Consider the following 48535-nt stretch of genomic DNA (forward strand, 5'->3'; position numbering starts at 1 on the left):
GGACCTTGGACACTTGTCCGGGACGATCTACATGATGACTTCCTTCCTCTCGTAGGTCGTCCACTTGTGAGGAGCGACTTCGTGTCGCACGCGGATGCCTTTCTCGCTGCGGATACGGGCGCGTTCTCGGCGCTGGGCGGCGAGCACGTCGGGGTGGCGGGCGTTAGCGTTGCGCCAGCGCAGGTAGGCGTGCAGGGACCGGGTCTGCATGGTGTGGTTGGCGTGGTGGGAGTTGGCGATGGTGAACTGCCGCAGCGGTCCGAAGTGCGCCTCGATGGGTTGGCCCACGAGGCGTAGGTCGGAGTGAAACACAACTCGACCTTGCTCTTCTTCGCCCAGCGGCGGATGTCGGCGCCCTTGTGGGCGGACAGATTGTCCGGGATCACGTAGATGGGTGTGCCGTCAGGGGGGGGCGGCGCGGATCGACTTCAGCGCGGCCAGCGTGTTCCCGGCACCCTTCCTGCGGCGGTTGACGCCCCACAAACGGCCGTCGCCGACCGAGTAGCAGCCATGGCTCCGGGGACTCCTTCCACGTCTTGGTGCGCTGGAAGGTGACGCCGCGGCGGGCGAGTAGGCAGCGTAATGCTTCGCGGCCGATGCGGATGATGCGGCCGTGGACTTTGCGCAAGACGAGTTTGCGCAGTGACCAGCGGGTGAAGGGCTGGCCGAGCTTGGCGGGTCGGGTGGTGGCCGTCTGGATGACGAAATCCTCGTCGTCAGGACCGAGTTGGCGGGGACGGCCTCCCGCCCATTGAGGGTCCAGGCAGGCCAGGCCGATCTCGTTGAACCGGTGGATCATGTCGCGGACGGTGTCCTCATCGGCCTGTACCAGCTGGGCGATCACCGGTACCCGGTTCCCGCCGGCCGAGGCCAGCAGCATCATCGCGCGCCGGTAGCGCACCGTGCTGGTACTGCCCCGGCGCACGATCCGCTGCAGCTTCTGACCCTCCTGGTCGGTCAGTCTGCGCACACGGACAGGTTCAGCCACCGCACCTCCAGCGGACGGATCGGACGTCACCTCACATCCAACCGCCACGACCGCCAACCCGGCGAACCTACGCGGTCACAGCACTAGCCCCGCAGGGGACGAGGGGAACTGCGCGGCCGGTCACCACGCGGCCGCGGACTTGAACAGCGCTCCAGTGCACCGCGCCCAAGCGGACGGCGCTCACCGTTCAAGCAGCATCCGCTGCAGTTCCCGCGCCGCCCGCGGCGGAGCCACGTCACTGCGGTGCGCCAGGGCGATGGTCCGGGCAAGGCCGGGCCGGGCCAGCGGAGTGACCCGCAACCCCCGCCCCGACCGGGTCGCCACCATCCGGGGCACCACGGCCACCCCGAGCCCCGCCCGGACGAACTCCAGCACCGCGTCCATCTCCCCGCCCTCCACCGCGAAGTCCGGCTCGAACCCCGCGGAGCGGCACGCGGCGACTGTCAGCTCGCGCAGGTCGTAGCCGTGCCGGAACATCACCAGGCGTTCACCCTCCAGATCCGGGACGCGTACGGTCCGGCGGCCACGCCCCGGCGCCGGCGCCTCCGGCGAGGACACCACGACCAGGTCCTCCCGCAGCACCTCCACCGTGGTTAGCGCGGGCGACGGCGTGGGCAGCGGCAGGACGACGAGCGCGAGATCGAGCGCCCCGCGGGCCAGCTCCCGTACGAGGTCGTGGGAGCCCCCTTCCTCGATCAGCAGCCGGATGCCCGGATAGCGGTCGTGGAAGGCGCGCAGCACATCAGGCAGCAGGCCCGTGCACAGACTGGGCGTCGCGCCGAGCCGGACCCGGCCGCTGCGCAGCTGGACCAGCTCCCGCACCTCGTGCCGGGCCGTGTCCGCGTCCGCCAGGATGCGCCGGGCCAGCGGCAGCAGGGACTCGCCGGCGTCCGTGAGCGTGATGTTCCCGCGCGCCCGGAGGAAGAGGTCGGCCCCCAACTCCCGCTCCAGCGCCTTGATCTGCTGGGAGAGCGACGGCTGGGCCACATGGACCAGATCTGCGGCCCGGGTGAAGTGCCGGGTCTCGGCGACCGCCACGAAGTACTGGAGCTGCTGGAACTGCATGTTCCGATCCTACGCCAACGATAGGTATCGCCTATGGAAACGAGCCGGACCATGTCTTGGACCGATCGGACCGGTCGGCCGTAGCGTCACTCCCATGGCTCTGGCAACGCGGACGGACCGAAAACCGTCCATGACGCGCAGCATGTGGGACTCGTCCGTCGGCAAGAAGACCGTGATGGCCGGCAGCGGCCTGATCATGCTGGGATACCTGGCCGTCCACATGCTCGGCAACCTCAAGATCTTCTTCGGATCGGGCGAGTTCAACCACTACGCGCACTGGCTGCGCACCCTCGGCGAGCCCTTCCTGCACTACGAGTGGGCGCTGTGGATCTTCCGCGTGGTCCTGGTCGCCGCCGTCGTCGCGCACGCCGTGTCCGCGTACCAGCTCAGCCGCCGCGACATCAGGGCGCGCCCCACCAAATACGTACACAAGAAGCCCCGGGCCAGTTACGCGACGCGCACCATGCGCTGGGGCGGGATCATCCTCGGCCTGTTCATCGTCTGGCACATCCTGGACCTGACGACCGGCACCGTGCACCCGAACGGCTTCCAGGCCGGACACCCGTACCAGAACGTGATCGACACCTTCTCCACCTGGTACGGCAACGCCATCTACATCGTCGCGATGCTCGCGCTCGGCCTGCACGTCCAGCACGGTTTCTGGAGCGCGGCACAGACCCTCGGCGTGGGCAGCCGCACCCGCGACCGAGCTCTCAAGACCATCGCCAACGTGCTCGCGCTGGTGCTGACGGCGGGCTTCATCGCCGTACCCGTGGGCGTGATGACCGGAGTGGTGAGCTGACATGACCTCTGAATCCGCCGAATACGCAACATCTGCCGAATACGCGACATTCGCCGAGTACACGACCGGAGAGCCGGTCGTCGACACCAAGGCCCCGAAAGGGCCGGTGACCGAGCGCTGGGACACCCGCCGCTTCGAGGCCAAGCTGGTCAACCCCGCGAACCGCCGCAAGCACACCGTGATCGTCGTCGGCACGGGTCTCGCGGGCGGCTCCGCCGGCGCCACGCTCGCCGAACAGGGCTACCACGTCGTGCAGTTCTGCTACCAGGACTCCCCGCGCCGGGCCCACTCGATCGCCGCGCAGGGCGGCATCAACGCCGCGAAGAACTACCGCAACGACGGCGACTCGGTCCACCGCCTGTTCTACGACACCGTCAAGGGCGGCGACTTCCGGGCGCGCGAGTCGAACGTCCACCGGCTCGCCCAGATCTCGGTGGAGATCATCGACCAGTGCGTCGCCCAGGGCGTGCCCTTCGCCCGCGAGTACGGCGGGCTCCTCGACACCCGTTCCTTCGGCGGCGTCCAGGTCTCCCGTACCTTCTACGCCCGCGGCCAGACGGGCCAGCAGCTGCTCCTCGGCGCCTACCAGGCGCTGTCGCGGCAGATCGCGGCCGGCAACGTCGAGATGCACGCCCGCACCGAGATGCTCGACCTGATCGTGGTCGACGGGCGGGCACGGGGGATCGTGGCCCGCGATCTGATCACCGGGAAGATCGACACGTACTACGCGGACGCCGTCGTCCTGGCGAGCGGCGGGTACGGCAACGTCTTCTACCTGTCGACCAACGCCATGAACTCCAACGCCACCGCGATCTGGCGGGCCCACCGGCGCGGCGCGTACTTCGCCAACCCCTGCTTCACACAGATCCACCCCACCTGCATCCCGCGCACCGGCGAGCACCAGTCCAAGCTGACGCTGATGAGCGAGTCACTGCGCAACGACGGCCGGATCTGGGTCCCGAGGGCGAAGGGCGACGACCGCCCGGCGAACCAGATCCCCGAGGACGAGCGCGACTACTACCTGGAGCGCGTCTACCCGGCCTTCGGCAACCTCGTACCCCGCGACATCGCCTCCCGGGCCGCCAAGAACGTCTGCGACGAGGGACGCGGGGTCGGCCCCGGCGGGCAGGGTGTCTACCTCGACTTCGCCGACGCCATCGGGCGCATGGGCCGCGAGGCGGTCGAGGCGAAGTACGGCAACCTCTTCGACATGTACGCGCGGATCACCGCCGAGGACCCGTACACGGTGCCGATGCGGATCTACCCCGCCGTGCACTACACGATGGGCGGACTCTGGGTCGACTACGACCTCCAGACCACCGTCCCGGGCCTGTTCGCCGTCGGCGAGGCCAACTTCTCCGACCACGGGGCGAACCGGCTCGGCGCGTCCGCGCTGATGCAGGGCCTCGCCGACGGCTACTTCGTCCTGCCGTCGACGATCAACGACTACCTCGCCCGCAACCCGCACCGCTCCAGCGACGACGAGGTCACCGACGAACACCCCGTCGTCCAGGAGGTGCTGGCCGACACCGAGGACCGGCTGCGGCTGCTCCTCGCCGTCGACGGCGACCGCACCCCCGACTCCTTCCACCGCGAACTCGGCGAACTGATGTGGGAGTTCTGCGGCATGGCCCGTACGGAATCAGGGCTGCGCAAGGCCCTGGAACGCATCCCGCAGATCCGAGAGGAGTTCTGGCGGCGCATCAAGGTCCCCGGCACCGGCGAGGAGTTCAACCAGTCGCTGGAGAAGGCCAACCGGATCATCGACTACCTGGAACTCGCCGAGCTGATGTGCCTCGACGCACTGCACCGCGAAGAGTCCTGCGGCGGCCACTTCCGCGAGGAGTCCCAGACCCCGGACGGCGAGGCGGACCGCCGGGACGAGGAGTTCTCCTACGCGGCCGCCTGGGAGTTCACCGAGACCGGCGACGCACCCGTCCTGCACAAGGAAGACCTCGTCTTCGAGTACGTCCACCCCACCCAGCGGAGCTACGCATGAAGCTCACCCTGCGCGTCTGGCGGCAGAAGAACGCCGACGCCGACGGAGCGATGTCCACGTACGAAGTGGACGGCATCTCGGCCGACATGTCCTTCCTGGAGATGCTGGACACCCTCAACGAAGAACTCACCCTCCAGGGCGACGACCCCGTCGCCTTCGACCACGACTGCCGCGAGGGCATCTGCGGCGCGTGCTCGCTCGTCATCAACGGCGACGCGCACGGGCCCGAGCGCACGACCACCTGCCAGCTGCACATGCGGTCCTTCGAGGACGGCGACACGATCGACATCGAGCCGTGGCGCGCCTCCGCCTTCCCCGTCGTCAAGGACCTCGTGGTCGACCGGACCGCCTTCGACCGGATCATCCAGGCCGGCGGATACGTCACCGCGCCGACGGGTGCCGCGCCGGAGGCGCACGCCACGCCGGTGCCCAAGCCGGACGCGGACTTCGCCTTCGAGAACGCCGAGTGCATCGGCTGCGGGGCGTGCGTGGCGGCCTGTCCGAACGGCGCAGCGATGCTGTTCACCTCGGCGAAGGTGAACCATCTGAACGTGCTGCCGCAGGGGGCGCCCGAGCGCGAGACACGGGTGCTGGACATGGTGGAGCAGATGGACGCGGAGGGGTTCGGGGGGTGCACGCTCGCGGGTGAGTGCGCGACCGCCTGTCCCAAGGGGATTCCGCTGATGTCCATCACGGGGATGAACAAGGAGTGGCTGCGGGCCTCTCGGAAGGCGGCCAAGCGGTAGGGCTCCGCCGGCTGCGGAAACCGCCTTCGGCCGTTGTCCTGCTGCCGGCCGGTGGGGGCCGGTCGCGCAGTTCCCCGCGCCTCACCTACGGCCAGTTGGAGGACCGCTCCCTGCGGCTCGCGGACCATCCGCGGTCCGCCGGGCTGCGAGTGGGTGACCATCTGGCGCTCCGCCTACTGGACCTGAGCTTCCCGATCTGTCTCACGCGGCCGGCAGTGCGACCCGCGCCAACCGCCGGAACGAGTCCAACAGCGCCTCCCGGTCATACGTACTGGTCGTGACCAGGACCTCGTCCGCCGCGGTCTCCTTGATCACTGTCTCCAGTTCGTGGGCGACCTGCTCCTCGGTGCCGACGATGTGGCCGAGGAGGCCGGACTCGTAGAAACCGCGCTCCTTCTCCGTCATGGTCATGCTTTCCACGCGCTCGGCGGACGGCAGGGGCGGAAACGTGCCGTGGGTACGGGAGTACGCCATCGACCAGGCCTCCGGGAGCAGCAGGCGGCGGGCCTCCTCCGGTGTCTCCGCGACCGCGACCGTGCCGGAGATGACCACGTACGGCTCCGGCGCCCAGGCGGAGGGCCGGAACGTCTCGCGGTAGTGGTCGATGCCGCGGCGCATCTTCTCGCGGTTCCTGAGGTCGCCGATCACCATGGGAAGACCGGCCCGGGCGGCGATCGTCGCGCCCTCGCCCATGGCCAGCACGAACGGCGGCACGGTCAGGCCCTCGGCGGGGCGTGCGTGCGCACCGGTCGGGGACGTCCCGCGGAACCAGCCGAGCAGCTCGTCGAGCTGGGCCGCGAAGTCGTCGGCGACATCCTTGTCCCGGCCCAGCGCCTTCCGTACGCCGTCCGTGAACCCGACGGAGCGGCCCAACCCCATGTCGATACGCCCCGGGAACAGGGACTCCAGGACACCGAACTGCTCGGCCACCACCAGGGGCTGGTGGTTGGGCAGCATCACCCCGCCCGTGCCCACCCGGATCGAGCTGGTCGCTGCGGCGACCGCGGCGGCCAGTACGGTCGGCGCGGAACCGGCGACGCCCGGCACCGCGTGGTGCTCGGAGACCCAGATCCGGTGGTAGCCGAGCCCCTCCAGCTCCCGCGCCAGCCGGACGGTGTCGCGCAGCGCCTCGGGGTCCCCGTGCCCCTCCCGGGTGCGCGAGCGGTCGAGGACGGAGAACCGTGTCACCGCCGCACGAGAGCCCCGATCCTGTCGGGGTTCGTGATCCTGCTGGTTCGACATGGCTTCTCCGCCGGAAGGACTGTTCTCTGTTCTCTGGTGTCTCATCTCTGTTGTCTCAACAGTCGTTCCGCGGATTTCTTCCGTCCCTCTCAGAGCGTGGCCGGCCGGTCGCGGTCCGTGCGCACCTCTTCCAGTCGTACGGGCCGGTGCTCGCGCAGCGACAGCGTGCAGGCCTCGGCGATCCAGCTCGCTTCGAGGGCGTCGGCCACGGTGCAGGGGGAGGGGCGGGAGCCCGCCACGACCTCGGTGAACGCGGTGAGTTCGGCGCGGTAGGCGGCGGCGAAGCGGTCCATGAAGAAGTGGTGCGGGGCGCCGGCGGGGAAGGTGGCTCCCGGCTCGACGGACCGCAGCGGCAGCTTGTCCTCCAGGCCCACGGCGATGCTGTCCCTCATGCCGTGCACCTCCAGGCGGACGTCGTAACCGCGGGCGTTGTGCCGGGAGTTGGAGATGACGCCGATCGTGCCGTCGTCGAACGTGAGCAGCGCGGAGGCGGTGTCGACGTCGCCCGCCGCCGCGATGTAGTCCGCGCCCCGGTTGCCGCCGGTCGCGTACACCTCGACGACCTCGCGGCCCGTGACCCAGCGCACGATGTCGAAGTCGTGCACACTGCAGTCGCGGAAGATGCCGCCGGAGCCGGCCACGTACGCGGCGGGCGGCGGCGCCGGGTCCAGGGTGGTGGACCGTACGGTGTGCAGCAGTCCGAGTTCGCCGCTCACCACGGCCTGGCGCGCGGCGACACAGCCGGCGTCGAAGCGCCGGTTGTAGCCGATGTGCACCTCGACTCCGCCGGCCTCCACCGCACGCAGCACGTCGAGGCTCTCCTCGACGCCGCGGGCCACCGGCTTCTCGCAGAAGACCGGGATGCCCGCCTTGACGGCGGCGAGGATCAGTTCGGGGTGCGCGTCGGTCGCGGCGGCGATCACGACTCCGTCGACGCCGGCGGCGAACACCGCCTCGGGAGAGTCCACCGCGGTGGCCCCGAACCGCTCCGCCGCGGACAAGGCCGCCGTGGCGAGCGGATCGGTGACCACCAGTGAGTCCACCGCTTCGAGTCCGGACAGGGTTTCTGCGTGGAACGCGCCGATCCGGCCCAGCCCCATGATGCCCATACGCATGCGAATCTTGCTCCTTCAGCCCAGAGGGCGGTTCAGTCGAGCCCGCCGAAGACGGTCTGGTCCCAGTCGATGACCGAGCCGGTCACCACACCACTGCGGTCGGAGAGCAGGAACACGACGAAATCGGCGATCTCGTCGACCTGCCCGAGCTTGCCCATCGGCTGGGACGCGGCGGCCTTCTCCCGCCAGTCGTCGCCCGCACCGTGGAAAGCACGCTGGGTGGCGTCCTCGCCCTCGGTGTCCGTCCAGCCGATGTTCAGGCCGTTGATCCGGATCCGGTCCCAGCGGTGTGCGTGAGCCGCGTTGCGGGTCAGCCCCACGAGGCCGGCCTTCGCCGTGGAGTACGGCGCCAGATGCGGCGGGCCGCCGTGCGCGCAGTTCGAGATGACGTTCACGATGGTGCCCGGCGCCTTGCGGGCCGTCATGTCGGCGACCGCGCCCTGCATCGCGAAGAACGGCGCCCGCACGTTGATCGCCATGTGCGCGTCGAACAGCTCCGGCGTGGTGTTCAGGAGCGAACCGCGGGACGTGAGCCCCGCCGCGTTGACCAGGCAGTCGACGCGCCCGTGCGCCTCCACGGTCCGGGCCACGCTGTCGCGGGCCTGTGCCGCGTCCGACAGGTCCGCGCGTACGAAGCGGGCGCCGGTGTCCGCGGCGAGTTTCCCGCCGACCTCGGCCCGGCGTCCCGTGAAGACGACGGTCGCGCCTTCGCGTACGGCCGCCCGGACGATTCCCGCGCCTACGCCCTGGCTGCCGCCGTTGACGAGGACGACCAGGTCTTCGAGCAGCGGGGTCTCAAGCAGTCCCATGAGTGCGTGTGTCTCCTTCAGCTCCGGCGGCGCTCCGCGCCCGCCTGCAGTTCCTGGCGGAGCCGGGCCGGAGCCCAGCCCTCGGCGATCGCCTGCCAGAGAGTGTCGGCCTGGGAGGGCGGAGCGAGACCGCCGACCGGCGGGTCGAGGTCCAGATCGGTGGGAAACGGGTAGCCCTCGGCCGTGGCGGCGACCACGTGGCGCAGCCAGCTCTCCGAGGCGCCCTCCTCCTTGCGGCGCAGCAGCACCGGGAACACGGCGTCGGCCATGGCCTGCCGGTCCACGGTCTCCATGGCGCGGCCGAAGGCCGAGGAGACCTGGAGCAGATTGGCCATGCGCTTGACGTCCGCCGTCCTGTTGTGTCCGGCGGCGTGGAGGAGCGCGGGGTTGAAGAACACCGCGTCGCCCTTCTCCAGCGGGAGCTGGACGTGATGCTCGTCGAAGTACGCGACGAACTCCGGGCGTCGCCAGGCCAGATAGCCCGGCTCGTACTTCTGTGAGTACGGGAGGAACAGCGTCGGCCCCGACTCGACGGGCATGTCGCAGTGCGCCACCGCGCCCTGCAGGGTCAGGACGGGGGAGAGGCGGTGGACGTGCGCCGGGTAGGCGGCGGCCTGCTCCTGGGAGAGGAAGCCGAGGTGGTAGTCGCGGTGCGCGCTCTGCGCGGCGCCGCCCGGGTTGACCACGTTGATCTGCGAGGTCATCTGGTAGGCGGGGCCGAGCCAGGCCTCGGAGACCAGCGCCAGCATGTCGTTGGCGTAGTAGTCCGCGAACACCTCCGGCGCACGCAGGGCCATCTTGTCCAGGGCGTTCCACACCCGGTCGTTGGCGCCGGCCTCGGCGAAGTGGTCGCCGCGAGCCGTTCCGGTCGACCGCTCCTCCTCGATCAGCGCGTCGAAGACACCGGAGGCCGCGTCCACGACTCCGGGGTCCGTGAACGCGCCCGTGAGGACCACGACACCGGGCCCGTCCAGCAGGGCCCGCACCAGCTCGGCCTGCACCGCCCGGCGTCCCCCAGGAGTGGCCGCGAGGTCGCGGATCCGGTCACCGGCGTACACCAGGACGTTCTGCTCGGTCCGCTCGGCGGAGGGATACGCGTGCTGCTCGGTGCTCTGCTCGACCAGCGAGCGGAACGCGTCGAGATCGCAGTCCTCCTCGCTCAGCCACGTCGGAGTTCCCGCCTCCGTGGGGGGCATCCCGGTCCCTTCGCCGTGCCTGCTCAGCTGCTTGCCTGTCTGCTTTTCAGCCAGTCTTGTGGAACCAGAGCCCGTCATACAATGCGCAGAGGCCCATCAAAAGTCCATCATTCTGCTTTCGGGGACCGCCATGCGACATCCATATCCGATCAGAGAGATCGCCCGCCAGGCAGGTCTGAGCGGGGCCACGGTCGACCGGGTCCTCAACGACCGGGGCGGCGTACGGGAGAGCACCGTCATGGAGGTGCGCCAGGCGATCAAGGATCTGGACCGTCAGCGGACCCAGGTGCGCATCGGTGGACGCACGTTCATGATCGACATCGTGATGCAGACGCCGGACCGCTTCTCCACCGCCGTACGGGACGCCCTGGAAGCCGAACTGCCGTCCCTGCACCCCGCCGTGGTGCGATCGCGCTTCCACTTCCGGGAGACCTGTCCCGTCTCGGATCTGGTCGCGACCATGGACAAGATCGCCAAGCGTGGCTCGCAGGGGGTGATCCTCAAGGCGCCGGACCTGCCGGAGATCGGCGCCGCCGTCAGCCGGCTGGTCGCGGCGGGCATCCCTGTCGTCACGCTGGTGAGCGACCTGCCGAGCAGTGCGCGCATGGCGTACGTGGGTATCGACAACCGGGCGGCGGGCGCCACCGCCGCCTATCTCGTCGGGCAGTGGCTCGGTGACCGGCCGGGCAACGTGCTCGCCACGATCAGCCGGGGTTCCTTCCGTGGTGAGGAGGAGCGGGAGATGGGCTTCCGCAGCGCCATGCGTGTCGCGCACCCCGGACGGTCCGTGGTGGAGGTCACCGACAGCGACGGGCTGGACGCCACTCAACGGGACCTTGTGCTGGACGCCCTCAAGCGGGACGAGGAGGTCGTCGCCGTCTACTCGGCCGGTGGTGGCAACGCGGCGACCCTCGACGCGTTCGACACCCTCGGGCGGGAGTGCGCGGTGTTCATCGCCCACGACCTGGACCACGACAACACCGGGTTCCTGCGCGAACGCCGTCTGTCCGCCGTGCTCCATCACGACCTGCGCCAGGACATGCGCCGCGCCTGCCAGACGATCATGCGCGCCCACCAGGCCCTTCCCGACGAAGGGCCCTTCCTGCCCTCGGCGATCCAGGTGGTCACGCCGTACAACATGCCGCCCGGCGTTCCTCTCGCGCCGTTCGGAGTCGGAGGCTGAGGCGTCCTGACCCCTGCCGTCCGGCCCGGCGGTCCGACCCTGCCGTCCGGCCCCTGCTGTCTGCGTATGCAGATGGTGTCTCTAATATGGAACGCTGACGCATGGGGCGCCCAGGTCCAGGTGCGACCTGTGGGAGACGAGAGGGTCACGTGAGCGAGCTGATCGCCGGGCAGTCGGGCCCCGGCGCCGTACTTCTGCTCCTGGCGGCCGGCGTCGCCTCCGGACTCGCCGGTTCGATCGCCGGTCTGGCCTCGCTGTTCAGCTACCCCGCACTCCTGGCGGCGGGCCTTCCGCCCGTGGCGGCCAACGTCACCAACACCGTGGCGCTCTTCTCCAACACCGTGGGCGGCGCGGTGGGGTCCCGGGCCGAACTGCGCGGGCAGCGCGGACGGCTCATCCGGCTGGGGGTCACGGCGGCCCTGGGCGGGGCGATCGGCGCGGCCCTGCTCCTCGGCACACCGTCGTCGACGTTCGAGCTGGTCGTACCGTGGCTCGTGGCCCTGGGCTCGGTGCTGATCCTGACTCGTGAGCCTCTGCGACGGCTGACCGCGAGGTTCAGGCCCGAAACGGCCTCCGTGCCGAGACTCCCGTTGGCCTGTGCCGTGCTGCTGGTCGGTCTGTACGGCGGTTACTTCGGCGCCGCGGCGGGTGTCCTGATGCTCGCCGTGCTCTCCCTGTCCGCGACGGAGCCGCTGCCCGTGACCAACGCGGTCAAGAACATAGCCACCGGCGCGGCCAACATCACCGCGGCCCTCGCCTACGCCTTTCTCGCCCCGGTCGACTGGAACGCGGCCGTCACACTCGGTCTGGGCTGCTTCGTGGGCGCGTGGATGGGACCCGCGGTGGTGCGGCGACTGCCCGAGGCCCCGCTTCGGGTCGCGATCGCCCTCGCCGGGCTCGGACTCGCGTGGACCCTGTGGCGGGATGCCACCGCGTCGTGAACGCCTGCGCCTGCTGCCGGGAACGCCTGCGCCTACTGCTGTGACGGTGCGGAAAACGGCGTCCTAGGGTGGGCGCTGTGACGAACAACAGCAGGCCGCGCCCCGGATCGGACGCGCGCAGGCCCCTCGCCGTCTTCGACCTCGACGGGACGCTCGCCGACAGCGCGCACCGGCAGCGGTTCCTGGAGCGCAGGCCGCGGGACTGGGACGCCTTCTTCGCCGCGGCGCCGCACGACCCGCCTCTGGCCCAGGGAGTGGCGCTGGCCCTGGAGTACGCCCAGGAGTGCGAGGTCCTCTATCTCACCGGGCGGCCCGAGCGCTGCCGCCGGGACACGGAAACCTGGATCGCCGCCCAGGGCCTGCCCGAGGGCCGCATCCGGATGCGGCGCAACGACGACCGCAGGCCCGCCCGGCGCACCAAGCTGGAGATCCTCCGCGGGCTGGCCCGGGACCGCGAGATCAGGGTGCTCGTGGACGACGACGAGCTGGTCTGCGAGGACGCCGAACGAGCCGGGTTCACCGTCGTACGGGCACGCTGGGCCGCCGCGTCGGCGGCGCTGAAGGTGGCGCAGGAGCGGGACGGGCGGACCTGACGAGCCACCGGCCCCTCCCGAACGCGCGAACGCGGGAGGGGCCGGCCGGTCCGTCCGAAGTGCGGGCCAGGGCCGTCGTCAGGCCGAGTCCTCCAGGCGGAAGCCGACCTTCAGGCCGACCTGGTAGTGCTGGACCTGCCCGTTCTCGATCTGCCCGCGGACCTGGGTGACCTCGAACCAGTCGAGGTTGCGCAAGGTCTGCGAGGCCCGGCTGACCCCGTTGCGGATCGCCTGGTCGATGCCCTCGTGCGAGGTCCCGACGATCTCGGTGACCCGGTAGGTGTGGTCGGACATGCGGGTTGCTCCTCTCCGCCGTGGCCCGTGTGCCACGCGTCAATCCACGGTGCCCCACGAGGCGGGGGACCGCGAGATGTGGGCCCGAGGAACATGGACCTGGGGCACCTGGGCCCGAGGCACATGGACTCGGGCGGGTGCCCTTGCGGGTGTCGAGCAGTTCGCGGTGTCCGCGCAACAGTGTCGCGAGATGCTCGGCGGTCGCCCTGCGGACATCGAGCACGGCGGTACAGGTGACACTGGACGCCACGTGGAGCCTCTGGTGTGTACGGAACGTGATCTTCGCAGACTTGTTCCTACCAGGGGCTTCACCCCTGTCTGACGCCAGGTCACCACCCCGCCGCCCAAGGCGTGATCACGCACCGCAACCGCCACGTTGCCGAGAACACCTCAATGGGTCCAGCGCTCCCGCCTCACCGTCAACTCCCGTACCATTACGTTGAGTTGGCTCATCGACAAGCGCCACCCGAACTGAAGCATCAGGCACCCCCTGACGGGAGACAGCTGCACGTGGACACCACAGGACCACGCACCGCCGAAAGCCTTGCCGCATGCTTCCATGACGTCGACTCGTCCGACGTCCCCGAGGACTTCATCGCCTATCTGCAGAAGATGGAGGAGAGCGAGAGCGGCCGCGCTGTGCGGGAGGTCACCTACCGCGCCCTGGAGGCCTCCGAGGGCAAGGGAGCGGACATCGGGTGTGGCGCCGGCCGCGCCGTCGCGGATCTCGTACGGCTCGGGAAGGACGCCGTGGGGGTCGACAGCAGCCAGGCCATGGTCGACGCGGCCCTGGCCAGGTTCCCGCACTGCAGCGTCGTCAGGGGCAGCGCCTTCGAGCTGCCGTTCGAGGACGGTGAACTGTCGTGGTACCGGTCCGAGCGGACCTTCCTCCACTTCGGCACTCCCGCCGAGGTACTGTCCGAGGCCCGCAGGGTGCTGAGGCCGGGCGGGACAATCGTTCTCGCGGACCCCGATCTCGCGTCGATGGTGGTGAGTTCGCGGTTCCCGGAGACGACCGACGCGGTCAAGGACGCGTTCTGCTCAGCCGTCCCGAATCCCCACGCCGGCACCCACAGCGCCTCCCACCTCGCCGACGCCGGATTCACCGGCATCGAGATCGTTCCCGTCATGGCGGCCCTGAACGACCACGCGTCCGCGTTCGACGTGGTACTGGAGCCGGCCCTAACGGCGGCTCTCGCCCAAGGCACCGTCAGCGAGGAGGCGGCGGCACGGTGGAAGGACGACCTGAGTGATCTCTCCCGCCGGAACGCCTTCACCGCGACGGCGACCTTCTTCATCACCACGGCCCGCCTGACGTCGTAGCCGCCGATGCCCGCCGAGTGGCGCCGGGATGCCCCGAGTCTGACGGACTCGGACCCACGTAGGGTCGGAACAGGGACTGGTAGGTAGTCGGGTCGCCCGGGTGATTCTCCCGGGCGACCCGAACCGCTTAGTCGGCCGAGTGGAGCTGAAGCCGTTCCCGGAGCAGGTTCTTCTGCACCTTGCCGGTCTGGTTGCGCGACAGTTCGGGCAGGAGTTCCAGGCGGGATGGCTGGCACCATTCGCTCATGCCGAGCCCGCCGAGCCAGTCGCGCAGGCCCTCCAGGGTGGGCGTCCGCTCCCCCGGTACGACGACCGCGCAGGCGAGCTCGCCGCCGTGGCCGTCCGGGTAGCCGACCAGGGCGACATCCCGTACGTCGGGGTGGTCCAGCAGTGCCGACTCGACGTCACTGACCGGGATCATGATGATGCCGATCCGGTCTTCGGCCCGGCCGTGCAGCCGGATGCCGCCGTGGCCGTCCGGTGCCGCGAGGTCACCGGTGTCGTACCAGCCGTCGTTGCGCTCGGCGAGCACGGTCAGTCGACCGTCGTCCCGGCCCCAGGTGGCCAGGCACAGCGAAGGGCTGCGGACGAAGAGACGTCCGGGTCGGTCGTCGCTGACCGGGTGGTCGGCCCGCAGGTCGATCTCGTGGCCCGGGGCGCAGCGCCCGACGGTGAGGTCGGCCAGGTCCGGGTGTTCTCCGTGGCGGGTGAAGGTGTTGGCGCCCTCAGTCATGCCCCAGCCCACATCCAGCGGGATTCCGAAGGTCTCGGTCACCCGTCTGAACAGCGGCTGCGGGACCGTGGTGCCTCCTGCCCGGATGAGCCGCACGGTGGGCAGTCGTAGCGACGTGCGTTCCATCGCGTCGATCAGCGTGGAGAGGAAGACTGGGACGATGACCATCCAGCTGACGTGGGCCTGGGCCAGGAAGGGTATGACGGCCTCCGGCTCCCAGAGGTCCGTCATGACCGCGCAGGCCCCGCGGTGCAGCGGCATGAAGATCCCCATGGTGAGGCCGACGATGTGCGTCGCCGCGTTCGGTGAGTAGACGCGGCTGTCGGGGCCGATGCCGTCGGCGGTCGCGAGGGGGGCGTACCAGGCGTACGAGGTGTTGAGGGTGTGCAGCACAGCCTTCGGCTCGCCGGAGGTACCGGAGGTGAACAGCACCAAGGAGACCCGGTCCGGGTCCACGACGGACGGATCCGGCAGGGTGCCGTGCTCTGTGTGCTCGAAGTACTCGCGGAAGTCGAGTTCCCCGTCGTCCCCGTAGTCCCCGTCGTGCTCGTCTGCGGGTGGCTCGCCGAGCACCACACGGTGGCGCAGTGCGGGCAGCCGGGGTGCCATCTCGGCCAGCGCCGCGGCGTGCTCGAAGTTGTCCCACCGATCGATGGTCACGCAGACGACGGCATCCAGCCGGCGGAGCATCCGCTCCAGCTCACGGGGGCGGAACGCGCACATGATCGGCGCGGCGACGGCCCCGATCCGGGCGCAGGCCAGTAGCAGCGGTCCGACCTGCCAGCGGTTCGGCAACTGCATCGCGACGACCTGACCGCTGCGCACCCCCAGCGCGTGCAACGCGCCGGCGAAGCGGTCCACATACTCGGCGTACTGCGCGTAGCTCAGCTGCAGGAGGCCCCGGCCGCCCTCCGACACGAGAAGGGCGGGGGCGTCGGGAGTCTCGGCATGCCATCGCGCCAGGTCGTCCAGGATGCTGCCGGCGCGCCAGAGGTCCTCCTTGCGGTACCGCTCCACGGTGGTGGCGGATGGGCGCAACGTGGTGATCGGGTTCACGACTTCACTTCCAATAGGATCAATCGTGCAACTTTGTGACGTTGTTCTGTTTTATGCCGTCAGGGCAGCTCTTAGTGCCCCATTCCGGCGCCTCCGTCGACCGGGATCACGGCGCCGCGTACATAACCGGCACCGGCCAGGAACGCCACCGCGTCGGCGACCTCGTCGGGGTGGGCCGGCCGTCCGGCCGGGGTCTGCCGCAGCAGCTCTTGGCGCTGCTCCTCGGTGAGCGCACGGGTCATGTCCGTCTCGGTCAGGCCGGGAGCCACCACGTTGCAGGTGATGTCCCGGGGGCCGAGTTCGCGGGTCAGCGACCGTGCGAAGCCGACCAGCCCAGCCTTCGCCGCCGCGTAGTTGGTCTGCCCGGCGGCGCCGTGCAGTGCCGATGTGGAGGAGATCAGCACGATACGGCCGTGGCGTTCCCGGAGCATTCCGCGCACCGCGCGCTGGGCGACGCGGAAGGCTCCGGCGAGGTTGGTGTCGATGACGGAGGTGAAGTCCGCCTCGCTCATCCGTACCAGCAGCCGGTCCTGGGTGGTGCCCGCGTTGGCGACCAGGACGCTGACCGGACCGTGGGCCGACTCGGCCCCCTTGAAGGCCTGGTCCACCTGCTGACTGTCCGTCACATCGCAGCGCACGGAAAGAAAGCCCTCGTCGCTGGGCGGTGCCGCGCTGCGGTAGGTCACCGTGACCAGGTCCCCGGCCGCCACGAAGCGGCGGGCTATGGCCAGCCCGATCCCCCTGTTTCCCCCGGTCACCAGGACCGAGCGGGGCGTTGCCTGAATCATCGTGCCTTCGCTCATCGGACGCCCCCGTTGTCTCCGTGCTCCCCGTATCTGCGCAGCGCCCGGTCGACCAGCGCGTCGGCCGCGCCCGTGTAGCGGGCCGGGTCGAGTAGTTCCGACAGCTCGGCGGGGGTGAAACGGGCCGACAGTTCGGGGTGGCCGGACAGCACCTCGCCGATCGTCCGCCCCGTGTCGGCCGCCTCGACCGAGGCGGCCGACAGCAGCTTCTTCGCGTGCGCCTTGCCGAGCATCGGGGCGAGTACGACCGCCAGTCGTTCGGTGACGATCGCTCCGCCGGTCAGTTCGAGGTTGGCCAGCATGCGTTCCGGGTGGACGATCAGACCCTCCGCCAGCTCCACCGCCGTGTGCGCCGCGCCACCGGCCAGCCGCAGTGCCTCCCGCAAGGGCTGCCACTCGGCGTGCCAGGCCCCGGCGGGGCGTTCGTCCTCGGCCAGCAGACTCTGGGCCAACACCAGGGCGTAGGCGGGGACTTGGCGGGCTGCCGACACGATCAGGGTGGCTAGGGCCGGGTTGCGCTTCTGCGGCATCGCCGACGAGGCGCCGCGGCCCGCAGCCGCCGGCTCGGACAGCTCGCCGATCTCCGTACGGGACAGTGTCTGCACGTCCAGTGCGAACTTGCCGAGCGCCCCGGTGACCAGCTGAAGCACCGCGCCCAGTTCGGCGATCGGCGTGCGTACGGTGTGCCACGGCAGCGTCGGCTCCGCCAGCCCGAGGGCCTTCGCGAAGGGGGCCAGCAACTCGATTCCACCCTCGCTCCCAGCGGATGACCTTCCCGACCTTCCCGCCCCGCCGTCCAAGGTCGCGTACTCGCGATACGCGGCCAACGTGCCTGCCGCGCCGCCCAGTTGGGCGGGGAGCTCACTGGCTACCGCCCGTACTCGGGTCAGGGCGTCCATGACGAGCTGGAGCCAGGCCGCCGCCTTCAGGCCGAGGGACGTGGGTACCGCGTGCTGGGCCAGAGTGCGGGCCGCCAGGACGGTGTGGCGGTGGGTGTCCGCCAGTGCGGCCAGGGCGGTGGCGGTGCGTTCGAGGTCGGTGGCGATCAGGTTGAGTACGCGGCGGGCGATCAGCATGGCCGCCGAGTCCAGGATGTCCTGGCTGGTCGAACCCCGGTGTACGTACTCGGCGGCGGCCGGGTCCTTCGCGGCGACCACCTCGGTGAAGGCGGCGACCAGGGCGACCACCGGGTTGGCGGCGCCTCGGGCCGCGTGCGCCAGGGCGACCAGGTCCAGGCGGTCCGCGTGGGCCTGGGAGGCGATCGACGCCAGCGCTGCGGCGGGTGTCAGGCCGACCTCGAACTGGGCTTGGGACAAGGCCACTTCCGCGTCGAGCATGGCCTGGAGCCAGGCCTCGTCGGTCACTTCGGCCGCTGCGGGCGTGCCCGCCCATGTGGGTGCGAGCAGCCCCGCGTCTGTGCCGACGGACGCGGGGGCCATCCTGCCGTTCATGCTCATCGACTCATCGACTCCCTGCGCCGGATACCTGACCTGCCATCAACTGCCTTGGAAACAGCGGCAGTTCACGCCTACTCACTCCATCTCCCAGTCCCAGTACCGCCCGCGCTATCGCGTCCGAGTCCTCCAGTGTCACCGAGCCCACGCCTGGTCTGATGCCTACCGCCGTCACCCAGCGAACCCCCTCCGTCGGCACCCCGAACGCGAACCGGCGAGGATGCGCTCGCCCCGACTTGTCCAGTAGTCGGGGCGCGCCGTCGCTCACCGCCATCCCGCCCGTCTCGTGGCCGCCCGGCCGGTACGGGACGCACCCGCCCTCCGCCAGCAGCCCCCGCAGCAGCGGATCGGCGCTGCGCCGCAGGTCGATGTCGGGCAGCCGCGCCTCGACAAGCGTCCTCACCAGCACCGGCGGCTGAGACACGCCCTCCGCGTCCACGAGGAAACCGGGCCCCGGGAGACCGCCGTCACCGTCCGTCGGACACACCCGCATCCCCGGACCGACCACATGCAGCACCTCCGCCTCGATCAGCGCGATCAGCTGCTCGATCCGGAACGCGGGCGGGCCGATCGAGGTGAACGCGTTCAACGGCGTGTACCAGCCGTCCAGTTCGGCCCGGTACGACTCACCGGACACCCCTCCGTGATCGACCACCAGCCGGACCTCGTTGCGCAGGTCCCGCAACGCGTCCAGTGCTGCCTTCAGCGGCCCGTTCACATTGCCGAGACGGGCGGCGGCGACGTCCTGCCGCAGGTATGCGAGGAGCCAGTGCCGGAAGTCGGCGCGGTCGGTGAAGTGCCGTTCACCGTACGGGCGTTCAACGCGCTGCCAGTCCCAGCGCTCGTCCGGCGGTACGTCGTACCGGTCGAGGAGGACCGACTCGTCGTCGCGGCCCGCGAAGCAGGACTGTACGAACTCCGCCGCCGCCCAAGGGCCCTGGGCGGCCCGGAGCCACGCCTCGTAGTAGACGGTCCGGACCTCGCGGTCGATCAGCGGCCAGATGTCTGCACGGAAGCCGACCGGCCGTCGCCGCAGTCCCGCGATGACCTCCGGGGTCAGGAACCGGGGGTGGTGGCGGCCCAGCGCGCCCTTCTCGTTCTCGCCGCGTGCGTGGTACGGAATTCCGCGCCGCGAACCGGCGTACAGCACCGGCTCGTTGCCGCTCGGGATGTACACGAGCCCGGCGCCCTGGCCGTCCTGGTCGCCCTGCTTGAACGTGCCGCCTCGGCCCTCGGTGAGCAGGGCCAACTGGTCGAAGAAGTTCAGCCCGAGTCCGCGCAGGGCGACCGGGGTGCCGGGGCGGATTCCGCTCAGGTCGGCGTCGGCCGGGTTGGCGGGGCACACGTAGGACACGCCGGCGCCGGCGTCTGCGGTGTGGCGGGCGGCGAAGGAGTGCAGTGCTTGTTCCTCCGGGCTCGGGGTCAACTGCCCGTGCCCCAGCGCCAGTACGACCGCATCGAGGCCCGTGAGCCGGTCGCCGTCCGCCAGGGTCACTGTCTGGTGGCCGTCCGGGGACCGATCGTCGTCCGCCAGCGCGATCGTCGTCGTCCGGTGCGTGTGGACCGCGACCTCGGGCGGTGCGGTGCGTAACAGGTGCCGCAAGACCCACGTCAGGTAGTGGCCGTGGAAGGCGCGGGTCGGGTAGGTGTCCGGGCCGAGGCGGCGGGCCTCCGCCAGGACCCGGAGCGGGTACACCCCGGGTTCCAGGGTGCGCGCCCACTCGTACAGGCTCGGGCCCGGTCCCGACGGGCCCGCGCATGGCACGCTGTCGTCGGTGAACAGGGTCACCTGGGAGGCGACCGTGTTCATCAGCAGCTCGGGCGGCTGGTCGGTGCGCCACACGGCGCCCGGGCCCGGCGGGTACGGGTCGACGAGGTGGACCACGACCGGCCGGCCGGCCTCGCCCGCGTTGGCGCAGAGCCGCTCCAGGACCGACAGCCCGCGCGGACCGGCGCCGACCACGCACACGACGACGGCATCGCGGGTGTCACCCGAATGGCTTGGTTCAGGTCCGGCTCCGGCTCTGACTCCGGACCCGGGTTCGGGTTCGGTCATTCCTGGCCCAGCCCGTCGCGCCAGCTCGGCCGCAGCGGCTTCCAGTCGAGTTCCGTACGCGCCCGGGCGTTCGATGCGCCGGCCGCCGCGGTGAGCTGGTGGGCCATGAACCAGCCGAGCAGCCGGGGTGCCATCTCCGCGGGGATCGCGGGTGGCGGCGGAGCATCCAGCGCCCGGGCGTAGTGGGGCAACCACTGGGCGGCGGGGGCCGGTTCGTCGTCCGTGATGTGGAAGGCGCCGGTGGCCTCCGACTCCACGGCCGCCACCGCCGCCCCCACGGCGTCCTCCACATGCAGGAACGAGGTGACCCCGGCCCCTCCCTCGGGCAGCGGGAACTTCCCCGCCAGTACGAATTGCGCGGTCCCGCCGCCAGTACGGGCGTACATGGTGCCGGGGCCGTACAGCGTCCCGTACCGTAGCACCGCGCCGCTCAACTCCGGTGCGGCGCCCAGTACTTGTGCCTCCAGCTCGGCAACCGCCTGTACGGTGGCCGCCCAGCCGGGGTCCGGGGCGTCCACGTACAGCGGTACGTCCTCGTCGACGAGCGTGTCTGCGGTCGGCGCGGAGGCGAAGGCGATGGACTGCGCGACCAGCCGCCGGGCACCGGCCGTGAGGGCCGCCGCGACCAGGTTGGCGGTGCCCTCGGTGCGCAGTCGCGCTGTCTGGGCGAAGGCCCCCGCGGGGTCGTCGCCCATCAGTCGCAGCGCCGTCAACTGATGGACGACCACCTCAGGGCGTGCCTCCGACACGGCGGCCAGCAGCGCTTCCCGGTCGAGGACGTCGGCGACCAGGATCGCGTCCGCTTCCGGAGCGCGGGCCCGGGAGTCCTCCCGTACCAGCGCGCTCACCTGGTGGCCCCGCGCCCGCAGCGCGCCCACCAGGGGGTGGCCGACCACTCCGGTGGATCCTGCGACAAGTATCCGCACGGCGTTCAGTCCTTCGTATCGTCGTGAGTATGAGTAAGGGGGGTGCGTACGCGCATCAGCAGGCGGCATGCCTTGTCGCCGTCGCGCAGGCAGGCTTCGGCGCGGTTCTCCGTCAGAGTGACGCCGAGACCCTCGGACCAGCCCGCGTGGATGTCGGTGCACGGGCACCGGTAGCCGTCCAGTGAGCCCGCCATTCGCACCATGGTGACGGCGAAGCTCCGGCGGAGCGTCAGGACGATCAGACCCTCGTCATCGGTCGCTTCCTCGACCTCGGTGGAGGCGTTGCGCAGTTCCGGCGGGAACATCCGGTCGCCGCAGTCGTCGTACCGGCGGCGCAGTTCCTCCAGGTCCTTGTGGGTGTCGCCGGTTGCGGGAAGCGGGCCCGACAGGCGGCCGACGCGCTGTCCGACGTGCGTCGCGATCTTGCGCAGGGCCTCGGCGTTGAGCTCGTTCGCAGCCTCCTGCCCGAACCGGCTCGCCACCCCCTGGTACCAGTTCGCGTCGTGCTGCCACCACAGACGGTAGGCCTCCCCCGCCCGGGCGCGGTGGTTGACCCCGTCGTCGGCCGCCGTGCCCGTGCCCGGACTCGTGCTCATGCGCGCTCCTTGGCGGCCAGGCCGGCCTGATCGGCGGCGAACCGGTCGCGCATCACTCGTTTCAGGACCTTGCCGGTGGCGCCCTTGGCCACGTCGTCGGGCTTCATCCGCAGGGCCCGGGTCACCGGGGGGAATCCCGCGCCGGCCAGGGCCGCGTTGACCCGGTCCGTCCACGCCCGGTCGTCGCCGCTGACGGCGTTGTCATCAGCGGCGGCGTCATCGCTACCGCTGTCGTCGTGCGCGAGTTGGAGCAGCGCGTACGCCTCGGCTTCTCCGTCGCCGTCCCAGTCCGCCCGTACGCCTTCCGGGGCGACCCCGACGACGGTGCAGTCCGCGAGCTCGGGCAGCTCGCGCAGCAGCAGCTCCTCGGTGCGCGTGCTGAACAGGATCCCGTTCCGGGTCCGGACGGCGTCCGGCGCCCGATCGAGGTGGTAGAAGTTTCCCTCCTCGTCCTGGTGGGCGAGGTCTCCGGTGAGCCAGTAGCCGCCCAACCGCGATCGGTGGAACGTCAGCGAGTCGTTCCAGTACCCGGGGGTGAGTGTCGGCGACTTCAGCCCGAGGCGGCCGATTTCCCCGGGTGGCAGCGGGGTGCCGTCCTCGGCGAGTACGGCGGCCTCGGCGAAGCTGATCGGCTTGCCGACGCAGCGTGAGTACGCGGAGGTGTCCTTGGTGTGCCGGTTGTGGAAGACCGAGTAGCCGGCCTCCGACGACCCGAGCCCGTCCACGAAGACCGAGCCCTCCACCCGGGCACGGTGCAGATCCCTGCCGATCCACACATGGCTCCCGTGCTGTACCAGGGCCCGGATGTGCGCCTCGTGAGCCGCGTCGCCGGTGTTGAACCAAAGTTGCACGCTGGACAGGTCGCGATCCGTCAGGTCCTCCGCCGCCATTTCGCCGAAGGTCCCGGCGAAGGCCAGCACGGTGCTCGGCCGGAAGTCCTCGATGGCGTCCAGGACGTCCGTGCCGCGCTGGCTGGAGAGCAGCTTGATGTCCGCGCGCAGCAGCAGGCAGTACAGCAGCGTCGCCACCGCGGCGTTGTGCGCGCCCGGCAGCCCCACGAGCGTGCGCTCCATGTCGGCCCCGGTGGAGTAGCGCAGCCGGTGCAACTGTGCGTACATCAGCGTTCGGTGGGTGTGCGGCACGCCCTTGGGCATCCCGGTGGTGCCGGAGGAGTGGGAGATGATCACCGGATCGGAGGGGTGATGCCGGTACGGATAGGTCTGCGGCAGCAGCTCGCGGTGGCCCGGCCGGATGTCGGCGGCGGTCACGCGGAAGCCGAGTGCCGACGCCGACAGCACAGGGTGGTGCTCCTGGTCCGTGAAGGCACCCACCGCGCCCTGTCCGCGTACGTACTCGGCGGCGATCTCCGGTCGCAGATTGCCGTTGACGAACGACGGGATGGCGCCGAGGGCCGTCAGCGCCAGGAAGTTCACCGCGAACTCGGTGCTGGAGTAGGTGTGTACGGCGACGGGGTCGCGGGGCTTGACGCCATGGGCGGCGTACCAGCCCGCGTAGGTCTCGACGGCCTCGTGCAGTTGCCCGAGTGTGAGCACGTCGGGTCGGCTGCCGTCCGGCGCCTGCCAGGTGCCGTCCGTCCACAGCACGGGTTCGTCGGGCCGGCGGTCGTACGCCTTCAGACGGTGCAGGACATTGCCGGCGCCGAGTTCGGTGTCGGCGCAGATCCGTCCCCGCTCCTGCCTACTGATCAGCATGGTTCTCCGTCTCGTTCCTTGCGGGCCGCGCGTTCGTCAGCACGGTCGTGAGGGCGCTGGTGTGCGTGGTGAGGGTGAACGCGGCGGGGCGGCCCCCGGCGGCCGGGTCAGCTACCAACAGGTGGCTGCCGCCGTCCCTCAGCAGCCGCCGGTGGGCGGCGGCCAGCTCGAACAGGCCCTGGATGCTCCCGGGAGGTGAGGCCGTCCCGGTGTCGTCGGCGTGCGGGGCCTCGCCGTACGGTTCCGTCGACCGGACCGACACCGGCGTCTCGGCGCCGGGACGGCCGAGCAGCACCGCCGCGGCCAGGCCGGCGATCGCGGAGTGGGGCGGGGGCGGGACCGGGCGGCCGGTGTCGGCGGTCAGTTCGCGGTACGCGGCAGCCACCCTCCCCCCGGGAGCGCCCTTCTCGCTTCTCCCGCCGCCGCTCAGCTCCACTGCCAGCACCAGGACCCGGTCGAGTCCCGGGTCCTCCAGCAGCAGATCCGCCATGGCCAGCAGTTCGGCCACCGGGTCGTCGAGGGTGGAGAGGCTGAACATCTGCCCGGTGATGCCGAACTCCCGGCTCACATACCCCAATATGGAGTTGGGGGTGGCCTGCATGAACAGCATCGGGTTGTGGACCTGCCCGGAAACCATGCGCCGGCTGGCCAGATCCGCGGTGATGGTGTCACCCATCAGACTGGCCAGCGCCACGGCGGTACGTGAGCCGTCGCCGGGCCGCTCGGTCAGACACAGCCTGCTGACCTCGTAGGCCAGCGGACTGAAGGACGACTCCACGAATCCGGACGGCCTCGGCAGCGGTATGTCGTCGTCCCGCCCGGTGCCGTGGGCGGCGGTGGCGGTCGCGAGGATGCCGAGGGGCGAGCGGAGTTCCGTCTTCCCGGTCCTCACGGCCGCTCCAGGACGAGTGCGGTGTTGGCGCCGCCGAAGGCGGCGTTGATGGTGAGGGCCCGGCGCAGGTCGACCGCGCGCGGCCGGTTCGGTACGCAGTCGAGGCTGCACTCCGGGTCCGGCCGGGTGAACCCGGCGGTCGGCGGTAGCGCGCCGTCCGTCAGGGCCAGCATCGTGATCACGAACTCCACCACGCCCGCCGCTTCCAGGAGATGGCCGGTGGTGCTCTTGGTGGAGCTGACCGGTATCGACTCGGCCCGCTCCGGGAAGGCGTCCCGAAGCCCGCGCGTCTCGGCCGCGTCGTTGTACTTGGTGCCCGTGCCGTGGGCGTTGACGTAGCCGACGGCGGTCCCGTCCGGGTCCCCGGCATGCCGGAGCGCCTGTCGCACCGCGGCCGCCAGCCCTGCGCCCTGCGGGTGCGGCTGAGCGATGTGGTACGCATCCGTGGCGGCGCCCCAGCCCACCACGCTCGCCAGCGGACGGGCACCGCGGCGCCGGGCGTGCTCGGCGGACTCCAGTACGACGACCCCCACTCCGTCGCCCAGCAACAGCCCGCTGCGATCGGCACTGAACGGCCGCACCATGCCGTCCCGCGACAACGCCCGCCCGGAGTCGAACTTGCCGAAGGTCTCCTCCTCGACCAGATACCCGCCCGCACAGACGGCGACGTCGATCCGCCCGGAGGAGATCAGCCGACAGGCATGAATGATCGCGGCAGCGGACGCCACACAGGCATTGGTGAAGGCAAGCCGGGTCCCGGCCAACCCGAGCCCTTCGGCCAGCAACTCGGCAAGCTGAGCGGGCACGGCATCGGCGAAACTGTTCAATTCCGGTGCGGACAGCGCCCCGACAGGGACGCGGGGCTGTGACGTTTGCGGCTCCGCCGCGTGGGCGCGACCAGCTACAGCGGACCCGCGGCCTACGTACGACAACTCGCTCGGAACGGAATCCCTGGCCCCCCGCCAATACCGGGTAACGCTCCGGTGATCCCCGGCCACCCCCAACAGCACGGCCGCCTCCGCACCGGCGCCCAACCCAGCCATGTCCAGTGCCTCGTCACCACACCGCCGAAGCGCATCCCGCAGCACCCACCCCTCGACCGCGTCGCCACCGTCCGCACCGTCGGGCGCGGCGGCCGCCACCGCGGTCCGGTACGGCCCCGTGTCGAACCGCGTCGTGGGCGCGAACGCCGGCACCCCCGCGAACACCCCGCGCCGCAGAGCTTCCGCGCCCCCGCCGAACGCGGTCCGTACCCCGTATCCGGTCACCGTCACTTCACGTGTCATCCCGGGCGCCCCCCTTCTGGGCAGTACGCAGGTATCCGGTGAGCCGGCGGAGCGAGGTCAGTCCGGCGATGTCCTCGTCGGTGGGCTCGACGATCAGGCCGTACCGCTCCTCCACCACATGCAGCAGCCACACCAACCCGAGGGAGTCCAGAACGAGTTCGGCGTCCTCCGCGAGGTCGTCGGGCAGCCCGGGGAAGACCTTGCGGTCCGACAGGAGCTCCCGTACGGAGTCGGTGGTGATGTCGGTGCCGGCACCCGTTCCGGTGGCGCCCGTGCTCGTACTCATGCCTTCGCACCGCGTCGGACGACCTCGGCGACGAGCCCGCCGAGGGTCAGGGTGGCCAGGGGTTCGATGTCGCTGTCGGGGATCTCGACGCCGAACCGCGACTCCAGGCGCAGCGTCAGTTCGATCAGGCTCAGGGAGTCGACATCCAGCCCGCCGACGGTCACCGGGCTGTCGTCCGTGATGCCGTCGCGGCTCAGCAGGATGTTCATCTCGTCGATGACCGAGGCCAGGACGAACTCGCGGATCTCGTCTTCCAGGGTCGACGTACTCATGATCACTGTCTCCAGGGGGGAATGAGCGCCCGGTCAGGGGCGCGGGGCTGTGACATCTGCGGCTCCGCCGCGTGAGCGCGACCAGCCACACACGGCCTGTACACGAACAACAACCGGAAGCGCCCGCCTTACCCGGCGGAGCGCAACGTCGCCACCTCCCGCACCAACTTCCCGTTGGACGTACGCGGCAGCGCGTCCAGCAGCCGGATGACGCGGGGCACCTTGTAGTCGGCCAGCCGGTCCCTGCACCACCGCAACAGCTCCTCGGCGGAGGGGCGTTCAACGTCGGCCGTGACCGCGACGTACGCCTCGGTCACGTCCTCGTGGACCAGGACCGCCTGTTCGACGGCCGGGTGCTCGCGGAGTACGTTCTCCACCTCGGTGAGGTCCACCTTGAGGCCGCCGATGACGATGAGGGAATCGGCGCGCCCTTGCACCAGTACCGCGCCGGTGGCGTCCAGCGCGGCCCGGTCCCGGGTGTGGAGCCAGCCGTCGGAGTACTGGGTACCGCCCGAGTCGAAGAGGTACGGCGACTCGGTGAGGGCGACATCCAGTTCACCCCGCGCGACGCGGACCGACACTCCCGGCGCCGCCCGGCCGACCGAGGGGCCCAGCGTGCCGCCGACGTCGATGGCGACGATGCCGGTCTCCGTTGTCCCGTACGCCTCCCCGACCCCGACGCCGTACTGCTGTGCGAACCGGGCCGCGATCCGCGGGGGCATGATCTCGCCGCCCGACACCGCGACCCGCAGGTCGGGCAGCGCCGGGGGATCGGTGGCGGCGGCGAGCAGTTCGAAGTGCGTCGGCACGCCGAACAGGGCGGTGATCCGGTGCTCCAGCGCGCTCCGCAGGATGTCGCGGGCGGAGACGCGGGGCGCGAAGACGACGGAGACACCGGCGGCGAGGGAGTGCAGCAGACCGCCGATCAGACCGAAGCTGTGGGCCGTCGAACTGAGCAGCAGCAGCCGGTCGCCCTCGGCCGGCATGCCGGGGACCCCGGCGAACCGGTCGACCTCCGTGGCGAGCGACCGGGCGGTCCTGCCGATGACTTTCGGCCGTCCCGTGGAGCCCGAGCTGAACTGGACGAGGCGGTGCCCGGTGGTGGCGGGGAGGCCGGTTCTGCGCCGCTCGGTGACGACCTCGTGCTCGGACCGGAAACCGAACGTGGCCCGGACGTTGGAACCGGCGCTGACCATGAACTGCGGTCGGCAGGGTACACAGAGCGCCGCGACCTCGGGCGGTTTGAGCCGGAAGTCGAAGAGCATCACCTGCGCGCCGAGCTGCCACAGGGCGAGCAGCACCTCGACCTGCGTGAAACTGGGCGGAGTCCGCAGGCTCACGGTGGAGCCCGGCCCGATGCCGTACCCGGCGAAGACGGCGGCCTGCTTGCTCACCCGTTCCCGCAACTCGCCGCGGGTGACCGTCTCCTGCCCGTGCGTCAGATAAGGAAGCCGGTCGTCGCGCGCGTCGAACAGCCGCCCCACCAGCATGGCGAGGTCTGAGTCGAGTTCGCCCATCGAACCTCAGATCTCCTTGCAGAACTCGCCGATGGGCAGGCCCACATGGCGCTTGTTGGCGGCCAGATAGCCGAGCAACTCGTCGCCTGTCTGCAACTCGGTGACGTTGAGGACCTTCCCGCCCGGGCCGAGGACCCGTACGTGCCAGTCGTCCTGCACGGTCAGGCTGACCAGCCGGCCGTCCTCGGCGTGGGTACGGATCTCCAGCAGCGGCCGGGATTCGAGTTTCGCCCGCCCGACGACGACCCGCCGGGTGCGCCCGTCGGCGCCGACCGCGAGCAGCGCGCTGCCCGAGCCGACCTCGCTGAGGTATTGGGTGCGGTTGTCGGGGCCGAGCGTGTACGAGTGCAGGGCGCCCGCGTTGACCCGGAACGGGCGGGTCGGCATGTAGGGCAGGGGGTGGGTTTCACTGCAGCACAGCACGAACCCGGAGGAGTAGGAGCCGACGAGGATGCCCTCGTCCTCCTCGAAGTGCGAGCAGGTGTCCACGCAGACCCGGTCGCCGAGTCCGACGTGCCGGATGCTCTCCACGGTGAGTGTGGACAGCTCCAGCTGGGGCGTCGTCGCCTCCAGCAGCCGGGCCAGCGCGAACACCTCGTCGGCGCTGCGGGGCGTGAAGAGGATGCCGTCCGAGCCGCGCTCCAGCACGTCGAAGACGATGGCCGCCTCCTCCAGGCCGTCGACGACCGTCACGAGCTTGCCCTCGGCGGAATCGGCCGCGGCGAGCACGATCTCCAGCGGGATCTTGGTCGGGTCGGCGAAGTGGATGACCGTGTACGGCAGCACCATGGCGCCCGCGCACGACAGTTGGAGGGTGCGGTCGTCCCGTACGTCGATGAAACCGGAGACCGGCGTGCCACCGGCGCGGTGGGCTCCGGCGAGGGCGTCCAGCTCGTCCTGGGTGCCGAACTTCCGCAGGAGCACGTCGAATACGGTGCCGGACGGGGAACCGGCGCTCCCGGAGGGGGACTTGGCTTCCTTGTCGGGAGCCTTGGTCTCCTTCCCCTCCTTGTCGCCGGGCTTCTTCATGGCGGCCGGTGTCGGAGTCGGGCCTCCCGGGACCAGTACCCGGGTGACCGTCGGGGGCAGGGTCCCGAGCAACTCGGCGTCGGCCGCCACAACACCCGCCATCCGGGCGTGGATTGCCGCGTCCACCACCGCCTGGAGCTGCGGACGGGGGACCTCACGCAGGTCGATCCATGCGAACCTCATGCCACTCCTGCCACGATCGTCGAGTAATTAGCCATGCGCATGCCGTCAGTGTTGCTGCCGTTGCTGCCGTTGCTGCCGCCGCCACCGCCGTGCACGACCGCCGAGAGGCGGGACACCAGTGCGGCGGGCGTGGGGGAGGAGAAGATCCGGCGGCCGACGGCCAGCCCCCGGCAGCCGGTGGCCATCACGGCGGCGCCGTATTCGACGAGGTCGGAGCCGTCGGGTGGACCGCCGGCCGCGAGGACGGGGATGGGACTGTTCGCCACCACCTCGGCCATGCGCTCGATCGGCAGGGCGACGGAGGTCTTCACCATGTCGGCGCCCAGGTCCGCGGCGACGTTGGCCAGGTGGGCGAGGAGACCTGGATCGCGCGGATCCTCGATCCGGGGTCCGCGCGGGTACACCATCGCGATCAGGGGCATGCCCCACGCGTCGCAGGAGCGGGCCACCGCCCCCAGGTCGGCCAGTTGCTGCGCCTCGGTGTCGGAGCCGATGTTCACATGGACGCTGACCGCGTCCGCGCCGAGCGTCAGCGCCTCCTCGACGTCGGAGACCAGCACCTTGGCGTTGACGTCGGCGGAGCAGGAGGTGCTGGCGCTCAGATGCACCACCAGCGCGCAGCTCTTCAGGATGTCCGGCGCGAAGGAGCGGGCGCGTCCCTTGTGGACGATGATGCCGTCGGCCCCGCCGGCCACGAGTGCCCGCAGCAGGTCGTCCCATTTGTCGGCGGGGACGATCGGACCGTCCGAGACGCTGTGGTCGAGGGGGACGAACAGGTGCCGGTCGTCACCCGCGAGCGAAAGTCTTCTCAAGCGTAATTGCTTGCCGGTTTTCAGCATGGGTAATTGTGATTTCTCCGTGTCCGAAAATCGATGGTTGTAGAACGTTCAAGTTAAGCGTTCATGAGCATTCTCGCGTGACCGCCTGTTGGCAAGACGTAACCCCTGGTAAATATTTATACGGTGTGGGGCATTATTATTGACAGCGGATTGATAGGTTCCTTGGGGTTGACTGCGCCTGGGCGTACTGTTCGTGCGCTCTATGCGCGTTGGGGCGTTCTGCCCCCGCCTGTGAATGGGCCGCCTGTCGAAATTGAATTTCGACGATCAGGGTGACTCTCCTTCCTGTTCAGGATTCCGAAGTGACCCCCATGCCAGAATTACCTACATTGAACGTGTCCCCACCGCGGGCAGTGAAGGCTGAGGCGCCGACAACGCGTTCCTCTCCTCCATGGCCGCGTTCCTCACCTTCGCCGTGGCCTTCCTCTCCCGTCCCCTCGGCGTCATCCCGTTCGGCACGATCGGTGACCGGCTGGGCCGAAGACAGGCCCTGGTCGTCTCCCTGCTGCGCCGCCCGCTGATGCCGGCCGGCGCCGTCGGCAGCGTGGTGTGGGCGGTGTCCATGTGCGCCTCGCTGAGTTCACGCAACGGGCTGGTGATCACCGCCGCCTACACGGTCGGCCGGATGTTCCTCGCGCTGATGTTCTCCCCGGTGGCGGCCTTCCTCCCGGAACTGTTCCCGGCCCGGCTGCGCTACACCGGCGCCTCCGCCGCCTTCATCCTCGCCAACACCCTCGGCGGTGGCTTCGCTCCGTCGGTCCCCACCTGGCTGAACAGCCAGTGGGAATCCCCGCTGGTCCTCGGCTTCTAAGCCGGCGGCCTCTGCCTGCTGAGCCTGCTGGCGTTGCCGGAGACGCGGGAGCACGAGTTCGGCGTCTGACATCTCGCGTCCGGCGGCCCGCTGGCACAAAGGCCGGCCGCCTTCCGTCCTACGGAATGCAACCTTTCCGATCTGGGAATGCATGGGTAATAGGTATTCCCGGTTCACAATGAAATGTACTAGTGGGAACAAAGCCCTCTGTCGGTGAATCCGGCCCATCGGTGAACTGTTTCCGCAAGTAGGTCGTCACGCGTGGTTATTTGTCGGTGCCGTGCATTTCTTACGACGAGTCGTCCGTCACGACCCATGCCTTGGTCTGCACCGACGAGGGAGGCGCGAGATGCTCTCCGGGTCGCCCTCCGGGTCGCTCCAAATCAAGGGGTTGTGAATGGCTATTCGCCGTTATAAACCGCGGGCCGCGCGATACGGTTTGGTAATGAGGTGTTCTCGCCGTTGTTCGTCGTGGCGCTGTCCGTGGCGATCTGGTCGAGCAGCGCGGAGAGTTTTCCCGGCACATCGATCACGGTGCGGGCCCTACCCAACTCGGCATCCAGCCTGGCGTTTTCGGCCTTGAGCCGGGCGATCTCTTGGTCCGCGGATCTGCTTTCGGCCGACCCGCCGGGGCGGCCAGCGCCGCTTCGGCGCCCTTGTCCCGCTGTTGGCGCCAATTCGTGATCAGTGACGAGTGCAGGCCCTCGCGCCGCAGCAAGGCACCCTAGCCCCGCTTGTCGAGCCCTTCGTGCTCGGCCAGGATCCTCGCCTTGTATGCCGCCGAGTACCGGCGCTGACCGGTCGAACGGGGTTACACCTGCGGATCCGGGGTCCCGTGGTCATTGATGCCGGCCACCGTGGACACTGCTCCTTCTCCGCCCTCGACTCAATGAATCATCCAGTACGCCTGGCTCGACCTACGTTGGCAGAGAGGGCGGTGCAGCCCGAATCGAATGTCGTCAATCGCCGCGGCCGTCCTCACCCTGGAGCGGCAACGCTGAAAACGCTCACTGCGCCATGCGTCGATCATCAGCCACCGAACGGCAGGGTCCTGCCGGTCGATGTGACTGTTGAAGTTGGGGTCGCGAGCACGCGTCGCTCACCAGCCGTCGCTGCTCTGCTGTCCCGTCAGCAGAGCAGCGATCTGGACTCATAGAGAATCGTGCACCAGCTTGTTCAGCGAGCGGTGGCGAGAATGAGTGCAAAGCCGGCGTTGGTGTCTGCCCAGAGCTGATTCGTACGGAGACCCGCTTCAGTCATTTCTTCCTGGAGTCCGCCCTGGGTGAACTTTGCACTCCGCTCGGTAACCCATTCTTCTCCGCGCGCGAACTGCACTGCCAGGTCAAGGCCTCGAACCTTGACGAGCTGTTCGACTCGGCTGCGCAGCCTCATTTCGATGTGGCTTTCCGCGCTGTTCCACACCGATACGTGATCGAAGGCGTCCGGGTCGAAGTCGGCGTTCAGTTCGCGGTTCAAGACGTGCAACAGGTTTTTGTCGAACGCAGCCGTGACGCCTTGAGCGTCATCGTAGGCGGCAGTCATTTCCTGCTCGGTCTTGACCAGGTCGGCGCCGACCAGAAGGAAGTCCTCGGGACGTATGATGTCTCGGAGCCTGCGGAGGAACGGGCCACGGGCGGGTCGCCGGAAATTCCCTAGCGTGCTGCCGAGGAAGGCGATGAGTCGTGGGCCGTTCTCGGGCAGCGTCGGCAGGACGAGGGGAGCCGTGAAGTCGGCGCGGAGGGCGTGCAGGCGGATCTCCGGGTAGTCCTGGACGAGTTGGGCGCTGGCCTGATGGAGCGCGTCCGCACTGACGTCGACAGGGACGTAGTGCAGGCCGACCGGATCCAGTGCCTCGATGATCAGCTTGGACTTCGTTGAGCTCCCGGACCCGAGCTCGACAAGGCTGCGGGCTCCGGTCCGCACGGCGATGTCCTGGGCATGGAGTTGGAGCAATCCCAGTTCGGCTCGCCACAAGGGGTACTCCGGCAGCTGGGTGATCTCCTCGAAGAGCTCGCTGCCCCGGGCGTCGTAGAACCACGTGGGCGCCGTGGACTTCGGGGTGTGGGTCAGACTGTCGCTGATGTCGGCGCGCAGTGCCTTGGCGTAGTGCCCGGCGTCGAGGGTGTCGGTGTAGCCATAGGCCCGGTTGTCGGTCATGCGTGCCTCTCTTCGGTCGACGCCACATCGGCGGAGTGCCGGGATCGCAGTTTCCTTGTCGAGCGCGCAACGCCGGCAGTACCGGGCACCCTCCCCATCACCGGGCCGTTGGGCGCCCCGGGTGACCGACGGGACCGGGAAGCAGGCCGAGTTCTACCCTCACTGATCCGGCTTCTCTGCCTGGGCTTGGGCACACGGGTGGGCCTTGCGGAGCGGACAACGGACAGGATGAACGACCCACATAGCGCGGCCGTCACCCCGGCCGCGTCGTCGTAGGCCGAGACAAGGGCCGACTTGTCCTTCACGAGGTCGGTGCCGAGCGCGTCGTAGAACCACTTGGGCGGGAGCGTCTTCGGTGTGCGGGTCAGGCCGTGCAGGACGTCGGCGCGCAGCGCGGCCCCCGTGGCGTCCTCGGGCAGGGTGCGGGTGACCAGGAACGGACTCACGTACGGGGCTCCTTGCTTGGCACGGATGCCAGGTGTTCGTCGATGTCCTTGAGCGGGGTGAGCAGGACGTCCGTGCGGCTCGCGGCGAGCAGCGTGCGGTCCGGCACCTCCTGCCAGTGCGGATCGTCGTCGTACGGCTCGGACGCGACGACGGTGCGCCGGCCGGGCTCGGTCAGGTACCAGAGCGTGTCGCCCCAGGCGGTGGCGGCGATCACCTCGCCGTTGGTGAGCAGGAGGTTGAGGCGTGAGCCGGGGGCCGCCGCCGCGATGTCGAGGACCGTGTCGGCGAGGGCCTGGCCCTCCTCGTCACCGCCGCGCAGCCGGTTCAGGACCAGCGCCCAGACGAGCGCCGAGTCGCAGCGCGCCTCCATCGACAGCAGATCCGCGGCGGGCAGCGTCCGGGCGAGCGGGGCCAGGGAGCGCGGCCAGCCGGCGATCGCGCCGTTGTGGCTGAAGAGCCAGGTACCCGCCGCGAACGGCGCCGCCGCGGCCTCCCCGTCCGCGCCTGCCAGGGTCGCGTCGCGCACCGCGGCGAGCAGCGCGCCCGAGCGCACCACCCGGGTCAGGTCGGCGAAGGACGGGTCGCCCCAGACCGGCCCGGTGCGCCGGTACCGCGCGGGCACCGGGTCCCCTTCGGCGTACCAGCCGACGCCGAAACCATCGGCGTTGACGGTCCCGTAGCGTTGGCGTCTAGGTGCCCACGACTGGCGGTACAGGCTGTGTGCCGGGTCCACGAGGAGCCGTCCCAGCGGCTCCTCGGGGCCCAGGTAGGCCAGGTGACGGCACATCAGGCGTCGTCCGGGTGGGCGTCCCGAGCGGTACGGAACCCGGCGAAGATCTGCCGCCGGACCGGGTAGTCCCAGTTGCGGAACGTTCCCCGGCAGGCCACCGCGTCCACCGCGAACGAGCCGCCGCGCAGCACCTTGTGCTCCGACCCGAAGAACACCTCCGAGTACTCCCTGTACGGGAAGGCGCTGAAGCCCGGGTAGGGGAGGAGGTCGCTGGACGTCCACTCCCACACATCACCGATCAACTGCCGTACACCGAGCGGCGACTGGCCCTCCGGATAGCTGCCCGCCGGTGCCGGGCGCAGATGGCGCTGGCCGAGGTTGGCCTGCTCGGGCGTGGGGTCGGCGTCGCCCCACGGGTAGCGCGTCGAGCGGCCGGTCTCCGGGTCGTGGCGGGCGGCCTTCTCCCACTCGGGCTCGCTGGGCAGCCGCCGGCCGGCCCAGCGTGCGTACGCGTCGGCCTCGTACCAACTGACGTGCACAACCGGTTCGTTCGGCGGTACGACCTCGGTGGCGCCGAAGTGCCGTCGCAGCCACTGCCCGCCGTCGCGGCGCCAGAACAGCGGCGCCTCGATGGAATGCGCCCGGATGTGGGACCAGCCGTCCGGTGTCCACCAGCGCTGGTCGGTGTAGCCGCCGTCCGCGATGAACGCCTGGTACGCCTCGTTCGTCACCGGGGTGGTGTCGATGTGGAACGGTGGCACCAGACGCGCGTGTGCGGGCCGTTCGTTGTCCAGCGCCCACGGCTCGGTGGACGTGCCCATCGTGAACGGGCCGCCCGGCACCAGCACTTCGGAGGGCCCGGTGAACGCGTGCGCGGGCACCGGGTCCGGAGCCGTCAGGGCCACCGGGCCCCTGCGGAGCTGATGGGTGATCAGCATGGTCTCGTCGTGCTGCTGTTCGTGCTGGGCGATCATGCCGAAGGCGAAGCCGGCCTCGGTCAGCCGGTCGCCACGTCCCTGGAACGCGGTGCTCTCCAGGATGTCGAGCGCCCGCCCGCGTACCTCGGCGGCGTAGTCGCGGGCCTCGGCGGGCGGCAGCAGGGGCAGTGAGGGCCGCTCGGCGCGCGGGTGCTCGAACGCGTCGTACAGGCCGTCGATGTCGGGCCGCATCGCGTCACGGCCCGCGACCGTCCGCAGCAGCCACAGCTCTTCCTGATTGCCGATGTGTGCGAGGTCCCACACCAGTGGGGACATCAACGGCGAGTGCTGGGCGGTCAGTTCGGGGTCCTCGACGCAGGAGGTCAGGAGTGCGGTGCGCTCACGGGCCGTGAGGAGCGCGGCCAGCGCGCGCTTCCTGAGGGTCTCCGGGTCGTCGAGCGAGGTGCCGGTACCGGGGTCGGTCATCGGCGTATGTCCTTCCCGTTGAGCAGGCGTTCTGAGCCCTGTTCTGTGCCGTGTTCTGTTCTGTGTTCTGTGTTCTGGAGGGTGTCGTGAAGTGAGCCGTGGTGCGGATGACCGGTGTCGGCGGCGCGGTCGAGCAGGTCGTCGGCGGGGCAGCGGCCCCTGGCCACATAGCGGTCGGTGAAGTCCGCGACCGCTTTCCGTACCTCGGCGCTCGCGCCGATCCGGGGCAGCGCGTCGGCGGCGGCCGCGAAACAGGTGACGGCCGCCTCCCGCAGCTCGGGGTCGGCGAGGCCCGAGCGGGCGGCGGTCGTCCACAGCGGGTTGCACGGGGCGGGCAGTGAGCCGGCCCGTTCGGCGAGCGGTTTCACCGTCCGGTAGGCGGTCTCGGCGGCCTCCGGGTCGTCGAACAGCGCCGCCGTCACGGCGAGGGGCACGATCCAGCCGTCGTCGCCCGGCTGCGCGTCGATCATGCGCAACTCCAGATGGCCGCGCGGGCGCACGGGCGGGAACAGGGTCGTCTGGTGGTAGGTGAGGTCCTCCGGTCCGGGCGGTGTGTCGGACCGGGTCCACGCACGGAAACTCAGCCCCTCCGGCACGTCCCAGGGGCCGCTGGGCGCCCGTACGCACATCACCGGCGCGTCCAGGACATGCCGCGCCCACGCCGCCCGCGGATCACCGTCGAGGGACGGAGCGCTCGTGCGGCCCGGATCCATCGCGGCCCACAGGGACTGCCGGGTGGAGCGCCAGCCCGTGGGGCGCCCCTGGGCCATCGGGGAGTGGGCGAACGCGCCCACCAGCACCGCGCCCAGGTGGTGGGCCAGCCACCAGCGCCGCCCGAGACCGAGCGGGCCCGGCTCCTCGTACCCGGCGTCCAGGCAGACCTGGACGGAGGCGGAGGAACACATCATGGCGCGGCCCTCGGGGCCCGTACGGTCGAGGCATGCCTCCATGGCGTCATAGCGCGGCTCATGGAGGAAACGGGTGGGTTCGTTCCAGGGTTCCTGGCCCACTCCGCTGAGGGCGAGGCCCGCCTCACGCAGTACCGCGCGTACGGCGTCGAGGTCGGCGGAGACGGACCCGATGCACTCCATGAGAGACGCGGCGGGTGCGGAGCTGAGCTCCAGCTGGCCGCCCGGTTCGACGGTGAGCGCCGAATTCAGGGGCAGGACCCGCACTGCGGCGTAGGCCGCTTCGAGTCGTGTCGGTGGTACGGGGAGCCGCGGGGAGCGCGGCTCGTGGATGAACCATTCGAGTTCCACACCGAGGAGACGGGGCGGTCCGGTCTTGAAGCAGATACCGCGGACCAGTGCCTCCGCTTCGTCCTCGGTGACGACGGAGCGGTATGGCTCCGTACAGTCACTCACCGAATCGGACATGTCGGGATCCTCCTGAGATTCCATTCATGCCACCGGCCCGGCTTCGGATGGGCCGGGCCGACGGTCGTTCGTCCTACCCAAGACCCTCGCGCCGGTTCGCACAAGGGTGCGTATCGGCGCTTTTGGGACCGGGAAACTCTGTTGCGGCGCCGTACCAGGATCGCTCACCATGCGTTCATGGGCACGGCGGGGGGTGCGACGGGGGCGTCGGGGGGGAGGTCGCGCGGGACGCGGTCATGGCACCTACAGGGGTGGCGCCATGAGTGCCCGGCTGCGCGCGACCGCGCGGCAGACGGAGGAGATCGTCGCGGCGGGTTCGTACCGCGCGTCCGACGGGCGCGCGGTGTCGATCGCCGCGGCGGTGGCCGCCGCCCGCGAGGGCGCGCGGATGTACGGGCGGGCCCCGTAGAGACACCGCGTCCCGTCGGCTCCGCAGACACGTTCTTCGAGGTCGTGGGCGAGAGCGGGCTGGAAGCGTCGCGCAGCCCGGAAGAGACGCGATACGACCACCACCGGACCCACCGGACCCACCGGACCCACCGGGTCCTTACGCCGGGCACACCGGGCCCTTACACCGATCGGGTGATCAGCGCCAGCCGTAGCGCTCCCGCAGCCGGTGCACCACCGAGTTGAACCGCATCCGGTCCAGCGCGCACGCCTCCCGGCGCATCCCCTGCTCGTGCAGCCGCAGCACCCGGTCCACGTCCACCCACGAGTCGCGCCCCGACCGGTCCCACGGACCACTCCCGATCGGTACCCACTCCCGGTCACCGACGTGCTGCTTGCTGGACAACTGCACGGCCAGGAACGTACCGGCCGCCTCCCGGGCGACGACCAGCAGCGGGCGGTCCTTGCCCCGCCCGTCGTTCTCCTCGTAGGGCACCCAGGTCCACACGATCTCGCCCGGGTCCGGGTCTCCGTCGTGCGCGGGCGAGTACTCGGTCCGCACCCGACCCACCCTGCGGGGGTCGGCCTCGGTGGTGGCGGAGGGCCCGAAGCGCCCAGGGACATCTCGCTCGGCAAAGGCAGTCACGGGGCTCACGTTAACCCGCGCCCTTTTCGAGCAGGAGCCCGCGCCCCTTCTGACGAGGGGCGCGGGCAACCGCTGTCGTCCGCTGCGGTACCGGTCCTACGACTCGCCCTCCACCGGCACCTTCTGCGAAGCGGGAGTCCCCGCAGGGAACCCGTTGACGGGCGGACCGTCCTTGCCGGCATGCCCGTTCTGGTTCATGGACGCGAGCAACTGCCGCGCCAGCCCGAGCCCCGTCCCGCCCATGGTGAGCGCCTTGGTGAACATGTCGGACATCCCCTCGGCGCCGTTCAGCAGCACCATGTGCTCCACGTTGCCGAACGCCCCCGCGCCGGCCCTGACGATCTCCGGCCAGTTCTCCGCGAGTTGCTGCGCGACAACGGCCTCCTGGTTCTCGGCCAGCGCGGCGGCCCGCGCCGCGATGGCCTCCGCCTCCGCGAGCCCCTTGGCCCGCGTCGACTCCGCGATCGCGAGCCCCTTGGCCTGAGCCGCGGCGGCCTCCGCCTCACCCGTGGCCCTGGTCGCCGTCGCGGCGGCGGCGCCGCGCGCCTTCGTCGCCTCGGCCTCCGCGGCCGCGGCCGTCTTGACCCGGGTCGCCTCGGCCGCGGCCGCCAGTTCCGTCTCCTGTGCCTTGGCCTGCGCGGCGGAGATCCGCACATCGCGCTCCGCCTCGGCCAGGGTGCGCTTCTCGTAGGCCTTCGCGTCCGCCGGCTTGCGGACGTCCGCCTGGAGCTGCTGCTCACGCCGGTGCGCCTCCAGCTCGGCGACGCGCGTCTCCTGGACCACGACCTGCTGCCGGGAGCCCGCGTCGGCGAGCGGGCCGGCCTGTCGCGAGTTCGCGGAGGCCTTGTCGCGCTCGGCCTGGTACCCGGCCTGCAGGATCTCGCTGTCGCGGGTGGCCTCCGACATCCGCGCGGCGGCCTGCTGTTCGGCCTCGGTGGCCAGCCGGTTGGCCTCGGCCTGCGCGATCCGGGCGTCCCGCTGGACGGCCGCCGCGTGCGGCATGGCCAGGTTCTTGATGTAGCCCGTCGGATCCTCGATCTCGTGGATCTGCAGCGAGTCGACGATCAGCCCCAGCTTCTCCATCTCCGTACCGCACGCGGCCCGTGTCTGCCCGGTGAGCTTGTCGCGGTCGCGGATCATGTCCTCGACGGTCAACCCGCCGACGATGGACCGCAGATGACCGGCGAACACGTTGTGCACCCGCTCCGACATCAGCTTCTGCTGGTCGAGGAAGCGGCGGGCCGCGTTGGCGATCGACACGAAGTCGTCGCCCACCTTGAAGATGACCACGCCCCGTACCTTGAGCGGAATGCCCTGGTGGGTCACGCAGTCCACGGACAGCTCGGTCTCGTTGAGGTCGAGCGAGAGTTTGCGCACCGCCTGGACGCCCGGCGTCACGAGCGTGCCGCGCCCGGTGACGATACGGAAGCCCATGCCTTCCTCAAGGCCTTCGGTGCGGTGCTTCGAACCGGAGATGACCAGCGCTTCGTTGGGCTCCGCGACCCGCCACATGAGCTTGAAGACCACCACGATGAAAATGAGCGCGAGGACCACGGCCCCCGCTACGACGCCGACAATCATCGGCATTCGCCCCCTGTTGCAGGGTGCCCTGTCGGCACCGAACGAAGGGAGTGTGCGCCCGCGCGGGCGCGCGGGTACAGACGGCTGTGTGTCCTTGGTACATCCTTGACACACAGGACACGCACACATGGCGCGGACGTCCCGGCGAGTTCAGCGAACGCCCCGGCGGGTTGGGCGGACGCCCCGGCGGGTTCAGATGTCGTACGCGGCCGACACGTACACCGTCCGCGGCGGCAGGTACTCCACCACCATCACCACCGTGCCCGACTCGATTCGGTCCTTCGAGGTGGCGGGGTAGGCGAGGAAGTGCTCGGCGCCCCCACGGACCCGGACGATCACCTCGCCGACGAGCCCGGGGCCCACCGTGCCGGTGACCCGCCCCATGAGCCCCACCATCGACGCGTCGTCCATGGCCCCAAGACTACGGGCCCGCGGGCGGACCGAACTCCGTTACGGCGCCGTCCGATTCGCCAGTCGTCGCGCCGGCCGATTCGCCGTCCGGTTCCCCGGCCGGCCACTGCTCGTACCACCGCTGGTCCGCCTCCAGTTGTGCGGCGAGCGAGACGAGGAGCGGCTCGCTGTTCGCGGGACCGAGGAGCTGCGCGCCCACGGGCAGTGAGCCGTCGACGAACCCCGCGGGCACGTTCACCCCGGGCCAGCCCAGCACGTTCCACGGCCACGCGTACGGACACGCGGCGATCATGGCCCGGTCGGTGCCGAAGCCGCTCAGACCGTGCAGGGCGCCGATCCGCGGCGGCGGAGCGGCCGTCGTCGGCGCCAGGATCACGTCGTACGTCGCGAAGAGCGCGCCGATCCGCCGGTGCAGCCGTGCCTCGGCGCGCCGGGCGGCCCGGAGCGGGGCGCCGCCGAGCAGCCGCCCGAGCCGGGCCGCCTCACGGGTGCGTCGGTCGAGCAGACCGGGATGCGGCGCTTCACGTACTCGCTCGGCGATGCCGGCGGTGGCGCGCGGTACGAAGGCCAGCCCGATCTGTCCGTACGGCGGGTCGGCCTCCTCGACCTCGTGGCCGAGCGCGGCCAGCCGCTCCGCGAGGGCGACGACCCGTGCCCGTACGTCGGGGCGCAGCCGCGCGGGCAGCGCCGTGAACGGCGGTTTCAGCGACAGCGCGATCCGCAGCCGCCCCGGCTCCCGGCCCACCGCGTCCGACACGCGGAGCGCGGGCGGGCGGTGCAGATCGTGTTCGTGGTTGCCACTCGCCGCGTCCAGGAGCAGCGCGGCGTCCTCGACCGTACGGGCCAGCGTGCCGTTGACCGTGATGCCGTGGAAGGACTCCGGGCGTGGCCAGGTCGAGACACGGCCGCGCTGTGGCTTGATACCGATCAGATGGGTCCAGGACGCCGGGATACGCACCGAGCCCGCGCCGTCCGAGCCCAGTGCGGCGGGAACCAGGCCCGCCGCGACGGCGGCCGCCGAGCCGCCGGACGAGCCGCCCGGTGTGTGCCCGGTGTTCCACGGGTTGCGGGTCTCGCCGAAGGCCGGGCCCTCGGTGAAGGGCCACTGTCCCAGCTCGCAGGTGTTGGTCTTGCCGACGATCACGGCGCCGGCCGCCCGCAGCCGGCGTACCGCCTCGGCGTCCTCGGCCGCCGGCGGGAACCGGCCGCAGCAGCCGAAGGCCGTCGGCTGGCCCGCCACCTCCATGTCGTCCTTGACCGCCACCGGCACCCCGAGCAACGGCCGGTGGCCGCCCGCCGCCAGTTCCCGGTCCGCGGCGTCGGCCTCGGCGAGTGCCGCTTCGGCGCGCACCAGCCGGAAGGCGTTCAGCGTGCTCTGCGTGGCCTCGATCCCGGCGAGGGCCTGCTCGACGAGCGTCCGCGAGGACACCGCCCCCGCGGCGAGGGCACGGGCGCGCTCCGCGAGCCCCGCGGCGCGGTCGGGAGTCACGGGAGTCATACGGGCCACCTCCGGAAGCACGATGTCTACCGAACGGTAACCTCTGGATGCCCCATGCGGTACGGGAAGAGCGACTTCCCCGTCCGTAGAGGACCGGAGTGTGGGCCTGAGTGGGCCGGAGCTCTCGGCTCCGGCCCCTGAGGTGCATGCGACGTGCGACGTGCGACGCGCGGTGTGTCGCCGCGGCCGCGGAACGTGTCGTGGTCAGGCGGCGACGGGCGCCGTGGCCTCACCGTGGATCCGGCCGATGACCTCGCTGAGCTGGGCGGCGACCTCGGCGTCGTCGCCGGGGTGCGTCTCGGCGAAGCGGACGACCGAGCCGGGGATGGAGAGCTTGATGTCGTCAAGAACCCTGGCGCCGGCGATCCCCGCGGACTTGCGGGCCTCGTCCTGCGCCCACACTCCGCCGAACTGGCCGTAGGCGGTGCCGACCACGGCGAGGGGCTTGTCCTTCAGGCCGCTCGCGCCGAACGGGCGGGACAGCCAGTCGATGGCGTTCTTCAGGACGGCGGGGATGGTGCCGTTGTACTCGGGCGAGAAGAGCAGCACGGCGTCGGCGCCGGCCGCGGCCTCGCGCAGCCGGGCGGCGGCGGCCGGGACGTCGCCCTCGACGTCGATGTCCTCGTTGTAGAAGGGGATCTCGGCCAGGCCCTCGAACAGGTCGACCTCCGCGCCCTCGGGGGCGAGCTTGACGGCGGCCTCGGCGAGCTGGCGGTTGTGGGAGCCGGCGCGAAGGCTGCCGACGAGCGCGAGGATGCGAACAGACATGAGGAACTCCAAGGGGGGCGAAACACTGCCGACACAATCCGGACCGAGGTCCGTTTACAGTTCTATCAGCGAAACGGACCCTGGTCCAGTTTTCTTCCCTGGCGCTAAGCTGTCTTCATGTCCGCCTCCCTGACGCCTTTCCCCAAGCCCCAGGAACCGGCCGGTGAGCCTGTCTTTATGGAACTCACCACCGGGGCGGACGAGCCCTGCCTGCGCGCTGACGCGGCGCGCAACCGCGCCCGGCTGCTGGAGGCGGCCGCGCGCCTGATCGCGGAGCACGGCGCGGCCGGCGTCACGATGGAGGCGGTGGCTGCCGCGGCCTCGGTCGGCAAAGGAACCGTCTTCCGCCGCTTCGGTGACCGCACCGGCCTGCTGACGGCCCTGCTGGACCACTCCGCCAAGCAGCTCCAGGCCGCCCTCCTCAGTGGTCCGCCGCCGCTGGGCCCCGGTGCGCCGCCGGTCGAGCGGCTGAGCGCGTTCGGGTACGCCGTCCTGCGCCAGGCGGTCGACCAGTTGGACCTGCAGCTGGCGGCCCAGCCGGAGCCGGCCCGCCGCTTCTCCTTCCCGCCCCAGCGGTTACTCACCAGTCACGTCACCCTGCTGCTGCGGCAGGCGGTGCCGGGCAGCGACGTCGCTCTCCTCGCCCAGGTCCTGATGGGCTACCTCGACCCCGCTCTGGTCCACTACCTGACCAAGGAGTGCGGGATGCCGCTCAGGCGCCTGGAAGCGGGCTGGACCGACCTGGTCGCACGCGTGACGCGTACGGAACTGCCGCAGTAGGAAGGCGACTTGGGCGGTACCGGCCGTGGGCCGACAGCGCCGGACGTCCTACGCCCACGGCGCCCCCCGGCCCCGGGCCCGCCTCCGGCTTCTGCGAGGATGCCGTACCTCATGGTGCAGATACCGAAAACATCCGCCCCTCCGTCGCCCGCGCAGCACTCCGTGCCGACGAGTGCCGATGTGGCCCGCCTGGCGGGTGTGTCGCGCGCGACCGTCTCCTATGTCCTCAACAACACCCGAGCCGTACGGATCAGCGAGCCCACCCGCCGCCGCGTCCACGAGGCGGCCGAGGAGCTCGGGTACGTGCCGCACGCCGCGGCGCGCAGCCTGCGCGCCGGGCACAGCCGCATGGTCCTGATGCCCGCCCCGGACGTGCCCGTCGGCCCGCTCTACAGCCAGTTCTTCAGTGAACTCCAGCGGGCGCTCAGCCGACTTGAGTACACCGTCGTGCAGTACGGCGGCCTCGGCCTCCAGGGCGACGAGGCGGCCCGCGCCTGGGCCGAGCTGCGACCGGTCGCCGTGCTGGTGCCCGGCGGCGGACTCGGTCCGCGGGGAGTGTCCGTGCTCAAGCGTTCCGGCGCCCGGGCCGTCGTCACCCTGGGTCCCGAACGCGTCGAGGGCGCACACGCGCTGCTCATGGACCACCACGGAGCCGGCCGGAGCGTCGGCGCGCACCTGTTGGCCAGGGGCTACCGCCGCGTCGGTGTCGTGGTGCCCGAGGACCCCGGCCTGAAGATCTTCTCCAGACCCCGGCTCGAAGGCGTACGGCAGGCCCTGTCCGGCACGGACGCGACGGTGACCGAGGTGCCGCTCGCCTACGATGAGAAGGCCGCGGCCGACCTCGCGGGGCGCTGGCGGTCCCTCGGCCTGGACGCCGTGTTCGCCTACAACGACGAGTTCGCGATGCTGCTGATGCGCGCCCTGCAGGACGAGGGCGTCGGCATACCCGACGAGACGGCTGTCGTGGGCGCCGACAACCTGATGCTCGGCCGGCTGCTGCGTCCACGGCTGAGCACGGTCCACATCGAGCTCCCCTCCGGGCAGGAGCTGGCCGAACTGGTGGACCGCGCGGTGCGCGAACCCACCGCGCCGCCCGAGGCACACGACGCGCTGGGAGCGAAGGTCGTGCACCGAGAATCGAGCTGACCGAGCTGAATCGAGCTGACGGGCCGCGAATCACGCGAATCACACGGGAGTTCCCCTCGCGGCCGTCGCCGTATCCGACGACCACGACGACGGCGGCCGCCGGGCCGGAAGACTGCTGACCGGGCCGACGGCCGCTGACCGGCCCTTCTCAGCTCTTCGCCTGTTCCTCGGCGACGGACTTGTGGACCTCGTCCATGTCCAGCTTCCGGGCCTGACCGATGACATCCTCCAGCGCGGCTTCGGGCAGCGCACCCGGCTGGGCGAAGACCGCCACCTGGTCACGGATGATCATCAGTGTCGGAATCGACTGGATGTTGAAGGCGGCAGCAAGCTCCGGCTGCGCCTCCGTGTCCACCTTCGCGAAAACCAGGTCGGAATTGGCCTCGGCCGCCTTCTCGTAGACCGGCGCGAACTGCCGGCACGGGCCGCACCAGGACGCCCAGAAATCGATCAGGACGAATCCGTTGTCCGTGACCGTCTGGTCGAAGTTCTCCTTGGTGAGCTCCACGGTGCTGCTCATGACGTTGATTCCCTCTTCCTGGGTTCGGTGCGTGGCCGCTCTGCACAACGGTGCCGATCAGCGGTGTATTCCGCGTATTCCGCGCACGTACCCGTGTGGCCACGACCCACACCAACGACCAGACTGGCCCCATGACGGAAACGGAGACCAACGTGTACGACGTCGTGGTGCTGGGGGCCGGGCCGGTGGGGGAGAACGTCGCCGACCGCGCCCGGGCGGCAGGCCTCTCCACCGCGATCGTGGAGAGTGAGCTGGTCGGTGGCGAGTGCTCGTACTGGGCCTGCATGCCCAGCAAGGCACTGCTGCGCCCGGTGATCGCCCGCGCGGACGCTCGCAAGGTGCCCGGCCTGCGGCAGGCCGTGCAAGGCCCCCTCGACGCGGCGGCGGTCCTCGCCCACCGCGACTACTACACCTCGAACTGGAAGGACGACGGCCAGGTCCAATGGCTCGAAGGCGTCGGAGTCGACCTCTACCGCGGGCACGGACGGCTCGACGGGCCACGCCGGGTCACGGTCGAGGGCCCCGGCGGAGAGCGGCACGTACTGACGGCCCGGCACGCGGTGGCCGTCAGTACCGGCTCCCGCGCCATGCTGCCCGACCTGCCGGGAATCGCCGGGGTCAAGCCCTGGACCAGCCGCGAGGCCACCAGCGCGCAGACCGTGCCGGGCCGCCTCGTGGTCGTCGGCGGCGGGGTCGTCGGTGTGGAGATGGCCACCGCCTGGCAGGCCCTCGGCTCCCAGGTCACGATCCTCGTCCGCGGCAAGGGCCTGCTGCCCCGCATGGAGCCGTTCGCCGGGGAACTGGTCGCCGAGGCGCTCACGGAGTCGGGCGCCGACGTGCGTACGGGTGCCTCGGTCGAGTCGGTGACACGGGACGGCACGACGGTCGTGGTCACCACGTCCACCGGCGACCGCATCGAGGCCGACGAGATCCTCTTCGCCACCGGACGCGCCCCGCGCACCGACGACCTCGGTCTGGAGACGGTCGGCCTGACGCCCGGTTCCTGGCTGGAGGTCGACGACAGCTGCCGCGTCACGGGCAGCGAATGGCTGTACGGGGTCGGCGACGTCAACCACCGCGCCCTGCTCACCCACCAGGGCAAGTACCAGGCCCGTATCGCCGGCGCCGCCATCGCCGCCCGTGCGGCCGGTGTCCCGCTCCTGGAGACCGACCCCTGGGGTGCCCACTCCGCGACCGCCGACCACACCGCCGTTCCCCAGGTCGTCTTCACCGACCCGGAGGCCGCCGCCGCGGGCCTCTCCCTCGCCGAGGCCGAGCAGGCCGGCCACCGGGTCAGGGCGGTCGACGTGGACCTCTCCACGGTTGCCGGCGCCGGCCTGTACGCCGACGGCTACCGCGGCCGGGCCCGGATGGTCGTCGACCTGGACACCGAGACCCTGCGCGGCGTCACGTTCGTCGGCCCCGGTGTCGGCGAGCTGATCCACTCCGCCACGATCGCGATCGCCGGCGAGGTCCCGGTGAACCGGCTGTGGCACGCGGTCCCGTCCTACCCGACGGTGAGCGAGGTGTGGCTGAGGCTGCTGGAGACGTACCGCGACGGTAAGTAGCCCGGCTCACCCGGCTCACCCGGCTCACCAGCGAAAGCCCAGCCACTTCGCCGCCTCCGCCGGAGTCGGCTGGGCCCAGCGCTCCGCCATCGCCTCGTTGGAGGACAGCGAGCGCGGTTCCGCGCGGTCGAGGTAGAGCGTGCCGTCCAGGTGGTCCGTCTCGTGCTGGACGATCCGCGCGGGCCAGCCCGTGAACACCTCGTCCACCGGGCTGCCGTGCTCGTCCTGCGCCAGCAGCCGCACCTCGGCGGGCCTGGCCACCACCGCCTGCCAGCCCGGCACGCTCAGACAACCCTCGAAGAACGCGGCACGGGCCGGGCCCACGGGCTCGTACACCGGGTTGACCAGGACACGGAAGGGCAGTGGCACCCGGCCGCGTACCTCGCGGATCTCGTCCGGGACCGGCGCCGGGTCCTCGATCACCGCGAGCCGCAGGGGGATGCCCACCTGCGGCGCGGCGAGCCCGACTCCCGGCGCCGCGCGCATGGTGTCCCGGAGCGCCGTGACGAAGCGGGCGAGGAGCGAGGGATCCAGCTGGCCGTCGAACGGCTCGGACGTCCGGCGCAGCACCGGGTCCCCGGCGGCGACGATCGGCAACGGGCCCGTACGGGAGAGGAGTTCCTCCACTCGGTCGCTGAGGGGCATGGGATCACTGGTGGTTGACATCGCGCCAGCATGCCAAGACGCCGCCCGGGACGCGAGGCGGCCCCCTGGCAGGGGCGAGCGCTTTTCCGAGCGCACGGCACCGGTCGGCCGTCGCCCGGCAGCGATGCGCCCGACAGTGACGTGACCCAGGCCACACAAGACCCCGGGAACTCAGAGGCCCGGCCCACCGACTACTGCACCACAGCGGCCGAGTACGGCCCCGTCGCCCCCTGCCCGACCGGAGAAGCCAGCCGATGTCCATCGCTCCCACGACCGAGACGGACGAGTCCCCGCAGTCCGTCGCCCCCGCCTCCAAACGCAGCGGCTGGGCGCCGCTCCGTCCGCTGGTGCTGCGGCTGCACTTCTACGCCGGAGTACTCGTCGCCCCGTTCCTGCTGGTCGCCGCCACGACCGGATTCCTGTACGCGGCGTCGTTCCAGGCGGAGAAGGTCATCTACTCGCACGAGATGACCGTCCCCGTGGGCGACGAGAAGCTGCCGATCTCGGAGCAGGTCGCCGCCGCCCGAAAGGCCCATCCGGAAGGAACGGTCTCCGCCGTACGCCCCTCGCCGAAGGACGACGAGACCACCAGGGTGATGCTGTCCGGCGTCTCCGGTATCGGTGAGACCCACTCCCTCGCGGTGTTCGTCGACCCGTACACCGCCAAGGTGCGCGGCGCGCTCGAACAGTACGGGTCCACCGGCGCCCTGCCCCTGCGCACCTGGATCGACGAGTTCCACGCGAACCTGAAGCTCGGCGACAACGGCCGGCTCTACAGCGAACTGGCCGCCAGCTGGCTGTGGGTGATCGCGGGCGGCGGTCTGGTGCTCTGGTTCAGCCGCCGCCGTACGCAGCGGAAGATACGCGGCACCAGTGGCCGCCGGCGCACCCTCGGCCTGCACGGCTCGGTCGGCGTCTGGGCCGCGGTCGGCTTCATCTTCCTTTCGGCGACGGGCCTGACCTGGTCCACGTACGCCGGAGCGAACATCGACGAACTGCGTACCTCGCTCCGCCAGGCGACTCCGTCGGTGTCGGCCACCGCGGGCGGCGAGCACTCGGGCCACGGCTCCGGCGCGGCCGGAGGTGGCGTCGAGCACGGCGTCGGCCTCGACAAGGTGCTGGCCGCCGCACGCGCGAAGGGCCTGGGCGACCCTGTCGAAATCGTCCCGCCAGCCGACGACTCGTCGGCCTACGTCGTCAGCCAGGTCCAGCGCAGCTGGCCAACCAAGCAGGACTCGGCCGCGGTCGACCCGGCGACCGGCGAGGTGACCGACACGGTGCGCTTCGCCGACTACCCGGTGCTGGCGAAGCTCACCCGCTGGGGCATCGACGCGCACACCGGTGTCCTCTTCGGCATCGTCAACCAGCTCGTGCTGATGGCACTGGCCCTCAGCCTGATCCTGCTCATCCTGTGGGGCTACCGCATGTGGTGGCAGCGGGGCCGCGCCTCGGCCTTCGGCCGTCCTGTCCCGCGCGGCGCCTGGCAGCAGGTGCCGGCGTACGTCCTCGTTCCGTCGATGGCGGCCATCGCCGTCCTCGGGTACTTCGTGCCGCTCCTCGGCATCTCGCTGGCGGCCTTCATCGCGGTGGACGTGGTCCTGGGCGAGATCGCCTACCGGCGCGGCAAGCGCACCTACGGGCCCGCCAGGGAGACCGCCAAGTAGCGGGTGGGGGGGCGGGGGGCGGGCCCCCCCCCCGACAGAGCCCAGTGTGCCGCGCACAACC

44 protein-coding genes and 4 pseudogenes are annotated in these 48535 nt (G+C 70.7%); 13 read left to right on the plus strand and 35 right to left on the minus strand.

Translation table 11 applies throughout. The features are described 5' to 3' along the window. Window positions 1-27 precede the first annotated feature (27 nt). Window positions 28-988: pseudogene (locus AB0D14_RS38600) on the minus strand (helix-turn-helix domain-containing protein). Window positions 989-1168: 180 nt separating this feature from the next. Next, the gene (locus tag AB0D14_RS38605) at window positions 1169-2053 is read right to left on the minus strand and encodes a LysR substrate-binding domain-containing protein (protein WP_362788191.1); all 885 of its coding nucleotides are present in this window, start codon (window positions 2051-2053) and stop codon (window positions 1169-1171) included. A gap of 94 nt (window positions 2054-2147) precedes the next feature. Here AB0D14_RS38605 and AB0D14_RS38610 point away from each other — a divergent pair, with 94 nt between their 5' ends. Genes AB0D14_RS38610 through AB0D14_RS38620 form a run of 3 tightly spaced genes read left to right on the plus strand, consistent with a single transcriptional unit; the run spans window position 2148 to window position 5600 of the window. Then, window positions 2148-2855 (plus strand): succinate dehydrogenase, encoded by a 708-nt coding sequence (locus AB0D14_RS38610; RefSeq protein WP_362788194.1) that lies wholly within the window; start codon window positions 2148-2150, stop codon window positions 2853-2855. Between the two features lies 1 nt (window position 2856). Next, a complete protein-coding gene (locus tag AB0D14_RS38615; protein WP_362788197.1) occupies window positions 2857-4854 on the plus strand; it encodes a fumarate reductase/succinate dehydrogenase flavoprotein subunit in 1998 nt (665 codons plus the stop codon). Then, on the plus strand, window positions 4851-5600 hold the full coding sequence (locus tag AB0D14_RS38620) for a succinate dehydrogenase/fumarate reductase iron-sulfur subunit (RefSeq protein ID WP_362788200.1): 750 nt from the start codon (window positions 4851-4853) through the stop codon (window positions 5598-5600). Before AB0D14_RS38615 ends, AB0D14_RS38620 begins: the two co-directional genes overlap by 4 nt. 201 nt (window positions 5601-5801) lie before the next feature. On the opposite strand, the gene AB0D14_RS38625 is transcribed toward AB0D14_RS38620, so the two are convergent. The 4 genes from AB0D14_RS38625 to AB0D14_RS38640 form a co-directional block, all read right to left on the minus strand. Continuing rightward, window positions 5802-6842 (minus strand): LLM class flavin-dependent oxidoreductase, encoded by a 1041-nt coding sequence (locus AB0D14_RS38625; RefSeq protein ID WP_362788203.1) that lies wholly within the window; start codon window positions 6840-6842, stop codon window positions 5802-5804. A gap of 89 nt (window positions 6843-6931) precedes the next feature. After that, on the minus strand, window positions 6932-7957 hold the full coding sequence (locus AB0D14_RS38630; protein WP_362788205.1) for a Gfo/Idh/MocA family oxidoreductase: 1026 nt from the start codon (window positions 7955-7957) through the stop codon (window positions 6932-6934). Window positions 7958-7989: 32 nt separating this feature from the next. Further along, complete coding sequence (locus AB0D14_RS38635; protein WP_362788207.1) at window positions 7990-8766, minus strand: SDR family oxidoreductase; 777 nt, start codon at window positions 8764-8766, stop codon at window positions 7990-7992. 17 nt (window positions 8767-8783) lie between these two features. Beyond that, window positions 8784-9962 (minus strand): phytanoyl-CoA dioxygenase family protein, encoded by a 1179-nt coding sequence (locus AB0D14_RS38640; RefSeq protein ID WP_362788209.1) that lies wholly within the window; start codon window positions 9960-9962, stop codon window positions 8784-8786. A 130-nt stretch (window positions 9963-10092) separates the two neighbouring features. Between AB0D14_RS38640 and AB0D14_RS38645 the strand changes: the two genes are divergently transcribed. The 3 genes from AB0D14_RS38645 (at window position 10093) to AB0D14_RS38655 (ending at window position 12679) form a co-directional block, all read left to right on the plus strand. Beyond that, window positions 10093-11145 carry a LacI family DNA-binding transcriptional regulator gene (locus AB0D14_RS38645; protein ID WP_362788211.1) on the plus strand — a complete coding sequence of 351 codons (1053 nt, stop codon included), beginning with the start codon at window positions 10093-10095 and terminating at the stop codon, window positions 11143-11145. Window positions 11146-11294: 149 nt separating this feature from the next. Beyond that, on the plus strand, window positions 11295-12086 hold the full coding sequence (locus AB0D14_RS38650) for a sulfite exporter TauE/SafE family protein (RefSeq protein WP_362788213.1): 792 nt from the start codon (window positions 11295-11297) through the stop codon (window positions 12084-12086). A 77-nt stretch (window positions 12087-12163) separates the two neighbouring features. Then, window positions 12164-12679, plus strand: a complete 516-nt coding sequence (locus AB0D14_RS38655) for a hypothetical protein (protein ID WP_362788215.1) — start codon at window positions 12164-12166, stop codon at window positions 12677-12679. A 78-nt stretch (window positions 12680-12757) separates the two neighbouring features. Here the strand turns inward: AB0D14_RS38655 and AB0D14_RS38660 are convergent, their stop codons facing one another. Together AB0D14_RS38660 and AB0D14_RS38665 are read right to left on the minus strand one after the other, a co-directional pair. Continuing rightward, window positions 12758-12973 carry a dodecin gene (locus AB0D14_RS38660; protein WP_362788217.1) on the minus strand — a complete coding sequence of 72 codons (216 nt, stop codon included), beginning with the start codon at window positions 12971-12973 and terminating at the stop codon, window positions 12758-12760. A gap of 133 nt (window positions 12974-13106) precedes the next feature. Then, window positions 13107-13223: pseudogene (locus tag AB0D14_RS38665) on the minus strand (IS5/IS1182 family transposase); the annotation flags it as partial. Window positions 13224-13483: 260 nt separating this feature from the next. On the opposite strand from AB0D14_RS38665, the gene AB0D14_RS38670 reads away from it, so the two are divergent. Beyond that, complete coding sequence (locus AB0D14_RS38670; protein ID WP_362788219.1) at window positions 13484-14296, plus strand: methyltransferase domain-containing protein; 813 nt, start codon at window positions 13484-13486, stop codon at window positions 14294-14296. Between the two features lie 127 nt (window positions 14297-14423). Here the strand turns inward: AB0D14_RS38670 and AB0D14_RS38675 are convergent, their stop codons facing one another. The 14 genes from AB0D14_RS38675 to AB0D14_RS38740 all read right to left on the minus strand — a co-directional run bounded on the left by AB0D14_RS38675 (window position 14424) and on the right by AB0D14_RS38740 (window position 29936). Continuing rightward, window positions 14424-16085, minus strand: a complete 1662-nt coding sequence (locus AB0D14_RS38675; RefSeq protein WP_362788221.1) for an AMP-binding protein — start codon at window positions 16083-16085, stop codon at window positions 14424-14426. Between the two features lie 71 nt (window positions 16086-16156). Next, window positions 16157-16873, minus strand: coding sequence for a 3-oxoacyl-ACP reductase FabG (gene fabG / locus AB0D14_RS38680; protein ID WP_362788223.1), 717 nt, complete (start codon window positions 16871-16873; stop codon window positions 16157-16159). 11 nt (window positions 16874-16884) lie between these two features. Beyond that, the gene (locus AB0D14_RS38685) at window positions 16885-18345 is read right to left on the minus strand and encodes an adenylosuccinate lyase family protein (protein ID WP_362788225.1); all 1461 of its coding nucleotides are present in this window, start codon (window positions 18343-18345) and stop codon (window positions 16885-16887) included. 4 nt (window positions 18346-18349) lie between these two features. After that, the gene (locus tag AB0D14_RS38690; protein WP_362788227.1) at window positions 18350-20305 is read right to left on the minus strand and encodes an FAD/NAD(P)-binding protein; all 1956 of its coding nucleotides are present in this window, start codon (window positions 20303-20305) and stop codon (window positions 18350-18352) included. An 89-nt stretch (window positions 20306-20394) separates the two neighbouring features. Beyond that, window positions 20395-21324, minus strand: a complete 930-nt coding sequence (locus AB0D14_RS38695; protein ID WP_362788229.1) for an NAD(P)-dependent oxidoreductase — start codon at window positions 21322-21324, stop codon at window positions 20395-20397. Window positions 21325-21329: 5 nt separating this feature from the next. After that, window positions 21330-21920, minus strand: a complete 591-nt coding sequence (locus AB0D14_RS38700) for a hypothetical protein (RefSeq protein ID WP_362788232.1) — start codon at window positions 21918-21920, stop codon at window positions 21330-21332. Next, entirely contained in the window at window positions 21917-23632 is a 1716-nt protein-coding gene (locus AB0D14_RS38705) for a class I adenylate-forming enzyme family protein (protein ID WP_362788235.1), read from the minus strand. Before AB0D14_RS38705 ends, AB0D14_RS38700 begins: the two co-directional genes overlap by 4 nt. After that, complete coding sequence (locus AB0D14_RS38710; RefSeq protein ID WP_362788238.1) at window positions 23619-24524, minus strand: hypothetical protein; 906 nt, start codon at window positions 24522-24524, stop codon at window positions 23619-23621. The genes AB0D14_RS38705 and AB0D14_RS38710 overlap by 14 nt, the downstream gene beginning before the upstream one ends. Next, a complete protein-coding gene (locus AB0D14_RS38715) occupies window positions 24521-25810 on the minus strand; it encodes a beta-ketoacyl-[acyl-carrier-protein] synthase family protein (RefSeq protein ID WP_362788240.1) in 1290 nt (429 codons plus the stop codon). The genes AB0D14_RS38710 and AB0D14_RS38715 overlap by 4 nt, the downstream gene beginning before the upstream one ends. Next, window positions 25800-26096, minus strand: coding sequence for an acyl carrier protein (locus AB0D14_RS38720; protein ID WP_362788243.1), 297 nt, complete (start codon window positions 26094-26096; stop codon window positions 25800-25802). Before AB0D14_RS38720 ends, AB0D14_RS38715 begins: the two co-directional genes overlap by 11 nt. Beyond that, the gene (locus AB0D14_RS38725; RefSeq protein ID WP_362788245.1) at window positions 26093-26368 is read right to left on the minus strand and encodes a phosphopantetheine-binding protein; all 276 of its coding nucleotides are present in this window, start codon (window positions 26366-26368) and stop codon (window positions 26093-26095) included. The genes AB0D14_RS38720 and AB0D14_RS38725 overlap by 4 nt, the downstream gene beginning before the upstream one ends. A gap of 128 nt (window positions 26369-26496) precedes the next feature. Next, entirely contained in the window at window positions 26497-27885 is a 1389-nt protein-coding gene (locus AB0D14_RS38730; RefSeq protein WP_362788247.1) for a fatty acid--CoA ligase family protein, read from the minus strand. 6 nt (window positions 27886-27891) lie between these two features. Beyond that, window positions 27892-29097, minus strand: a complete 1206-nt coding sequence (locus AB0D14_RS38735) for a 3-dehydroquinate synthase II family protein (RefSeq protein WP_362788250.1) — start codon at window positions 29095-29097, stop codon at window positions 27892-27894. Continuing rightward, window positions 29094-29936: a 2-amino-3,7-dideoxy-D-threo-hept-6-ulosonate synthase gene (locus AB0D14_RS38740; RefSeq protein ID WP_362788252.1), complete on the minus strand. Its 843-nt coding sequence runs from the start codon at window positions 29934-29936 to the stop codon at window positions 29094-29096. The genes AB0D14_RS38735 and AB0D14_RS38740 overlap by 4 nt, the downstream gene beginning before the upstream one ends. A 508-nt stretch (window positions 29937-30444) precedes the next feature. Here AB0D14_RS38740 and AB0D14_RS38745 point away from each other — a divergent pair. Then, window positions 30445-30816, plus strand: a pseudogene (locus AB0D14_RS38745) (MFS transporter); the annotation flags it as partial. A gap of 332 nt (window positions 30817-31148) precedes the next feature. Here AB0D14_RS38745 and AB0D14_RS38750 read toward each other — a convergent pair. From AB0D14_RS38750 to egtA, 6 genes and pseudogenes are all read right to left on the minus strand, one after another. Then, window positions 31149-31280 carry a hypothetical protein gene (locus AB0D14_RS38750; protein WP_362788255.1) on the minus strand — a complete coding sequence of 44 codons (132 nt, stop codon included), beginning with the start codon at window positions 31278-31280 and terminating at the stop codon, window positions 31149-31151. Between the two features lie 643 nt (window positions 31281-31923). Next, window positions 31924-32904: an L-histidine N(alpha)-methyltransferase gene (gene egtD, locus AB0D14_RS38755; RefSeq protein WP_362788258.1), complete on the minus strand. Its 981-nt coding sequence runs from the start codon at window positions 32902-32904 to the stop codon at window positions 31924-31926. Window positions 32905-33200: 296 nt separating this feature from the next. Then, a pseudogene (locus AB0D14_RS38760) lies at window positions 33201-33377 on the minus strand (L-histidine N(alpha)-methyltransferase); the annotation flags it as partial. Continuing rightward, on the minus strand, window positions 33347-34138 hold the full coding sequence (egtC, locus tag AB0D14_RS38765; protein WP_362788260.1) for an ergothioneine biosynthesis protein EgtC: 792 nt from the start codon (window positions 34136-34138) through the stop codon (window positions 33347-33349). The gene egtC and the pseudogene AB0D14_RS38760, both read right to left, overlap by 31 nt. Continuing rightward, window positions 34138-35484, minus strand: a complete 1347-nt coding sequence (gene egtB / locus AB0D14_RS38770) for an ergothioneine biosynthesis protein EgtB (RefSeq protein WP_362788263.1) — start codon at window positions 35482-35484, stop codon at window positions 34138-34140. Before egtB ends, egtC begins: the two co-directional genes overlap by 1 nt. Continuing rightward, window positions 35481-36860, minus strand: coding sequence for an ergothioneine biosynthesis glutamate--cysteine ligase EgtA (gene egtA, locus AB0D14_RS38775; protein WP_362788265.1), 1380 nt, complete (start codon window positions 36858-36860; stop codon window positions 35481-35483). Before egtA ends, egtB begins: the two co-directional genes overlap by 4 nt. 259 nt (window positions 36861-37119) lie before the next feature. Here egtA and AB0D14_RS38780 point away from each other — a divergent pair, with 259 nt between their 5' ends. After that, window positions 37120-37269, plus strand: a complete 150-nt coding sequence (locus AB0D14_RS38780; RefSeq protein ID WP_362788268.1) for a poly(ADP-ribose) glycohydrolase domain-containing protein — start codon at window positions 37120-37122, stop codon at window positions 37267-37269. 177 nt (window positions 37270-37446) lie between these two features. Here AB0D14_RS38780 and AB0D14_RS38785 read toward each other — a convergent pair whose 3' ends face one another. The 5 genes from AB0D14_RS38785 to AB0D14_RS38805 all read right to left on the minus strand — a co-directional run bounded on the left by AB0D14_RS38785 (window position 37447) and on the right by AB0D14_RS38805 (window position 42151). Beyond that, on the minus strand, window positions 37447-37893 hold the full coding sequence (locus tag AB0D14_RS38785) for a type II toxin-antitoxin system PemK/MazF family toxin (protein ID WP_362788271.1): 447 nt from the start codon (window positions 37891-37893) through the stop codon (window positions 37447-37449). A gap of 96 nt (window positions 37894-37989) precedes the next feature. Next, window positions 37990-39480, minus strand: a complete 1491-nt coding sequence (locus AB0D14_RS38790; protein WP_362788274.1) for an SPFH domain-containing protein — start codon at window positions 39478-39480, stop codon at window positions 37990-37992. A 186-nt stretch (window positions 39481-39666) separates the two neighbouring features. After that, the gene (locus tag AB0D14_RS38795) at window positions 39667-39885 is read right to left on the minus strand and encodes a hypothetical protein (RefSeq protein WP_362788277.1); all 219 of its coding nucleotides are present in this window, start codon (window positions 39883-39885) and stop codon (window positions 39667-39669) included. A gap of 10 nt (window positions 39886-39895) precedes the next feature. After that, window positions 39896-41374, minus strand: a complete 1479-nt coding sequence (locus AB0D14_RS38800; protein ID WP_362788295.1) for an amidase — start codon at window positions 41372-41374, stop codon at window positions 39896-39898. Between the two features lie 213 nt (window positions 41375-41587). Then, window positions 41588-42151 (minus strand): NAD(P)H-dependent oxidoreductase, encoded by a 564-nt coding sequence (locus AB0D14_RS38805; protein WP_362788280.1) that lies wholly within the window; start codon window positions 42149-42151, stop codon window positions 41588-41590. Window positions 42152-42268: 117 nt separating this feature from the next. Between AB0D14_RS38805 and AB0D14_RS38810 the strand changes: the two genes are divergently transcribed. Together AB0D14_RS38810 and AB0D14_RS38815 are read left to right on the plus strand one after the other, a co-directional pair. Continuing rightward, a complete protein-coding gene (locus AB0D14_RS38810) occupies window positions 42269-42931 on the plus strand; it encodes a helix-turn-helix domain-containing protein (protein WP_362788282.1) in 663 nt (220 codons plus the stop codon). Window positions 42932-43030: 99 nt separating this feature from the next. After that, window positions 43031-44077 carry a LacI family DNA-binding transcriptional regulator gene (locus AB0D14_RS38815; RefSeq protein ID WP_362788285.1) on the plus strand — a complete coding sequence of 349 codons (1047 nt, stop codon included), beginning with the start codon at window positions 43031-43033 and terminating at the stop codon, window positions 44075-44077. Window positions 44078-44225: 148 nt separating this feature from the next. Here the strand turns inward: AB0D14_RS38815 and trxA are convergent, their stop codons facing one another. Beyond that, entirely contained in the window at window positions 44226-44606 is a 381-nt protein-coding gene (gene trxA, locus AB0D14_RS38820) for a thioredoxin (protein ID WP_362788298.1), read from the minus strand. A gap of 122 nt (window positions 44607-44728) precedes the next feature. Between trxA and AB0D14_RS38825 the strand changes: the two genes are divergently transcribed. Continuing rightward, entirely contained in the window at window positions 44729-46165 is a 1437-nt protein-coding gene (locus AB0D14_RS38825) for an NAD(P)/FAD-dependent oxidoreductase (protein WP_362788287.1), read from the plus strand. Window positions 46166-46189: 24 nt separating this feature from the next. On the opposite strand, the gene AB0D14_RS38830 is transcribed toward AB0D14_RS38825, so the two are convergent. Next, entirely contained in the window at window positions 46190-46831 is a 642-nt protein-coding gene (locus tag AB0D14_RS38830) for a peptide deformylase (protein ID WP_362788290.1), read from the minus strand. Window positions 46832-47064: 233 nt separating this feature from the next. Here AB0D14_RS38830 and AB0D14_RS38835 point away from each other — a divergent pair, with 233 nt between their 5' ends. Beyond that, entirely contained in the window at window positions 47065-48474 is a 1410-nt protein-coding gene (locus AB0D14_RS38835) for a PepSY-associated TM helix domain-containing protein (protein ID WP_362788293.1), read from the plus strand. Window positions 48475-48535 lie beyond the last annotated feature (61 nt).

The sequence above is a fragment of the Streptomyces sp. NPDC048484 genome (assembly GCF_040651415.1).
GTDB lineage: Bacteria > Actinomycetota > Actinomycetes > Streptomycetales > Streptomycetaceae > Streptomyces.

Excerpts from the sequence above, each read along its gene's own strand:
- AB0D14_RS38605 (WP_362788191.1), bottom strand. The coding sequence starts at position 2,053 with ATGCAGTTCCAGCAGCTCCAGTACTTCGTGGCGGTCGCCGAGACCCGG.
- AB0D14_RS38825 (WP_362788287.1), top strand. The coding sequence starts at position 44,729 with ATGACGGAAACGGAGACCAACGTGTACGACGTCGTGGTGCTGGGGGCC.
- AB0D14_RS38805 (WP_362788280.1), bottom strand. The coding sequence starts at position 42,151 with ATGTCTGTTCGCATCCTCGCGCTCGTCGGCAGCCTTCGCGCCGGCTCC.
- AB0D14_RS38720 (WP_362788243.1), bottom strand. The coding sequence starts at position 26,096 with ATGAGTACGAGCACGGGCGCCACCGGAACGGGTGCCGGCACCGACATC.
- AB0D14_RS38830 (WP_362788290.1), bottom strand. The coding sequence starts at position 46,831 with ATGTCAACCACCAGTGATCCCATGCCCCTCAGCGACCGAGTGGAGGAA.
- AB0D14_RS38705 (WP_362788235.1), bottom strand. The coding sequence starts at position 23,632 with ATGCTGATCAGTAGGCAGGAGCGGGGACGGATCTGCGCCGACACCGAA.
- egtC (WP_362788260.1), bottom strand. The coding sequence starts at position 34,138 with ATGTGCCGTCACCTGGCCTACCTGGGCCCCGAGGAGCCGCTGGGACGG.
- egtA (WP_362788265.1), bottom strand. The coding sequence starts at position 36,860 with ATGTCCGATTCGGTGAGTGACTGTACGGAGCCATACCGCTCCGTCGTC.
- AB0D14_RS38790 (WP_362788274.1), bottom strand. The coding sequence starts at position 39,480 with ATGCCGATGATTGTCGGCGTCGTAGCGGGGGCCGTGGTCCTCGCGCTC.
- AB0D14_RS38835 (WP_362788293.1), top strand. The coding sequence starts at position 47,065 with ATGTCCATCGCTCCCACGACCGAGACGGACGAGTCCCCGCAGTCCGTC.
- AB0D14_RS38610 (WP_362788194.1), top strand. The coding sequence starts at position 2,148 with ATGGCTCTGGCAACGCGGACGGACCGAAAACCGTCCATGACGCGCAGC.
- AB0D14_RS38725 (WP_362788245.1), bottom strand. The coding sequence starts at position 26,368 with ATGAGTACGTCGACCCTGGAAGACGAGATCCGCGAGTTCGTCCTGGCC.
- AB0D14_RS38640 (WP_362788209.1), bottom strand. The coding sequence starts at position 9,962 with ATGCCCCCCACGGAGGCGGGAACTCCGACGTGGCTGAGCGAGGAGGAC.
- AB0D14_RS38810 (WP_362788282.1), top strand. The coding sequence starts at position 42,269 with ATGTCCGCCTCCCTGACGCCTTTCCCCAAGCCCCAGGAACCGGCCGGT.
- AB0D14_RS38685 (WP_362788225.1), bottom strand. The coding sequence starts at position 18,345 with ATGAGCATGAACGGCAGGATGGCCCCCGCGTCCGTCGGCACAGACGCG.
- AB0D14_RS38815 (WP_362788285.1), top strand. The coding sequence starts at position 43,031 with ATGCCGTACCTCATGGTGCAGATACCGAAAACATCCGCCCCTCCGTCG.
- AB0D14_RS38645 (WP_362788211.1), top strand. The coding sequence starts at position 10,093 with ATGCGACATCCATATCCGATCAGAGAGATCGCCCGCCAGGCAGGTCTG.
- AB0D14_RS38630 (WP_362788205.1), bottom strand. The coding sequence starts at position 7,957 with ATGCGTATGGGCATCATGGGGCTGGGCCGGATCGGCGCGTTCCACGCA.
- AB0D14_RS38700 (WP_362788232.1), bottom strand. The coding sequence starts at position 21,920 with ATGAGCACGAGTCCGGGCACGGGCACGGCGGCCGACGACGGGGTCAAC.
- egtB (WP_362788263.1), bottom strand. The coding sequence starts at position 35,484 with ATGACCGACCCCGGTACCGGCACCTCGCTCGACGACCCGGAGACCCTC.
- fabG (WP_362788223.1), bottom strand. The coding sequence starts at position 16,873 with ATGATTCAGGCAACGCCCCGCTCGGTCCTGGTGACCGGGGGAAACAGG.
- AB0D14_RS38780 (WP_362788268.1), top strand. The coding sequence starts at position 37,120 with ATGAGTGCCCGGCTGCGCGCGACCGCGCGGCAGACGGAGGAGATCGTC.
- AB0D14_RS38660 (WP_362788217.1), bottom strand. The coding sequence starts at position 12,973 with ATGTCCGACCACACCTACCGGGTCACCGAGATCGTCGGGACCTCGCAC.
- AB0D14_RS38625 (WP_362788203.1), bottom strand. The coding sequence starts at position 6,842 with ATGTCGAACCAGCAGGATCACGAACCCCGACAGGATCGGGGCTCTCGT.
- AB0D14_RS38715 (WP_362788240.1), bottom strand. The coding sequence starts at position 25,810 with ATGACACGTGAAGTGACGGTGACCGGATACGGGGTACGGACCGCGTTC.
- AB0D14_RS38615 (WP_362788197.1), top strand. The coding sequence starts at position 2,857 with ATGACCTCTGAATCCGCCGAATACGCAACATCTGCCGAATACGCGACA.
- AB0D14_RS38795 (WP_362788277.1), bottom strand. The coding sequence starts at position 39,885 with ATGGACGACGCGTCGATGGTGGGGCTCATGGGGCGGGTCACCGGCACG.
- egtD (WP_362788258.1), bottom strand. The coding sequence starts at position 32,904 with ATGACCGACAACCGGGCCTATGGCTACACCGACACCCTCGACGCCGGG.
- AB0D14_RS38740 (WP_362788252.1), bottom strand. The coding sequence starts at position 29,936 with ATGCTGAAAACCGGCAAGCAATTACGCTTGAGAAGACTTTCGCTCGCG.
- AB0D14_RS38620 (WP_362788200.1), top strand. The coding sequence starts at position 4,851 with ATGAAGCTCACCCTGCGCGTCTGGCGGCAGAAGAACGCCGACGCCGAC.
- AB0D14_RS38635 (WP_362788207.1), bottom strand. The coding sequence starts at position 8,766 with ATGGGACTGCTTGAGACCCCGCTGCTCGAAGACCTGGTCGTCCTCGTC.
- AB0D14_RS38735 (WP_362788250.1), bottom strand. The coding sequence starts at position 29,097 with ATGAGGTTCGCATGGATCGACCTGCGTGAGGTCCCCCGTCCGCAGCTC.
- AB0D14_RS38730 (WP_362788247.1), bottom strand. The coding sequence starts at position 27,885 with ATGGGCGAACTCGACTCAGACCTCGCCATGCTGGTGGGGCGGCTGTTC.